Raw genomic sequence first — 57,671 nt, forward strand, 5'->3', positions numbered from 1 at the left:
TGCCGCCCACCACCGCGGGTACTACCTTTTGTCGGGGGCGGGGCGCGGGCCGGCCGTCCTTCAAAACCGCGCGGGGCCAAAAAATATGCCCCGGGCGGGGGGGGGGGCCCCCCCCCGCCCCCCCCCACCACGCAGTCCCCTAGTACGCGCCGCGCCGGGCCAGCACCACCCGGACCGTACGCCAGAGGATGCCGAGGTCGTAGACCAGCGACCAGTTGTCGACGTAGTGCAGGTCCAGCCGGACGGCGTCCTCCCAGGTCAGGTCGGATCGGCCGGAGATCTGCCAGAGACCGGTGATGCCCGGACGGACCAGGAGCCGACGCCGGACGTCGCCCCGGTAGTCGTCGTCCTCGGTGGGCAACGGGCGCGGGCCCACCAGGGACATCTGCCCCACCAGCACGTTGATCAACTGCGGCAGCTCGTCCAGCGAGAGGGCACGCAGATGCCGACCGATCGGCGTGACCCGCGGATCGTTCTTGATTTTGAAGAGCAGACCGTCGCTCTCGTTGCGGTCCCGCAGCGCCTCCAGCCGCTGTTCGGCGTCGGTGTACATGGTGCGGAACTTCCACACCTTGAACGCCTTGCCCTGATGGCCGATCCGGCTCTGCCGGAACATCACCGGACCGGGGTCGGTCATCTTGATCGCCACCGCGATCCCGATCAGCAGCGGGCTCAGCAGGATCAGCCCGGCGAGCGCCGCGAGCCGGTCCATCACGCTCTTGGCCAGCAGGGACAGGCCGGAGATCGTCGGTTCCTCGACGTTCAGCAGCGGCAGGCCCTCGATCGGGCGGACGTGGATCCGAGGCCCGGTGATGTCGGTGACCTGCGGCACCACGACCAGGTCGAGGCCGGTGCCCTCCAACTGCCAGGCCAGCTTGCGCAGCTCGTACGACTCCAGACTGGCCGGGCCACAGACCGCGATGGTGTCGGCGCCCAACTGCTGGACCAGCGGCACCAGATCCCACCCGACGTAGACCGGCACCGGTGCCTCCACCCGCTCACCGGCCTGCGGGAACCGGGGCAGGTGGATGGCGACCGGACGCAACCCGGCACCGGCGTTGCGGGTCACCACCTCGTGCACCGCCAGCGCGTCGGAGAGCCGACCCACCAGCAGCACCTTCTGCGAGGCCCGCTGACTGCTGCGGCGGATCCGGCGGAGCACCACCCGGGCCACGAACCGGACGAAGACGGTGTACACCAGCAGGCCGATGATGATCGCGGCGACGGTGGCCCGGGACAGGTCCTTCTTGAAGCCCAGGGCCAGGAACGAGACGGCGGCGGCCATCGCCACGTTGGCCCGTACCACCCGCTTGAGTTCCTCGGTGCCCCGGCCGAGCGCCCGCCGGTCGTACGCGCCGGCACCCGCGAGGATCGTCAACCACATCAGCGGCACGACCACGTTGGCCACCAGCGCGAAGGTGCTGACACCGAGCACCCGCTCGTCCCAGAAGCCGGCGTCCGCCTCCTCGAACACCCGCACGACCGTCTGGCTGGCGGCCCACGCGGCGAGGAAGTCGAGCGCGATCAGCCAGGCCATGTAACGCCGTCGCCACTTCGCCTTGGGCGCCACCGGGCGACCGAAGACCGACCGGGGCATACCGTTGGACGGAGGTGTGATCACCCCGAGGTCGGGGTCGAAGCGCGGGGCCGGTACCGGCCCCACCGTCTTGAGGAACTGGGTGTGCGCGGACACGACTTTCCTTTCACCAGCCTCGTCAGCCGTGACGATAACGAACGCCACGAGTGCCCAACCGTACGGTGCACGATGGACGAAGGTTCAGGGTGTCTCGGTGGGGGTCACGGTCGGCTCGGTCAGCCGGCCGAGCTCGTCGACGAGTGCCGCGTACGCCGGTTTGGGACGGAGATCCTCGTCGAACAGACAGGCCGCACCGTATCCCCGGCGGTAGCCGGAAAGTAGCTCATCTATTGGCCCACCGGGTCTGGCGGCTGTCACCAGGGCCCCGTATCCTGCGTTCGCTCCGGTGGCTGCGACGCCAACGGCGGTCACTCCGCGGGGGAGAGGAACTGGACATGTCGAGGCAACCTGTCGTGGGCTGTCCGACCACGAACGTGCCCGACGACGTGGGGATGTCGATCCTGGACGAGCAGCCCCCGGCAGTGGATCCGGAGCACGAGGACCGCGCTCCGCAGGTGACCGAGACCCCGACCGCGTCCGCGGCGGAGAACACCGACCCGGGACCCGGTCTCGACGTGACCACGGTGCTGCCGTACGCAGGTTCCCGCGCTTCGGTCCGCACCCGTGCTCTGCGTGCCTGGATGTTGACCGCACCGGTCGACGTCGCCGCGCTGCTGTCGCCGCTCGCCGTCACGACGCAGCACTGGCGCGGCACCCTCGCGATGACCGTCCTGACGGTGGCCGTCTTCGCCGCCGGAGGGCTCTACCGCGCCCGCCGCCACGTGAGCATCCTCGACGAGTTGCCGAGCCTCTGCGGCCGACTGCTGGCCTCCTCGGCGATCGTCGTGATCATCGCGGCGCTGCGCCACGACTCCCCGCAGTACCTCGTCGGGTTCATCCGCGGCATGGCCGTCGCAGCCCTCCTGGTGCTGGCCGGTCGCCTGCTCGCCCGGGAGATCGCCACCCTGGCCCGCCGTCGCCGATGGGTGGAGCACAACGCAATAATCATCGGCAGTGGACCCACCGCCGTGGAACTGGCCCGGTTGCTGCGTCGCTACCCCCGCTACGGTCTGCGGTTCGTCGGGCATGTCGACAGCCCGTCACCGGCGACCTCGTCCATGGTGCCCGTGATCGGGACGCTGGACCAACTCGGGCACCTGGTCCGGCTGACCCAGTGCGAAGTACTGATCATCGCTGATCCGGACTGTCCCGAACTGGTACTGATGGAGATCCTCCGGCAGCCGGCGGTCGCCACCTGCGACCTGTGGGCGGCCCCTCGCCTCTGGGGCTCCCGGTCCCACGGCGACCACATCGGCGCCATCCCGATCGTCAAGGTGGGCGACACCACCCTGTCCGGGCCGCGCTGGGCGCTCAAGCGCGCTTCCGACGTGCTCTTCGCCGGCTCGGCCCTGCTGTTGCTCAGCCCGCTGCTGCTGCTCTGCGCCTCGCTCGCCTTCGTCGACGGCGGACGCGGCGTCGTCTTCCGGCAGGAACGCGTCGGCCGGCACGGCCGGCCCTTCGACATCATCAAGTTCCGCACCATGCGGCCGTTGGACGAGCAGGAGTCGCAGACCAACTGGTCGATCGCGCACGACCGCCGGGTCTCTACGATCGGACGTTTCCTCCGGCGTACGTCGTTGGACGAACTGCCACAACTCTGGAACATCCTCAAGGGCGACATGAGTGTGGTCGGGCCGCGCCCGGAGCGCCCGTACTTCGTGGAGAAGTTCTCCGCCGAGTACCCCAGCTATGCCATGCGTCACCGGGTGCCGGTGGGCCTCACCGGCCTCGCCCAGGTCAGTGGCTTGCGAGGCGATACACCGATCTCCGATCGAGCCCGCTTCGACAACTACTACATCGAGAACTGGTCGCTGTGGCTGGACGCCAAGGTGCTCCTGCGGACCGTGGCCGAGGTGTTCCGCGGTGGTGGTCGCTGACCGATCTGTCATAGCCGTGCCGTCGCCGGACCGGACCGGCGACCTCATCACCTCGCCCCCGACCGGCGACGCCCGACCGACGTGCCCCTGAACCCACCGGCTCCGCCTCCGATGCGCGCAGCCGAACCGCTTGGAGATCTCCCGATGCCGGACGTTTCGGTAGTCATCCCGACGACGGGTCGACCCAGCCTCGCCGAGGCGGTCGCGACCGCCCGCGCGCAACAGGGTGTCTCGGTGCACGTGGTCGTCGTCTGCGATCTGGCCGAGATACCCGCCAACGTGTCCGAGCTGCGTGGCCAGATCGACGATATCGTCTGCACCGGCGGAGGACGACGCGGCTCACACGCGCGCAACCTGGGCGTACGGCACGCCGCGCCGGACAGCCACGTGGCGTTCCTCGACGACGACGACGCGTGGTTGCCCGGCAAGCTCGCCGCCCAACTGCCCGTCCTGGAGCGGCTGGCCGGCGAGGGTTGGTCGCCGGTGGTGTCGTCGCGGACGCTGCAGCGCAAGGCGGGCGGCAGCCCGCTCCCCTCCGCCGTGCCGAGCACGCTGATCGCCGACGGCCAGCTACCGGAGGACTACCTTTTCCGTCGACGCCAACTCGGGGTGGCACGCCAGTCGCTGCCCACCTCGACGCTGCTCACCACCATGGCATTGGCCCTGCAATGCCCGTGGGACGAGTCGCTGCCCCGGCATCAGGACTGGGACTGGCTCGTCCGGGCGGCCCGACTGCCGGGTGCGAAGATCGTGCAGATCGAGGAGGCGACCGCCGTCTACACGGTGGGCAGCCCCGGCTCGATCTCGGCCGGTGCCGACTGGCGCACCTCCTGGTCCTGGGTCCAACGATGGGAGGGTGTCTGGGCACCGGAGACCTTCGCCGACTTCGTCACCGCACAGACCCTGCGGTACGCGCTCCAGGCCCGCGACCGCGAGGGCGTACGAGAGATGGTGCGTGCCATCCGTCGCAACTCCGTCCCGTCGGCGAGCAACACCGTTCTCGCGGCGCTCGGTCTCGTGCCGCGCGCCGCGCTCGAACGAGTGGCGATGCGCGGGTCCCGGGCCACCGGCGACGTGCCGACGGGTGGGCAGCAGTGATGCGTCTGCACTTCGTGCTCCCCCAACTGGAACCGCTGTACGGGATGGAACTCGCCGCCGCGCTGCTGATGCGGGGCCTGCGGGACCAGGGCGTCGAGGTGTCCGCGACCGCGTTGTCGGGGTCCGTCCCGGCCGCCCTGGGCGACCTGGCGGTCGACACGCTCGGGCTCGGCACCCGGATCACCCGCCTGATGGAGGCGGTCCCGCCGTTACGTCGCCGGTTGCAACGGCTCCCCGCGGACGCGCAGATCGTGGCGAGCGGTCTCTGGGGCAGCGTCCCGGTCGGTGCCGCACTGACCGGGACCGGTCGCGGCTACGTCGCCTGGGAACACTCGCTTTTGCCGGAGCGGCTGCGCATCGACGGCCGGGTCCGGATGCTCGCCCGGCTGGCCCGGGCCCGTGCGTTGCGGCCCCGACTCGTCGTCGCCGTCTCCGACGGTGTCGCGCGGACCGTCCGGCGACTCGCTCCCGAGCAGCGGGTGGTGACGGTCCCCAACCCGCTGCCGACCAAGCCGTTCGTCGGACCACGCGAGGTCGTGGACCGGACGCGGATCGGTCTGCTCACCACCGCCGCCTTCCGGCCCTACAAGAACCACTCCTGCGCGCTCGAAGCGCTCGCCCTGCTGCCCGCGAACTACCACCTGACGCTCGCCGGGGACGGAGAGGAGCGCGACCTGCTGCACGACACGGCGCGCCGGCTCGGGTTGCAGGACCGGACGACCTTCCTCGGCCGGGTCCCGACGGTGGCCCGGCTCCTCGCCGAGGCGGATGTGCTGGTTCACCCGTCCCGCGCCGAGACGTTCGGCTTCAGTCTGGTGGAGGCCGCCGAGGCGGGGTTGCCGGTGGCCGCGCTGCCCGTGCCCGCCCTGGACGAGATGATCCCGACCTTCGTTCCGGGCACGCTGGCGGCGGACACCTCGGCCGAGGCGCTCGCCGCCGCGATCGTGCGGTCGACCGGCGACGGGCGTCCGGGCGTCACGGACTTCGAGAAGGCGTGGCACGCCCGGCGCAGCGAGTTGGACCCGGCCGCGGTCGGTGGCCGATGGGTGGAGGCGTTGACGTGACGGCGCTGCCCGAGGACGCCGCACGCCCGGGCGCCGACGAACGCCCACGATCCGAGCAGCGGACGCCGTTCCGCGTCGGGCGAGGCGACGGTTTCCTGCGCAAGTCCGGCACCTTCTTCACCGGCACACTGCTGCGCACCCTCGCCCAGGGTGCCCTCTTCGTGCTGCTGGCGCGGGAGATGCCGATCAGCACCTACGGCCTCTTCGTCGGGGTAACCGCTCTGGTCGCGGTGGTCTCGCCCTTCGCCTCGGCCGGCGCGCCGAGCCTGATCATGCAGAACTACGCGGACTCGCCGGGCGAGTGGTCCCGTCACCTCGTTCGTGGGCTGTTCCTGTCCACGGTCTTCGGCTGCGCGGCCACCGTCCTGGTCGCCGCTGCGGGGCTGGTCATCTGGGGCGCCGACGTCGGGCTGGTGGATCTGCTCTGTCTGGCCTTCGCCGATCTGGTCGCGTGGCGGCTCATCGAGGCCGTGGCGGCGTCGATCCAGGTACGCGGTCGGATCCTGCTCGCCGCGTTGATCCCGGCCCTGCTGCACGTCTGTCGGCTGGCGGGTGCCGTGGTGCTGGCCATAGCGGCGGAACCGATCACGTTGCACGACTGGGCGGTGACGTCCGTGGCGCTGTCCGTCGTCGTGTGCGTGCCGGTGATCCTGTACGGCCTGGTTGGCGGCGGCCGGCACGGGATCAGCGTCCGAGGTTCACTCGGGCAGGCCCGAACCGGGATGCTCTTCGCCGTCGGACTGTCGGCTCAGTCGGTCTACAACGACGTCGACAAGGTCATGTTGTCGCGTCTGGGCACCCCCGAGAGCGCCGCCATCTATGCCGCGGCCTACCGGGTGGTCGATCTGGCATACACCCCGGCACGGTCGATGAGCGCGATCGCCTACCCCCGGTTCTTCGAGGCGGGTCGGAACGGACCCCGGGCGGCCCTGCGGATGGCCCGGGGCCTGCTCCCGCGTTTCCTGGCGTTCAGCGTGCCGGTGAGCCTGCTGCTGGTCGCCTTCTCCTGGATGATGCCGCTGGTGTTCGGTGCCGACTTCGAGGCAGCCGTGCCGGCGCTCCAGGGACTGAGCGCACTGCTCGTGCTGAAGTCACTGCACTACCTCGCCGCAGACGCGTTGTCCGGAGCCCGGATGCAGGGGCGCCGGACGGTCTGCCAGATCGGCGTCGGCGTACTGAACGTTCTGCTCAACCTGTGGCTCATTCCGGCGTACGGCTGGCAGGGCGCCGTCTACTCCAGCCTGGCCTGTGACGCGCTGCTCGCCGTACTGCTCTGGGGATGTCTCGTCGTCGCGGTCCGCCGCGACCCGGCAGGCACGCCCGGTGCACCACGTCCCATGGAAAGGGTCTGAGGTGACCACACTCTTCGGTGTCCTGCTGAGCGCCGCTGGTCTCGCGGTGGCCGGCTGGCTGCTGTACGCGCGGAAGGCGGTCGCCGACAGCTTCGGCGACGCGTCGACCGCGGTCGCGCTCATCGGATTCGCGGTGCTCGCGAACGCCGCGCCCGTACTGGCCGGGGACCACTCGTCGGCGCTCATCGGCGTCCTGGTGTTCGCCCTGGTCGTCTGGCTGCTCGTGGTACGTCGTGGACGGCTGGCCGGTCCGCCCGAGATCTGGCGACGGATCTGTCTGGTGCTGGCCGGGGCAGTGCTCGTGTGGTGCGTCGGTGTCGACGTGCTGACCGGTGACGGCGTGTACGGGTCACGCCTGCCGGCGTACGCCGCCGCCGGTCTGCTGTTGGTGGCGGTCTGGTTGCTGGCGGCGGGCGCCCCGGTGAGCCTCGCCGCGATGGCCTACACCGGGCTGGCCGTCCTGGCTCTGCTCACCATTCCGACGGCCGTCTACGGGCAGGCGTGGCGGGCCTGCACCGAGGGGCAGTTGCAGAAGTGCTCGGTGGCAGGCGGGCTGTTCAAGAGTTTCTACGACTCCGAGAACTACATCGCCCTACTGACCTCGTTCACGCTGGTCGCCGCCGTCTGCGCGCTGCGCCGGGCCGAACGGTGGGCGGTGGTGGCGTTCTGCCTACTGGTCATCGTGGCGACCGGGTCCCGGACGAGCTACCTGGCGCTGGCCGCCGTCGGGATCTGGGTGCTCGGCGCATGGGTGCTCCAGTGGCGCCGGCCGTACCAGCACATCCACGTCGCCCTCTGCGTGTCGCTGGTCGTCGGTGCCGCCGCCGTGGCCACGTATCTGACCTGGAGCGCCTCCAAGAGCACCCTGAGCAACCGGGGGAACATCTGGATCCACGTGCGGGAGTACATCGCCGGTTCGGAGGGCACCGGGGTAGGCGTCTCCAAGTGGTACCACCTGCGGGACATCGGCGAGGCACCGCACCACTTCTTCCACTCGGGGTACGTGCTCGCCATCTTCGCTGGTGGCTTCGTCGCGCTGACGCTGTGGGGCCTGCTGCTGGCCACGCTCCTTCGCGCGCCCGTCGTCGACGGCCGCGCGTTCTCGGCCAAGGCACCGGTGGCGCTCTTCGTGATCTACTCGTTCACCGAGGTGGTCTGGAATCCACTCTCGGTCGACGGACTCACCTGGATCTTCGTCCTGATGGTGCTGACCGTGTCCGCGCTAGGATCGACCGACCCCGTCCCGGTCGACGTGACGGTCGACCATCGGCCGGGAGTGCTCGCCAGGCTCCGCCAGAGGACCGGCCGGCCCTCCCTCGGCCGCGCCCGCACCGAGGCGCGTGACTGACCGGGCACCGGACCGGTCTCCGCCCCGGTCCTCGCGGGCCGCACGTCCGCTGGTGTGAGGAAGGACCCGATGTCGTCAGGCTCCCTCACGGCGCCGGTTCGTCGCGCCGCCGCTGGGCGGCCGTCGGCGCCCGGGTCGGGTTTCCGCCCGGACATCCAGGGACTGCGCGCGTTCGCGGTCGTGGTGGTGATCCTCGAACACGTCGTCGGGTGGCCGGCCGGCGGGTTCGTCGGCGTCGACGTCTTCTTCGTCGTCTCCGGCTTCCTGATAACCGGCCTGCTGCTCGACGAGCACGATCGACGAGGGCGGATCTCCTTCGCCGACTTCTACCGGAGACGGGTCCGCCGCATCCTGCCGCTGGCGGTGCTCGTCCTGGTGAGCACGTACCTCGCGTCGTCGCTGCTGTTCCTCGGCGAGCGGGTCCGGGCGACGGCCTGGGACGCGCTCTGGGCCGGTCTCTTCGCGGCCAACTGGCGGTTCGCGTCCACCGGCACGGACTACTGGCAGACCGACGGACCGGTCTCACCGCTACGGCACTACTGGTCGCTCTCCGTCGAGGAGCAGTTCTACCTGGTCTGGCCGGTACTGCTGGTGGCGGTGCTCGGCCTGGCCGCCCGGCGGGGCCGGTACGGTAGCCGGTCCCGGTGGGCGGTCGGTGTGGTGCTGACGGCCGTGGTCGTCGCCTCCATCGCGTTCGCCCTGTGGGAGGTCGGCCAACGCCCGACCGTCGCGTACTTCTCGACCCTCTCCCGCGCCTGGGAACTCGGGGTCGGGGCACTGCTCGCGGTGGCGGTGCCGCTGCTGGCGCGGATACCGGCTCCGGCCCGCCCGGCATACCAGTGGCTCGGGCTGACCGGCCTGGTCGTCTCGGTGCTCGTCATCACCGCGCAGTCGCCCTTCCCGGTCCCGGGCGCCTTCCTGGCGGTGATCTCGACGGCCCTGGTCATCGCCGGTGGCGTCGGCGGCCAGCGGTTGATGTTCCCGCTGACCAACCGGACGGTCGGCTACGTCGGCGACATCTCCTACTCGCTGTACCTCTGGCACTTCCCGCTGCTCATCCTGATCGGCGCCGCCCTGCCGACCGGAGGACACGTCGTCGCGCTGCTCACAATCGGCGGCACGGCGGTGCTCTCGGTATTCTCCTACCACCTGGTGGAGAATCCGATCCGCCGGTCGTCCTGGTTGGAGCGCCGGCCTCAGGGTACGTCCCGGCAGCTCACCGGCGTGGCCCGGTTCCGCCGTGCCACCGGTCTGGTGGCGCTGGCCGGGGTGACGGTCACGGTGGGCACGGTCGCGGTCCGTACCTCGTCGTCGCCGCCGGTCGTACCGGAGGTGGCGGTGGTCGCCTCGCAGCGGGAACTGTCCCAGCAGATCGAGGCGGCACTCGGCGCATCCGACTGGCCGGTGCTCACCCCTCCGCCGGGCGAACTGGGCACTCTGGGCTTCACGCGGGGAGACGGCCAGGGTTGTGCGCCCTCGGTGCCGGACGGCAACGACTGCACCGTCACGCCGCGTCCCCGCAGGCTGGCAGTCGTCGTCGGGGACTCGATCGGCAGCGCCTGGCTGCCGTTGGTGCGGCGGGTACTGGAGCCGGACGGATGGCAGGTGCGGGACCTGACCTACGCCGGCTGCCCCTTCCTCGCCTCGGACACGGTGTCACCGACCGCGAGCATCACCAAAGCGTGCCCTGGTCACCGGCGGGCCGTACGCACGGTCATCGAGAACAGCCGGCCCGATCTGGTGATCGTCAGCAACGCCTACCGGCAGCGGTTCGCCGAGACCGGCGGGAACCCGTCACTGGCCGAATGGGAGCAGGCCACCCGTGACGCCAAGCAGAGGTGGCTCGCTCCGGCGAGCCGGGTGGTGGCCCTGCAACCACCGCCGCTGGGCCCTGACCCGAAGACCTGTATCACCCGGCTCTCCGCGCCCCGCGACTGCGTCTCGACGATTTCGGCGGAGTACCGGTCGTACGCCGAGGCCGACCGCCGGGTCTGGGGTGCGAAGGGATCCTGGTACGTCCCCACCACGGACTGGTTCTGTCTCTCCGGCCGCTGCCCCATCTTCATCGGCGGAGTCATCGTCCGACGCGACGGCAACCACGTCACGTCCGACTACGCTCGCCGACTGGCACCGCTGTTCGACGACGCGCTGACTCCGGTCCTCGGTCCGCCGTCGACCGACTAGCCCCTGAGCACTACCGTGCGTTCGGTCGCCGCCGCAACAGGACCAGGACCGCGATCCCACCCATCAGAGCGACTCCGGCCGCGACGAGCAGCGGTACCGCCCAGCCGGGCCGGGACCGCGTCTCGCCGCCGGCGGCGACGGACGCCTCCCGATACGCCTGCGCCAACGCGTTCGTCGGTGCCGCCTCGGCCGCCTCGGCGAACCGGGCGGCAGCCTCGGCCTCGTCGTCACCGAAGTATGCGTCCAGGGCGCTGCGGTAGAGCCGGTCCGGGGCGCCGAGAGCGTGTTCGACACCGGCGGCGTCGAGGAGTCCGGTCATCCGGGACACCGGGACCACGAGGCGGTTCGGCCGGTCGGGCTGCAACAGGTCGTTGTCGAGCATCCCGACCACCCGGCCCTGCCCGTCGACCACGATGCCGCCTCGGGACGAGGAGCCGATGTCCTCGTTGATGCGGTAGGTCGACGACTCGACGTCCAACTCGGTCACCTGCACCGGCTTGGCCAGGACCTGGTAGGCGGCGGAGCGGTAGTCGGTGTCGGTCGTACCGTAACCGAGGGCGTGCAACGCCGTCCCAGCGGTGACGGTGGCCGAGGTGTTCAGCTCGACGGCGGGCAGGTTCGCCTGGTCGAGCTTGACCAGCGCCAGGTTGCCCTCGTCGAGACCGAGCACACGGACCACCGCGCCGGGGATCGCCGCGCCGTCCTTGAGGTCACCCTTCGCCACGTTCAACTGTCCGTGCAGGGTCGCCGCCGGTGGCGTACCCGCCTCGGGTCCGGTGAAGACACTGCTCGCCAGTCGGGCCCGGACGAAGCCACGGACCTCGGCGGCCTTCAGCTCGCCGTCAGCCACGCGGGTGTCGGCCAACGAGCCGAGCGCGTGTTCGAGCAGGATGTCCGGTGTGGGCTGCACGCACTGCCCGTTGGTGAGCACGTGGCCGTCGTTGTTGACCACGACCCCGGTGCACCGACGGCTGAAGGTGAACGGCTCCGGGTGCAGCAGTGCGTCGTCCTGCCGGTTGCGGACGAAGCCGGTGAGGACGGCCTCCAGGAAGACCATCGACGGCGCCGCGGTGGCAAGGGTGCGCTCCTCCGCGCTGCGTGGCGTGGTCTCCGCCCACGGTTTGAGTCCTGGTGCGGGCGGAGTGGCGGTCGGGGCAGGGGCCGGCGTCGAAGGATCGACCCCGCCCGCCGAGATCGCCCAGACGCCTGCGCCGCCACCGGCGAAGGCGGCCAGGAGCAGCGCGGCGACCGCCACCAACAGGCCGGTCTGCCGCTTGGGCGGTGCGGAGGGCTGGATCCGGCGCGCCGGGGCGGTGAACGGATCGTGCTGCGGTGGGTCGTCGAGGGACGGACCGAGGCCCGGCGAGGTCGGCGCGCCGGAGACCGGATCGGCGTGAATCGGCTGCGCCGGCATGCCGGAGACCGGTTGCGGAGCAGCCGAGATCGGCTGTGGCGGACCGGAGACCGACTGCGGCGCACCGGAAGTCGGCTGCGGCGGCCCGGAGATCGGGTGGGGCGCACCGGACACCGGCGCGGGCGGACCCGACACCGGCGGCGGAGCGGGCGTGGTCACGGGCTGGTAGTCGACCCCCAGGGCCCGGAAGAGTTTCTCCGCGGCCGGTCCGGTCTCGGCGGGATAAGCCACCCAGGGCGCGGCGGCGGAGAAATCGGCGTAGGTGAAGGGCAGTCCGCCGGGTGACTGCGCCAGGTTGTTGACGATCCCGGCGAACGCCTCACGCCAGCCGGGAGAAGCGGCCACTGCGGCGTCGAGCACCGCCACCGTCACGAAGCGGCCCTGCCCGTCAATGGCCGCCCACGCTTTGCCGACCGGTGACCCGCCCAGCAGGTGGGTGTACCGGTAGGGGCCGTCCGGCTGCATGACAACTCCTCTAGTCGACCGCCGTGCGGATCCTATCGACCCGCCGCACCTCGCCCCGCCCGCCGGTCGTGGCCGTTCCTCGCTTGGCCCGAAGCCGCAGGTCACGACCGGGTACGGAAACGGAAGGGTTGCTTCGTGAAAGTTTTCATGCATAGAGTCAGCGAATGAATGACGGAGCCACCGTCGGGTCGACCGAGCGGATGGTCGGCCTCTTCGACGGGGTGCGGCTGACCCCGACGCAGCGGCGCATCGCGCACTGCCTGGTGCAGCACGCGCCCTCCGTCGGCTACCTCTCCGCCGCCGAGGTCGCCGAGATGGCCGGGGTCAGCCAGCCGTCGGTCACCCGGTTCGCGGTGGCGCTCGGCCACGACGGCTATCCGGCGCTGCGCCGTCGGTTACGCGAGCTGACCGCCGCCGCGCCCGGTCCGGACACCGCCGGCAACGAGCTGCAACAGGCCGTACGCGCCGAGATGGGCAACCTCGACCGGCTGGCCGGGCAGCTCGCCGACCGGGACCGGATCGCCGAGACCGGGCGGCTGCTGGCCGCCAGCCGACCGTTGCCCGTGCTCGGGCTGCGCGCCGCCGCGCCGCTGGCCGCGTACTTCGCGTACTTCGCCGCCAAGGTGCACCCGGACGTGCGGGTGCTCGACGACGGCGGCAGCCTGCTCACCGACCGGTTGGAACAGGCGGCCGAGGCCGGGGCCGGGGCGCTGCTGGCGTTCGTGCTGCCTCGTTATCCCCGGGAGACCCTGGACGCGCTGGGCGAGGCCCGGGCCGCCGGGCTGACCGTGGTGGCGATCACCGACTCGCCGGTCAGCCCGGCGACCGAGCACGCCGACGTGGTGTTGGCCGCGGCGGTCGGCGCGCAGCTCGTGTTCGACCTGCACACCGCTCCGATGACCCTGGCCATGGTGCTGCTCCAGGCGATCTGCGACGCCGCACCGGCCGAGACCCAGCGGCGGCTGGAGGCTTTCGAGGCCTCGGCCACCCGTCGTCAGTTGTTCCTCGGTTAGGAGGAGATCCGCACATGACGCAGTCCATCTCGACCGCGCCCGGACCCATTCGGGCCGCCCGCGGCACCGCGCGTACGGCGCGTGGCTGGCCGCAGGAGGCCGCGCTGCGGATGCTCATGAACAACCTCGACCCGGAGGTGGCCGAACGCCCCGACGACCTGGTCGTCTACGGCGGCACCGGGAAGGCCGCGCGGGACTGGCCGTCGTACCACGCCCTGGTGCGTACCCTGACCGACCTGCGCGACGACGAGACGATGCTGGTGCAGTCGGGTCGGCCGGTCGGGGTGCTGCGGACCCACGAGTGGGCGCCCCGGGTGCTGCTGGCCAACTCCAACCTGGTCGGTGACTGGGCGACCTGGCCGGAGTTCCGCCGCCTGGAACAGCTCGGCCTGACCATGTACGGCCAGATGACCGCCGGTTCGTGGATCTACATCGGCACCCAGGGCATCCTGCAGGGCACCTACGAGACCTTCGCGGCCGTCGCCGAGAAGCGGTTCGGCGGCACCCTCGCCGGCACGCTGACGCTCACCGGTGGATGCGGTGGGATGGGCGGCGCCCAGCCCCTGGCCGTCACCATGAACGGCGGCGTCTGCCTGGTCGTGGACGTCGACCGCACCCGGCTCGAACGGCGGGTGCACGACCGCTACCTGGACGAGATCGGCGACGACCTGGACGATGCGGTCGCACGGGTGCTGGCGGCGAAGCGGGACGGCCGGGCGCTCAGCGTCGGCGTCGTCGGCAACGCCGCCACGGTCTTTCCCGAGTTGCTGCGCCGGGGGGTGCCGATCGACGTGGTCACCGACCAGACCAGCGCCCACGATCCGCTGTCGTACCTGCCGGAGGGGGTGGAGCCGACCGACGCCCGGGACTACGCGGCGGCCGAGCCCGCCGAGTTCACCGACCGGGCGCGGGCGTCGATGGCGAAGCACGTCGAGGCGATGGTGGGCTTCCTGGACGCCGGTGCGGAGGTCTTCGACTACGGCAACTCGATCCGGGGCGAGGCGCAGCTCGGCGGGTACCCGCGCGCCTTCGACTTCCCCGGCTTCGTGCCGGCGTACATCCGGCCGTTGTTCTGCGAGGGCAAGGGGCCGTTCCGGTGGGCGGCGCTCTCCGGCGACCCGGCCGACATCGCGGCGACCGACCGGGCGATCCTGGAGCTGTTCCCGGAGAACGAGCCGCTGGCCCGCTGGATCCGGATGGCCGGTGAGCGGGTCGCCTTCCAGGGCCTGCCGGCGCGGATCTGCTGGCTCGGCTACGGCGAGCGGGACGTCGCGGGCGTGCGGTTCAACGAGATGGTCGCCGCCGGAGAGCTGAGCGCCCCGGTGGTGATCGGGCGGGACCACCTGGACTGCGGCAGCGTGGCGAGCCCCTACCGGGAGACCGAGGCGATGGCCGACGGCTCCGACGCGATCGCCGACTGGCCGCTGCTGAACGCGCTGGTCAACACCGCCAGCGGGGCGTCCTGGGTGTCGATCCACCACGGTGGCGGGGTGGGCATCGGCCGGTCCCTGCACGCCGGGCAGGTCTGCGTGGCCGACGGCACCCCGCTGGCCGGGCAGAAGATCGAGCGGGTGCTCACCAACGATCCGGCGATGGGGGTGATCCGGCACGTCGACGCCGGCTACGACGCGGCCCGTGAGGTCGCCGCCCGGACCGGCGTCCACGTGCCGATGTCCGAGTGAGGAAGGGTCCCTTGCTAACGCATACGGTAGAGGACGGGTCCCTTCCTTTCAGGTTCCGGGAACTGTGGGACGAGATCGCGCCGGTCGGGCGGGACGCGGACAGCGGCGGCTACCTGCGGTACGCGCTCACCGCGCCGGAGCTGCGGCTGCGGGCGTGGTTCCGGGAGCAGGCCGACGCCCGGGGCATGCCGGTGGCGCAGGACGGCAACGGCAACCTGTTCGCCTGGTGGGGTGACCCGGACGCCGGTGGCGCGGTGCTGACCGGCAGCCACTTCGACTCGGTGCCGCACGGCGGCGCGTACGACGGGCCACTCGGCATCGTCAGCGCCTGGCTCGCCGTGGACGAGCTGCGGGTCGCCGGGGTCACCCCGGCCCGACCCCTGGTCGTCGCCGCCTTCGTCGAGGAGGAGGGGGCCCGCTTCGGCGTACCGTGCCTGGGCTCGCGGCTGCTCACCGGGCAGATCAGCGCCGACCGGGCGGGCGCGTTGCGGGACGCGGCCGGGGTGAGTTTCACCGAGGCGCTGGGACACCTCCCGGCGGGTGCCGATCCGGCGTTGCTGGGCCGGTTCGCCGCCTTCGTGGAGCTGCACGTCGAGCAGGGCCGCGCGCTGGTCGACCGGGACGCGCCGGTCGCGGTGGCCAGCGCCATCTGGCCGCACGGCCGCTGGCGCTTCGACGTCACCGGCGAGGGCAACCACGCCGGTACGACCCGGATGGCCGACCGCCGTGACCCCATGTTGACGTACGCGTTCACGGTGCTCGCCGCGAACAAGGAGGCCCGGCTGCGCGACGCGCACGCCACCGTGGGTCGGGTGACCGTGGAGCCCAACGCCACCAACGCGATCCCGTCCCGGGTGACCGGGTGGCTGGACGCCCGCGCCGCCGAGCCGGAGACGCTCGCCGGGCTGGTCGAGGCGGTACGCGCCAAGGCCACCGAACGGGCCCGGCGCGACGGCACCGAGGTGCGGATGACCGAGGAGTCGGCGACGCCGCTGGTCGCCTTCGACGGTGGGTTGGCCGACCGGCTGGCCGGGCTGCTGGCCGCGCCGGTGCTGCCGACCGGGGCCGGACACGACGCGGGGGTGCTGGCGGCGCACGTACCGACGGCGATGCTCTTCGTCCGCAACCCGACCGGGGTGTCGCACTCCCCCGCCGAGTCGGCCACCGACGCGGACTGCGCGGCCGGCGTGCGCGCCCTGGCCCGGGTGCTGGCGGAGCTGACGCAGGCGGGCCGGCCCGACGCGGAGGGTGCCGGATGACCGCCACCCGTTGGCTCGCCGAGTACGCCTGGCTGCCCGCCCACGCCGAGCCGACCCCGGACGTGCTGATCGAGACGGTCAACGGCCGGATCACCGGCGTGACGCCGTTGACGCCCGGCGGCGACCCGGACGCGGGCGTGGACGTGCTGGCCGACGCGGTGCGGCTGCCCGGGTTGACGCTGCCCGGGTCGGCGAACGCCCACTCGCACGCGTTCCACCGGGCGCTGCGCGGCCGGACCCACGGCGGGCGCGGCGACTTCTGGAGCTGGCGCGACCGGATGTACGCGGTGACCGGTCGCCTCGACCCGGACACGTACCTGGCGCTGGCCCGCGCGGTGTACGCCGAGATGGCGCTGGCCGGGGTCACCTGCGTGGGCGAGTTCCACTACCTGCACCACGCTCCGGGCGGCACCCCGTACGCCGACCCGAACGCGATGGGCGCGGCGCTGGTCGAGGCGGCGGCGCAGGCCGGGATCCGGTTGACCCTGCTGGACACCTGCTACCTGAGCGCCGGGGTGGACGGTGCGCCGTTGGTCGGGCCGCAGCAGCGTTTCGGCGACGGGGATGCCCGGCGGTGGGCGGAACGGGCCGCTGCGCTCACCACCGACCGGGACCGCGCCCGGGTCGGCGCGGCCGTGCACTCGGTCCGGGCCGTCCCGGCCGACCAGCTCGCCACCGTGGCCGACTGGGCCCGACAGCGGGACGCGCCGCTGCACGTGCACCTGTCGGAGCAGCCCGCCGAGAACGACGCCTGCCGGGCCGTGCACGGGCTGACGCCGACCGGGTTGCTGGCCGAGCACGGTGTGCTGGGACCGGCCACCACGGCGGTGCACGCCACCCACCCGACCAGCGCCGACCTGACGCTGCTCGGGGAGAGCCGGAGCGGGGTGTGTCTCTGCCCGACCACCGAACGCGACCTCGCCGACGGGCTCGGACCGGCCCGCCGGATGGCCGACGCGGGGATCCCGCTGAGCCTGGGCAGCGACAGTCACGCCGTGATCGACCCGTTCGAGGAGGCACGCGCGATGGAACTGGACGAGCGGCTGCGGACCCGTCGGCGCGGCCACTTCGCCCCCGCCGAGCTGCTCACCGCCGCCACCGAGGCCGGGCACGCGGCGCTGGGCTGGACCGACGCCGGTCGGCTCGCGGTGGGTGACCGCGCCGACCTGGTCACGGTGCGGCTGGACAGCGTCCGCACCGCCGGGGTGGCCCCGGCGGGCGTCTGGTTCGCGGCGAGCGCCGCCGACGTGACCCAGGTCGTGGTCGACGGCCGGGTGCTGGTCCGCGACGGGCGACACGTCCGCGTCGACGTCCCCCGCGAGCTGGCCACGGCCATCGTGGAGGTGACCGGTGCCCAGTGAGCCGAACGCGCGGGCGGGCAGCCTGCTGGTGGACAACATCGGCGAGCTGGTCACCAACGAGCCCGGCGCGGGCGAGGCCGGGCCGCTCGGCATCCGTCGCCGGGCCGCCCTGCTGGTCGAGGCGGGCGAGGTGGTCTGGGTCGGTCCGGCCGCCGACGCGCCGCCCGCGGACCGGCGGATCGACGCCGACGGGGCGGCGGTGTTGCCCGGCTTCGTGGACAGCCACGCGCACCTGGTCTTCGCCGGGGACCGGGCGACGGAGTTCGCGGCCCGGATGGCCGGGCAGCCGTACACCGGTGGGGGCATCCGCACCACCGTCGGCGCCACCCGGTCGGCCACCGACGGGCAGCTCCGCGCCACCGTGCGGCGGCTGCACGACGAGGCGTTGCGGCAGGGCACCACCACGATCGAGATCAAGAGTGGGTACGGCCTCACCGTCGCCGACGAGGCCCGCTCGGTGCGGATCGCCGCCGAGGTGACCGGGGAGACCACGTTCCTCGGTGCGCACGTGGTGCCGACCGAGTACGCCGACCGGCCCGACGAGTACGTGGGACTGGTCTGCGGGCCGATGCTGGCCGCCGCCGCGCCGTACGCCCGCTGGATCGACGTGTTCTGTGAACGGGGCGCGTTCGACGCCGACCACGCGCGGGCGATCCTGACCTGCGGGCAGGCGGCCGGGCTGGGTGTCCGGGTGCACGCCAACCAGCTCGGCCCCGGTCCGGGGGTACGCCTGGGCGTGGAACTCGGCGCGGCCAGTGTGGACCACTGCACGCACCTGGACGACGCCGACGTGGACGCGCTGGCGGCCACCGAGGGCGGCACCGTCGCCACGCTGCTGCCCGGCGCCGAGTTCTCCACCCGGTCGCCGTATCCCGACGCGCGTCGGCTGCTCGACGCCGGGGTCACCGTCGCCCTGGCCACCGACTGCAACCCCGGTTCGTCGTACACGTCGTCGATGCCGTTCTGCGTCGCCCTAGCCGTACGCGAGATGCGGATGACCCCGGCGGAGGCGGTGTGGGCGGCCACCGCCGGTGGCGCGCGGGCGTTGCGCCGCACCGACGTCGGGGTGCTGCGGCCCGGCGCCCGGGCCGACCTGACCATCCTCGACGCCCCGTCCCACCTGCACCTGGCCTACCGGCCGGGGGTTCCCCTGATCCGCCAGGTCCTGCGCAACGGAGTGCCACGATGACCGTCACCATCGAACCCACCGGGGTCTCCCCCGCCGACGTGCTCGCCGTGGCGCGCGGTGCCGCCGAGGTCGTCCTCGCCCCGGCCACACTGTCCACGATGGCCACCAGTCGGTCCATCGTGGACGGCATCGAGGCCGACGGCCGCCCGGTGTACGGCGTCTCCACCGGTTTCGGGGCGCTCGCCAACACGTTCGTCGCCCCCGAGCGGCGCGCCGAACTCCAGCACGCGCTGATCCGCTCGCACGCGGCGGGGGTGGGCGCGGCGATGCCCCGCGAGGTGGTGCGGGCGATGATGCTGCTGCGGGTCCGGTCGCTGGCGCTGGGCCACTCCGGGGTACGGCCGTTGGTCGCCGAGGCCCTGGTCGACCTGCTCAACCACGACGTGACGCCGTGGGTGCCGGAGCACGGCTCGTTGGGTGCCTCGGGTGACCTGGCGCCGCTGGCGCACTGCGCGCTGGTGCTGCTCGGCGAGGGCTGGGTGCTCGGTCCGGCCGGTGAGCGGCGGCCCGCTGCCGACGCGTTGCGGCAGGCCGGTCTCGCACCGGTGGAGTTGGCCGCCAAGGAGGGCCTGGCGCTGATCAACGGCACCGACGGCATGCTCGGCATGCTGCTGCTGGCCGTCCACGACGCGGCCCACCTGTTCACCATGGCCGACGTGACCGCCGCCCTGGCGATCGAGGCGATGCTCGGCTCGGAGCGGCCGTTCCGACCGGAGCTGCACGCCATCCGCCCGCATCCCGGGCAGGGCGTCTCGGCGGCGAACATCCACCGGCTGTTGCAGGACTCGGCGGTGATGGACTCGCACCGCGACGACCTGGCCCACGCGGTGCAGGACGCCTACTCGATGCGCTGCGCGCCCCAGGTCGCCGGAGCGGCCCGGGACACTCTGGACTTCGTCCGGACGGTCGCCGGCCGGGAACTGCTGTCCGTGGTGGACAACCCGGTGGTGCTGCCGGACGGGCGGGTCGAGTCGACCGGGAACTTCCACGGCGCACCGCTGGGCTTCGCGGCGGACTACCTGGCCATCGCCGCGTCCGAGGTGGGCGCGATCTCGGAACGCCGGGTGGACCGGCTGCTCGACGTGACCCGCTCCCGGGACCTGCCGGCCTTCCTCTCCCCCGACGCGGGCGTCAACTCCGGGCTGATGATCGCCCAGTACACCGCAGCCGGGATCGTGGCGGAGAACCGGCGGCTGGCCGCACCCGCCTCGGTGGACTCGCTGCCCACCAGCGGCATGCAGGAGGACCACGTCTCGATGGGCTGGGCGGCGACCAAGAAGCTGCGGACCGTGCTGGACAACCTGACCAGCCTGCTCGCGGTGGAGCTGCTCGCCGCCGTACGCGGACTCCAGCTCCGCGCCCCGCTGACGCCGTCCCCGGCCGGACGGGCGGCGATCGCCGCCCTCGGCGCCGTCGCCGGTCCACCCGGCCCGGACGTCTTCCTCGCTCCGCTGATGGAGGCGGCCCGGGCCGTGATCTCCGGCCCCGACCTGCGCACCGCCATCGAGGCCGAACTCGGCCCCCTCCCCTGACGGCGCAGCCGATCCGCACCAAGATCCGGGGGTGGGTCAGGTGGTCGCGGGGAGCACCTTCGCCACCAGGGTGGCCAGTTCGCGCAGGGCCTTGCCCCGGTGGCTGACCGCGTCCTTCTCCTGTGGAGTCAGCTCCGCGTTGGTGCGGTCCTGACCGTCGCCCAGGAAGATCGGGTCGTAGCCGAAACCACCCTCACCGCGCGGGGCACGCAGCACCCGGCCCACCTGGCGGCCGTCCACCAGGTGCTCCTTGCCGCCGGGCAGCACCAACGCGATCGTGCAGACGAAGGACCCGCCCCGGTGCTCGTCCGGCACGTCGGCGATCTGGTCCAGCACGAGCTGGAGGTTCGCCTGGTCGTCGCCGTGCCGCCCGGCCCAGCGGGCGCTGAACACGCCCGGCATGCCGTTGAGCGCGTCCACGGCCAGCCCGGAGTCGTCGGCGACGGTGGGCAGACCGGTACGCCGGCAGCCCTCCCGCGCCTTGATCAGCGCGTTCTCACCAAAGGTCAGCCCGGTCTCCGGCAACTCCGGGTACGCCTCGACGTCGTCGAGGCCGACCAGGGCGACCCGGTGCGCGCCGAGCGCCCCGTCGAGGATCCGCTGCAACTCGACGAGCTTCTTCTGGTTCCGGGTGGCGAGCAGGACCTTGTTCATCGAGTCACCTTTCCGTTGCTCGCGACTGCGGGGCTCGCAAACTCACCGGTCGATCGCTCGCGAACCTCACAGGAGGGCCTTGCGCTGGGCTTCGGCCAGGTCCAGACAGCCGGCGACGGCCAGGTCGAGCAGCGCGTCCAGTTGCTCGCGGGCGAAGACGCCGGCCTCACCGGTGCCCTGCACCTCGACGAAGTCCCCGGTGCCGGTGCAGACCACGTTCATGTCCACCTCGGCGGCCACGTCCTCGTCATAGCACAGGTCCAGGCGCGGCTCGCCGGACACCACACCGACGCTGACCGCCGCCACCGACCGGTGCATCACCTTCTCCGGCTTGCCGGCCAGGGCCTTGCGGTCGGCGAGCCAGCTCACCGCGTCGTGCAGCGCCACGTACGCGCCGGTGATCGCGGCGGTGCGGGTGCCGCCGTCGGCCTGCAGGACGTCGCAGTCGAGCACGATCGAGTTCTCGCCGAGGGCCTTGAGGTCGATGGCGGCACGCAGGCTCCGGCCGATCAGCCGGGAGATCTCGTGGGTACGCCCACCGACCCGCCCCTTGACGCTCTCCCGGTCGGACCGGGTGTTGGTGGCCCGGGGCAGCATCGCGTACTCGGCGGTGACCCAGCCCAGCCCGGAGCCCCGGCGCCAGCGGGGCACGCCCTCGGTGACGCTCGCCGTGCAGAGCACCCGGGTCGCGCCGAACTCCACCAGCACGGAGCCCTCCGGGTGGCTGCTCCAGCCACGGGTCAGCGTCACCGGTCGGAGTCGGTCGGGCTCCCGCCCGTCAGGTCGCGCCATGCCTGCACCCTATGCGGTGCCCCGATCGGAGTGTCCCCGGGTGCCGTCGGGCGGCTCAGGCGTGCCCACCGAGGACCAGGGTCACCGCCACGTACCCGTCCACGGACCGCCTGCCGGACGCCGACCGCTCGCCCACCGAGAGGTCGACGCGGTCGAACCCGGTGGGCACGCCGGCCGTCTCGACCATCTCCTCCCGCTGTTCCTGGAGTTGGCGTGGCTTGTACCAGCGGTGGTAGGTGAGCACGCCGCAGCAGCAGAGCATGAGCAGCAACGCGCCGACACCGAGCAGGAGCCCCACCACCAGGCCGGTGCGGGGCCGCCTGCGTGGTGCCGGTGCCGGCGGGAACGGTCCCGGACGCGGCGGATGGGCGTACGGTCCGGGCGGCGGTGGCCAGACGCCCGGCGACTGTGGCGCGAACGTCGGCGGGTACGGCCCGGCGGGTGGCCGGCCCGGCGCGGGGGATGCCGGTCGGTCGGCGGGGCGCGGGTCGGGTGGGCCGGCGGAGGGGTCGCTCACCCGCGCGATCCTAGAGTCCGACCGACGCCCCCGCTGCCCGCTCCCGGGGCAGGCTCAGATGTCGTAGCTGGCACCCGGCCGGACCACGTCCAGCGGGCCGCTGTACGCCGACGCCGCCGACGTCACGGTGTGCGCCTCGCTACCCCAGGCGGCCACCAGGTGGGTCAGCAGCAGCCGCCCCACGTTGGCCTTGGCCGCCGCCTCGCCCGCCTCCCGGCCGGTGAGGTGCAGGTCGGGTGGATTGTCCACGCCGTCCAGATAGCTGGCCTCGCAGAGGAAGGCGTCGGCGTTCTGGGCCAGCCGCAGCAACGCCTCACAGGGGGCGGTGTCCGAGGAGTAGCAGAGCGTCCGGCCGCCGTGCTCCAGCCGCACGCCGTACGTCTCGACCGGATGCAGCACCCGGTCGACGGTGACGGTGAACGGGCCGATCGGGAAGGTGCCGGGTTCCAGCGCGTAGAACTGGTACACGTCCTCGACCGTGCTGTCCTCCTGCCCGTACGCGGTGGCGAGCCGGTCCGGAGCACCGGCCGGGGCGTACACCGGGAGCGGCGGGTACGGGCCGTCCGGGGCGTAGCGCCGCACCACCACGTACGACGCGGCGTCGAGGATGTGGTCACAGTGCAGGTGCGTCAGGAGGATGGCGTCCGGGGCGTGCAGCCCGGCGTAACGCTGGAGGGTGGACAACGAGCCCGGGCCGAAGTCCACCAGGAGCCGGAAGTCCTCGGCCTCGACCAGATAGGCCGAGCAGGGGGACTCGGGTCCGGGGAAGCTGCCCGCACAGCCCAGGACGGTCAGTCGCATCGAGTTGTCTCGCTGTCACGATAGGTAGCGATCGAGCCGGTCGCCGCTCCGGAGATGATCAATACCGACGCGTACGCCACGCTGCGCAGCCTACGCCCGCCCACCTGGAGGCAAGAATGATCCGTTGGAAGTTGTCACCAACGTGACACCCGTTCCGCCCATCCGATCGAGGCCGGGTTACCGGACCGGCCGATCCGGAGCGTCCGACGCGACGAGGGCCACCGGCACCACGCCGATGACCCTCGTCGATGTCGCTGGGCTCAGGCCCAGAGCTGCCCGTCCAGGGCGTCCTCCGCGTCGGCGAGCGTGCCGCCGTACGCCCCGGTGCTGAGGTACTTCCAGCCGCCGTCGCTGACCACGAACGCCACGTCGGCACGGCGGCCGTCGCGCACCGCCTCGTGTGCCATCGCCAGAGCGGCGTGCAGCACCGCCCCGGTGGAGAAGCCGACGAAGAGTCCCTCCACCTCCACCAACTGCCGGGTACGCAGCACCGCGTCGCGGGTGCCGACGGAGAACCGCCGGTTGAGCACGGTCGCGTCGTAGAGCTCCGGGACGTACCCCTCGTCGATGTTGCGCAGGCCGTAGACCAGCTCGCCGTAGCGCGGCTCGGCCGCGACGATCTGGATGCCCTCGACCTTCTCGCGCAGGTAGCGCCCGGTCCCCATCAACGTGCCGGTGGTACCCAGCCCGGCCACGAAATGGGTGATCGTGGGCAGGTCGTGCAGCAGCTCGGGACCGGTCGTCTCGTAGTGCGCCCGGGCGTTCGCCTCGTTGCCGTACTGGAACAGCATGACCCAGTCCGGATGCTCGGCGGCGATCTGCTTCGCGGTCGCCACCGCCTGGTTGGAGCCGCCCGCCGCCGGCGAGAAGATGATTTCCGCACCGTACATCCGGAGCAGTTGGATCCGCTCGGTGGAGACGTTCTCCGGCATCACGCAGACCAGCCGGTAGCCGCGCAGCTTCGCCACCATGGCCAGCGAGATGCCGGTGTTCCCGCTGGTCGGCTCAAGAATCGTGTCGCCGGGCCGGAGTCGGCCGGCCTCCTCTGCCGCCCGCACCATGAACAGCGCGGCCCGGTCCTTGACGCTGCCGGTCGGGTTGCGGTCCTCGAGCTTGGCCCACAGCCGCACCGGCGGTGCCCCGTCGGGCACCGTCGGCGACAGTCGGGGCAACCCCACCAGGGGCGTGCCGCCACAGGCGTCCAGCAGGCTGTCGTACCGCGTCATCGCGGCCGCCTCAGCTCGTGGCGACGGGCGCGCGACGCCCGGCGCGGGGCACAGTGCCCCCGGCGACGACGCTGTGCTGGCTGATCGCCGCAGCGGCGGCACTGTGCTGGCTGATCGCCGCGGCAGCGGCGAAGCCGAACGCGCCACCGGCCACGGCGGGCAGGATGGTGACGCTGTCGCCGTCGTTCAGCTTGGCGTCCAGCGCGCCCAGGAAGCGGACGTCCTCGTCGTTGACGTAGACGTTGACGAAGCGGTGCAGCGCACCGGCCTCGGTGACCAGCCGGCCCCGCAGCCCGGCGTGCCGGGAGTCCAGGTCGGTGAGCAGGTCGTCCAGCGTGTCACCGCTGCCCTCGACGACCTTCACGCCGCCGGTGTAGCTGCGCAGGATGGTGGGGATGCGAACCTCGATGGCCATGTTGTCGTACTCCTCGATCGGGTGTCTCGGTGACGGGAAAGGTGCGCGGGTGCTGACGGGGATCAGCGGCCCGAACACTCGTAGTCGACCGTCGCCGGGCTCTGCCCGAACATGTACGACTGCACGGCGTGCGGATCCACCCCGGCGTCGAGGATCCGCACCGGCTCCTCGGTGACCACCCCGTCCACGATCCGGAAGGAGCGGATCTCCTCCGTGTCGGGTTCACGGGTGGAGACGAGCAGATAGTGGGCGCCGGGCTCACCGGCGAAGGAGATGTCCGTCCGCGAGGGATACGCCTCGGTGGCGGTGTGCGAGTGGTAGATCACGATCGGTTCCTCGTCGCGGTCGTCCATCTCGCGCCACACCCGCAGGTGCTCCATCGAGTCGAACTCGTAGAACGTCATCGAGCGGGCGGCGTTCTCCATGGGGATGTGCCGGGTCGGGGTGTCGCTGCCGACCGGGCCGGCGACCACGCCGCAGGCCTCGTCGGGGTGGTCCCGACGGGCGTGGGCGACGATCGCGTCGACGATCGACCGGTCGATGCTCAGCACGACGCCAAGACTAGCGCCCAGCGCCCCAAGACCGCGAGGTCGCGCCGGTCACAGTCACTCGATCAAGGCGTTGAGCAGGGACTCCTGGAGATAGCCGAGATACGCGTAGACCGAAAGCTGGAACACCCGGCTGGAGGACGGATCCTCGGCGACCGCATCGTCCAGTTCTGCCCCCAGATCGGTGCCGTCCTTGATCTCCAGCCGCACGCCCATCGCCAACCGGGCGTCGTTCAGTGCCCGCAGCCACGCCTCGGCCGCCTCGGCGTCCAGGCGTACCTCCTCGCCGCCGTCACCGTCGTCGGGCAGCGCGGCCAGGATCGCGCCGGCCTGGTCGATCTTGGCCGTCTTCAGGTCACCCTCGGTGTAGCGGCGGAACTCCGCCGTCCCCGCCCCGTCGTCGGGATAGACCTCGGGGAAGAGTCGGCACACCACCGGGTCGGAGTGGTCGAACCCGTCGGTCAACAGCCCGACCACCTCGGAGGCGACCTTGCGCAGGACGCGCACCTCGTCGACGGCGAACGTGGCGACGTACCGGTCGCCCCGGCGGCGGAACATGCTCACGAGCGCTCCACCGTCGCCCACAGCCCGTACGCGTGCAGTTGTGAGGCGTGGTGCTCCATGCGCTCGCGGGCGCCGCTGGAGACCACCGCCTTGCCCTTGTGGTGCACGTCCAGCATCAACTGCTCGGCCTTCTCCCGGCTGTACCCGAAGAGCTTCTGGAAGACCCAGGTCACGTACGTCATGAGGTTGACCGGGTCGTCCCACACGATCGTCACCCACGGCCGATCGGAGGCCGGCACCTCATCGGTGTCCGGGGTCTGCGCCGGTGCAACCTGCGGAGCCGCCATGCCCCCCATCGTGCCACCGGATCGGCGGAACCGAGGAACCGGAACGCCGGACCGGTCGGGATCGCCACCGACCGCCGCACGATGACCACGGCCGGTCGTCCTGAGCGCGCACCCGGGCACCCCGGTGGCGGGGCCGCCGGGGTGCGCCGCGTGCCGGTCAGGCGAGCAGGATGCCGTGTTCGGCTGCATCGGACAGCACCATGCCGAGCGAGAGGCCGACCGCCTCGAACCGCCGGGCGATCTCCCGGGACAACTCCAGCTCGATCTCCCGCAGCGCCCGCTGCGACCAGGCCCGCGCGGCGCTCTGGTCGGCGTTGGCGGGCGTACGCCAGTGTTGCCAGCAGCCACCGGCCAGGGACACCGCGACCGGCGGCAGGATCTCGGTCCGCGGCACGGTGGGGTACGCCGCCAGCCCGTCGATCGCGGCGGAGCCGGTCAACGACGCCACCCCGGCGGTGCTGGTGACCAACAGCACCCGCTCCAACTCCGGGCCGGTGACGTGGTCGGACATCCCCCAGCGGACCGCCTTGGTGATCCGGCGACGCACACCTTCCGGCAGCGGCGCGCCGAAGAGCCGGCCTGCGACGTCCTCGACCAGTTCCCGCACCGCGTGGTCGCACTGCACGGTGGCCAGCAGGGACAACGCCTCCAGCTCCCGGTCGAGCAACCGCGGCAGACCGGCGCAGCCGGTGCCGAAGACGATCTCCTGGACCACCCGCAGGTGCAGCTTGGCCAGTTCCAGCGCCAGATGCTGACGAATGCGCCGGCCTTCGGACCGCACCTGCCGGTCGAGTCGTTCGGACCACTCGCCCGCCTCCGGCAGTACCGGCACCCGGCCGTGCAGGCCGGGCACGTCCGGCGGGTCGAGGCTGGAACGTTCCAGTTCCTCGTCGGAGGCCCACCCGACGAGTGCCCGCCGCAGATCCAGCGCGTCGCCCTCGACGATCGGGAACCAACGGGCCGTCGCCAGGCCGGGTACGGCGGCGAGCAGCGTGGCCCGCTGCGCCTCGACGATGACCGTGATCGGATCGACCGCCGCACCGGCGGGCGCCTCGGCCGGTTCCGCCGACGCCCAACCGCTCGCGCCCGGCGTGACCGCGAAGAAGACCTGTACCGGGCTGTCCACCACCTCGGCGAGCAGGTGCAGCTCGGCGGCGCTGAACGACTGGTCCGCCGCGATCACGAACAGCAGCGCGCCGGCCCGACCGGCGGCGTCGAGCACCACCCCGGCACCGGCCCGCCCGAGCGACGCGATGTCCGGCGTGTTCACGAGGCGGTACCGCTTGAGCAGCGGATCGGTCAGGCTCAGCTCGACCCGGCGGGGCGGCCGGGCCAGCGCCGGCCCGACCTCCGGCAGGTCCGTCCGGTACGAGAACGGCGCCCGGTAGCCGGGCACGTAGGCGGACCGGCTCGCCTCGGTCGCGTGCCGCACCACCAACCAGCTCCCGGCCGGCACGGTGAACATCGCGGCATCGAGGTCCAGCAGGGCGGCCAGCACGTCCGCCCGGCCGGCACCGGCCGGTCCCACGGCGACCACTCCGAGGGGTTCACGCGGATCGACGGTCACGCCGAGCCGATCGGGGAACGGGCGACGACCCGGCGGTCCGGTGGCATCGTCGGGGGTACCGAGGTCGTGGAGAGGGCCCGGCTTCATCAGGCGGCGGCCTCCGAGGCTGGGCGGCCGGCGGAGCCGGTCGCGGTGAGCATCCGGGGACGCACCCGGATTTCGGAAGAGTACGGGCGCGGACGTCGGGAATGGGACAAACGAAAGTACTCTTGGGTAACTCCGCGACTACTCAACTTCATCCGCTCGGGCTACCGGCCGGGGCACAGTTCCATCGATATGCTGCGCGAATGAGTCGGTGGAAGTTCGTGGGCCGCACGGCGGAACTCGACCGTCTGCACGCGGCGGTGACCGGCGCCCAGGGCCGGCGAGGCATATTCTTCGCTGGAACCCCGGGTATCGGCAAGAGCCGTCTGCTCCGGGAAGGTGTCGACGCGCTTCCCGTCGAGGAGTACGCGGTCTGGTGGATCGCGGCCAGCGCCACCACCCAAGCGGTGCAGTTCGGCGGCCTGGTGCAGGTCCTACCCGTCGAACAACCACAGGGGCTCTCCCCGGCCGGCATCCTGCGCTGGGCCGTGGACGTGTTGCAGCAGCAGGCCGCGGGCCGGCGGATCGTGCTCGCCGTCGACGACGCCCACCTGCTCGACCCGCCGTCGGCCGCGCTCGTGCACCTGGTCGCCCGGTCCGAGAACGCCTCCGTGGTGGGCACCCTGCGCGACGGCGAGCAGATCCCGCTGCCGATTCGGGCACTGTGGACGGACGGGCTGGTGGACCACGCCGAGGTGAGCCCGCTGCCACCGGCCGAGACCGCCCGACTGCTCCGGGAGATCCTGGGCTGCCAGGTCGACCACGCCTCGTCGGAGCGGCTCGGCCGACTCAGCTCCGGCAACCCCCTGCTGCTGCGCGAACTGGTGCACGCCGTCACCAACAGCGGCGAGTCCACCACGAAGTACGGCGTCTGGACCTGGACCGGCCGGCTGGAGCTGGCCCCCAACCTGACCGAGCTGATCGACATCCGGATCACCCAGCTCACGCCCGGCGTGCGCACGGTCGTCGAGCTGGTCGCGTTCGGCGAACCGCTGGGCCTGCGACTGCTCTACCGAGCGGCGGAACAGGCCGATGTGGAGACCGCCGAGGAGCGGGGCCTGATCACGGTGGCCCCCTCCGACCGGCGGGTCGACGTACGCCTGGCCCACCCGCTCTACGGCGAGGTGGTACGCCGGCAGTGCCCGGTCAGCCGGACCCGCCGGTTGCAGGCGCACCTCGCCGAACTGTTGGAGGGGGTCGGCAAGCGACGCCGTGAGGACCTGCTGCGGGTCGCCGTGTGGCGACTGGACTCCGGCACCGCGCAGGATCCGGCGATGCTCGTCGACGCGGCCGGTCAGGCGTTCGCGCGCTACGACGTACCGCTGGCGACCCGGCTGGCGCGGGCCGCGCTCGACGCCGACGGCGGCTTCGACGCGGCCGAGTTGCTGGCCACCATCCTGATGTTCGCCGACCGCCCGGCCGAGGCGCTCGGCGTGCTCGACGCCGTCGCCACCGACACCGGTGACGAGGAACGGCTCAGTCGGTGGCTCACGGTCCGCGGCATGGTCAGCTACTGGGGACTCAGTCAGCATTCGACGGTGGAGGAGATCGCCAAGCGCGGCGGCGACCTCAAGGACCACGCCGCCCAGGCCCGGGTACGCGCCTTCGAGTCGATCATGCGGCTGCACCGGCTGGACGCGCCGACCGCGCTGCGGCTCGCCCAGAACGTGCTGGACCGCCCGGCGGCCAGCATCGCCGCGCGGGAACTGGCCCGGTGCGCCATCGCCCACCTCCAGGCGGTACAGGGGCAACTGTGCCGCAGCGCCACCGCGGTCGACCTGGTGCAGGCGAAGGTGGCCAGTTGGCGGTCGGACATGCCGTACCTGCAACTCGCCGTCGAGCTGGCCCGGGGCACCCGGCTGGCGCTCTCCGGCGACCTGTCCGGCATCGACGCGCTGGTCGCCGACGAGTTCGCCGACCTGGCCGACGCGGGCGACTTCCGGCTGGGCAGCGGCTACCTGTCGATCCTGCGCGCGTACGCGGCCCGGCTGCGCGGACGCAGCGACGCGGCGTTGCAGGCCGCGCTCGGCGCCTGCGCGGTGCTGGCGACCAGCCGGGTCTATGCCGGCCTCGCCCAGGCCGAACGCGCGCAGGCCGCCGCGTTGCGCGGCGACGCCCGACAGGCGGCCGAGGCGATGGCCGAGGCGGACCGCATCCACGCACCGAGCATGGCGGTGCTGTACCCGTGGCTGGAGCAGGCCCGGGCGGCGACGCTCGCGGCCGGTGGTGACCTGGCCGGCGCGACGGCCCACCTGCACGGGCTGGTCGACCGGCTGCGGGTGGACGGCTTCGCCGGACACGAGACCCTGGTGTTGCACGACCTGGTCCGCCTCGGCGAGGCCGCCGCGCCGACCGGCCCGATCTGCTCCGACGGCAGCCGCCGCACGGTCGCCCAGCGGCTGACGGAGCTGTCCGAGCAGGTCGACGGCGACCTGCCTCCGCTGCTGGCCCGACACGCCCGCGCCGCGGCGGAGAGCTCACCCGACCAACTGCTCGCCGCCGCCGACGGCTTCCTGGACCTGGGGCTGGCGCTGCCGGCCGCGGAGGCCGCCGCCGAGGCGGTGCACCTGCTGCGCCGACGTCGTTCGCCGCAGCTCGCCAGCGCCGGCGAACGGCTCGCGGTGATGCTCGGCTGCTGTGACATGGTGCACACCCCGGCACTGCGCGCGGCCACCCCGACGCTCAGCGACCGGGAGTGGCAGGTGGCCCGACTGGCGGCACACGGCGAGACCAGCCGCGCCATCGCTGAGCAGCTCTTTCTCTCCGCGCGGACGGTGGAGAACCACCTCCAGCGGATATACACCAAGCTCGGGGTGACCGGGCGGGCCGAACTCCGCTCGGCGCTGCGGACCATCCCGGGGCACGACGGCACGACGACCGCCTGAACCCTAGGCTGGGGTGGTGCACAGCCTCAGTCCCGCTCTGCTGACGGACCACTACGAGCTGACCATGGTCAGCGCCGCCCTGCGCGACGGTACGGCGGACCGCCGCTGCGTCTTCGAGGCGTTCAGTCGGCGGCTGCCGATCGGCCGACGGTACGGCGTGGTCGCCGGCACCGCCCGGCTGGTGGAGATGATCCGCGAGTTCCGCTTCGACCCGGCCGACCTGGACTTCCTGCGCCGCACCGGCGTGGTCGACGAGCAGGGCGCCGCCTGGCTCGCCGACTACCGGTTCACCGGCGACATCGACGGATACCCCGAGGGCGACCTGTTCTTCCCCGGCTCGCCGATCCTCACCGTCTCCGGCGGCTTCGCCGAGTGCGTGGTGCTGGAGACGCTGGTGCTGTCGGTGCTCAACCACGACTGCGCGGTGGCCGCCGCCGCGGCCCGGATGGTGACCGCCGCCCGGGGCCGGGCCCTGATCGAGATGGGCTCCCGGCGGGCGCACGAGGAGGCCGCCGTCGCCGCGGCCCGCGCCGCGTACCTGGCCGGGTTCCGGTTCACCTCCAACCTCGCCGCAGGTCAGCGGTACGGCATCCCCACCGCGGGTACCGCCGCGCACGCGTTCACCCTGCTGCACGACGACGAGCGGGCCGCCTTCGCCTCGCAGGTCGCCACGCTGGGCAAGGAGACCACGCTGCTGGTCGACACCTACGACATCAGCCAGGGCATCCGTAACGCGATCGAGGTGGCCGGGCCGGAGCTGCGGGCGGTCCGGATCGACTCCGGCGACCTGGCCGTGATCGCGCAGCAGTCCCGGGAACTGCTCGACTCGCTCGGCGCCACCGAGACGAAGATCATCGTCTCCGGCGACCTCGACGAGTACGCGATCGCCTCGCTGGCCGCCGAACCGGTGGACATGTACGGCGCCGGCACCGCCGTGGTCACCGGCTCCGGCGCACCCACCGCCGGGCTGGTCTACAAGCTGGTCGAGGTCGAGGGGCGGCCGGTCGTCAAGCGCTCCGAGCACAAGGCCACCATCGGCGGGCGCAAGGTCGCGGTCCGCCGGCACAAGCCCACCGGCACCGCCACCGAGGAGATCGTCGTCCCGCAGGGCGTGCCGGACCGCCGCCCCAACGACCGGCTGCTGCAACGGTCGTACGTGGCCGACGGCGAGCCGGTGACGCTGCCGACGCTCGACGAGTCACGCGAACACCTGCGCCAGTGCCTGATCTCCATCCCGTGGGAGGGTCTCAAGCTCTCCGCGGGCGACCCTGCCGTCCCGGTCACGGTCGTACCGGCCGGATGACCCTCGTACCCGCCGAGTGAAAGGAGCGCGTCGATGCGCAACGCGCTGATCATCGTCGACGTGCAGAAGGACTTCTGCGAGGGCGGTTCGCTGGCCGTCGCGGGCGGAGCCGGTGTCGCCGCCGGGATCTCCCGGCTGCTGGCCACCGAGCCGGACCGCTGGGACCACATGGTGGCGACGAAGGACTACCACGTCGACCCCGGCAACCACTTCGCCGACGCACCGGACTACGTCAGCACCTGGCCCCGGCACTGCGTCGTCGGCACGCCAGGGTCCGAGTTCCACCCCGAGTTGGCCACCGACCGGATCGAGGCCGTCTTCCACAAGGGCGAGTACGCCGCCGCGTACTCCGGTTTCGAGGGGCAGGCCCCCGACGGCGCGGGACTGGCCGACTGGCTGCGCCGACGCGGGGTGGACCGGGTCGACGTGGTCGGTATCGCCACCGACCACTGCGTCCGCGCGACCGCCCTGGACGCCGCCCGCGAGGGCTTCGCCACCACCGTGCTGCTGGACCTGACCGCCGCCGTCGCACCGGACACCACCGACGTCGCGCTGCGCGCCTTCGACGGAGCCGGCATCACCGTGCACGGTGCCCCTGTGATCCCCGACGCCTGACCCCCTACCCCCCTCTCCCCCCCCACCGCCCCGCCCCCCCTAGCCCCTGCCCCGGCTCCGGTTGATCATGGAGTTGTGGCAGGGGCATAAGGTGCATCCGGGGCCAACCGGCGACCACATCTCCATGATCGACGTGGCCGGCGTGGCCTGAGGGACGGCCAGGGGCGGCGGCCAGAGGGCGGGCGGGAAGGGCGACGGGCGCCGACCCCGGGTGTGGGGTGGCGCCCGTCGTGGTGTGTGCGGTGGTGTCAGCGGCGATCGAGGTCGCTGGAGGTGTCCTCCTGGTAGCTGGCACCGCCGTCGGACTCGCTGGTGAGCGGCTTGGAGCCGCCCTCGGGCGGGCCGGCCAGGCTCTGCCCGGCGGCCAGCTCGGGGAACTTGGCGTCGAAGGCGGGACGCTCGGAGCGGATTCGCGGCATCCGGTCGAAGTTGCGCAGCGGCGGCGGGGAGGTGGTCGCCCACTCCAGCGAGTTGCCGTGGCCCCACGGGTCGTCGACCTCGACCACCGGACCGGCCTTGTACGCCTTCCAGCAGTTGTAGATGAACGGCAGCGTGGAGATACCGGTGATGAACGCGCCGATCGTGGAGATCATGTTCAGCGTGGTGAAGCCGTCGATGGCCTGGTAGTCGGCGTAACGCCGGGGCATGCCCTCGTTGCCCAGCCAGTGCTGCACCAGGAACGTGGTGTGGAAACCGATCATGGTCAACCAGAAGTGAATCTTGCCGAGCCGCTCGTCCAGCATCCGGCCGAACATCTTCGGGAACCAGAAGTAGATGCCGGCGAACACCGCGAACACGATCGTGCCGAAGAGCACGTAGTGGAAGTGCGCCACCACGAAGTACGAGTCGTGCATGTGGAAGTCGAGCGGCGGAGCGGCCAGCAGCACCCCGGTCAGACCACCGAACAGGAAGGTGACCAGGAATCCGACCGACCAGAGCATCGGCGTCTCGAAGCTGATCTGGCCGCGCCACATGGTGCCGATCCAGTTGAAGAACTTCATACCGGTCGGCACGGCGATCAGGTAGCTCAGGAAGCTGAAGAACGGCAGCAGCACCTGGCCGGTGGCGAACATGTGGTGCGCCCACACGCTCATCGACAGGCCGGCGATGGCGATGGTGGCGGCGACCAGACCCTTGTAGCCGAAGATCGGCTTGCGGGAGAAGACCGGGATGATCTCGCTGATGATGCCGAAGAACGGCAGCGCGATGATGTAGACCTCGGGGTGCCCGAAGAACCAGAACAGGTGCTGCCACAGCATCGGGCCGCCGGTGTCCGGGCTGTAGACGTGTGCACCGAGGATGCGGTCGGCGGCGAGCGCGAAGAGCGCGGCGGCCAACAACGGGAAGACCAGGATCACCAGGAGGCTGGTGACCAGCATGTTCCAGGTGAAGATCGGCATCCGGAACATGGTCATGCCGGGCGCGCGCAGGGTCAGGATCGTGGTGATCAGGTTGACCGCGCCGAGGATGGTGCCCAGACCGGAGATGGCCAGACCGACCACCCACATGTTGGCGCCGACACCGGGGGCGTGCTCGGTGGTGCTCAGCGGGGTGTAGGCCGTCCAGCCGAAGTCGGCCGCGCCACCCGGGGTGAGGAAACCGGCGGTGGCCATGGTGCCACCGAACAGGTACAGCCAGTACGCGAAGCTGTTCAGCCGCGGGAACGAGACGTCCGGCGCGCCGATCTGGATCGGCACGATGTAGTTGCCGAAGGCGAACACGATCGGCGTCGCGAAGAACAGCAACATGATCGTGCCGTGCATGGTGAACAGTTGGTTGTACTGCTCGGGCGAGAGGAACTGGAGCCCGGGCCGGGCCAGCTCGGCCCGCATGATCAGGGCCATCAGACCACCGATCATGAAGAACACGAACGCGGTGACCATGTACATGATCCCGATTTGCTTCGCGTCCGTGGACCGCAACAGCCGCGCGATGGCCGACCCCTTGACCGGCTCCCGGACCGGCCAGGGCCGGGTCACGACCGGCTTCGGTGCGACGGTGGTCACGAGGGGCCTCCGGTTCCTGGGTTGTCCCGCTCGGCACGCGTGTCTCTGCGGGCCGTCATCCGCAAGGAGGATAGTCCCCGGCAGGTGAGAGCGCCGCGTGGGGTCACCGGGCGTGGATCACAGCGGGCCGAGGAGCAACCGGTAATGCTCGCCGAAGATGCGGTCGCCGCGTCCGCGCAGCAGCGGGTCGCGGAGCGCCGGCGGCACGTCGCGGGTCCGGTTGCGGTCCCGGGTCCGGTCCCGCACCCACCGGGTACGCGGCCGGCGGCGGCTCTCGTACGCGGTCAGCGCCGCCTCGACGCTCCCGGCGGCGCGCAGCGACTCGGCGAGCACCACCGCGTCCTCAAGGGCCATCGCGGCACCCTGGGACAGCGTCGGCGCGGTGGCGTGCGCGGCGTCACCGACCAGCAGTACCCGGCCCCGGTGCCAACGCCCGAGTTCGACCTCGTCGGTGACGCTGGCATGCACCGTGCCGAGCGCGTCGAGCACCTCGGGCACCGGTCCGCCGTAGTCGCCGAACAGCTCGCGCAGCCGGGCCCTCGGGTCGGCCGGCGGGGCGGTGCCGGCCTCGTCGGCGTAGCAGTGCAGCCGACCGGCCCCGATCGGCACCACCAGGATCCCGCTGCGTTGACCGAGCAGCGCGGTCCAGTCCCGCACCGTCGGCCCGTCCCGCACCACGCTCCGGTAGACCACCTGACCGGCGGGACGGGGCGGGCCGCCGAGCGCGGCCAGCGCCCGGATCGAGGAACGCGGGCCGTCGGCACCGATGACCAGGTCGTACTCGGTCTGGGTGCCGTCGACGAAGGTGACGCCGACGGTGTTGGTCAGCAGGTCGATGGTGCGGACCTCGGCGCCGTGCCGGACCGCGCCACCGGCGCCGCTGAGCAGGACCCGGTGCAGGTCGGCGCGGGGCATGGCCCGGCACTCGCCGACGCCGGCCCAGAGCGTGTCGAGGTCGACCTCGCACAGCGGCACACCGCCCGCGTCCAGGAAGCGCTGGCGGTGGATGAGCTGCCCGTAGGGGCGTACCGGGTCGTCGAGGTCGAGTCGGCGCAGCGCGCGGGCGGCGTTGCCCGGCAGATAGAGACCGGCGTCGGCGAGTTCGCCCGGCGGCGCCTTGTCGGTCACGTCGGGCCGGAAGCCCGCCAGGCGCAGCGCCCGGGCCACGGCCAGACCGGCGATGCCCGCGCCGACGACGAGAATGCGCAGGGGGGAGCTACGCATGGGGTTGTACGCCTCCGGAGGGGTCGGCACGCGTTGGAGGCAAGACACTACTCGGCGCAATCGGTGCACGCCAGAGGCAATTAGCCCACGACGGACATCCCTCGGCGCAGGCGCATCTCCCGACGGCGCTGCCCACCGCCCGGCTGGAGGGTCCACGGGTGTCCGATCGGCGCGTACGTGACACACGTCATAATTCACCTCAATCACCCCGGCCAGTTGCGCCCGTTGTTTCATGTATGTAAATGTGACGATGAGCACATGGGAGCGCTCCCGGAGTCCACCCACCCCCGGCGGCGAGCACCCCCACCGCTCCACTCGCAACCGTCCCGGCGTCCCTGACGCCGCAGCGCAAGGAGCATCATGAGACGTATCCTGCGGGCCATCACGGCCGTCGGCCTGCTCGCCGCCGGCTCCACCGTCGCCGTGGCCCTCGGCGGCACCGCCTCCGCCGACACCCTGATCTGCGAGCAGTACGGCAGCACGGTGATCCAGAACCGGTACGTGGTGCAGAACAACCGCTGGGGCACCACCGCCCAGCAGTGCATCAACGTGACCAGCAGCGGATTCGAGATCACCACCCAGAACGGCAGCAGCCCGACCAACGGTGCCCCCACCGCGTACCCGTCGGTCTTCGTCGGCTGCCACTACACCAACTGCTCCCCCGGCACCAACCTGCCCATCCAGGTCAGCCAGATCAGCAGCGCGACCAGCAGCATCAACTACCGGTACGTCAGCGGGGCCACCTACAACGCCTCGTACGACATCTGGCTCGACCCGTCGCCCAAGCGCGACGGCGTGAACCAGATGGAGATCATGATCTGGCTCAACCGGCAGGGCTCCATCCAGCCCATCGGCTCCCCCGTCGGCAACGCGAACATCGACGGCCGGAACTGGGAGGTCTGGCGCGGCAGCAACGGCTCCAACAACGTCATCTCGTACCTGTCGCCGTCGGCCATCAGCAGCGCGAACCTCAACCTGCTGGCCTTCATCAACGACACCCGCAACCGGGGCGCGATCACCAACTCCTGGTACCTGACCAGCATCCAGGCCGGCTTCGAGCCCTGGCAGGGCGGCACCGGCCTGGCCGTCACCAACTTCTCGGCCGCGGTCAACGGCGGTGGCACCAACCCGCCGCCCACCACCACCCCGCCGCCCTCGGGCAGCGGCGCGTGCGCGGTCAAGTACACCGCCAACTCGTGGAACAACGGCTTCACCGCCGACGTGCAGATCACCAACACCGGGTCGAGCACCCTCAACGGCTGGACGCTGGCGTACGCACTGCCCGCCGGACAGCAGATCACCAGTTCCTGGAACGCCACGGTGAGCCAGAGCGGATCCTCGGTGACCGCCCGGAACATCAACTGGAACGGCACGCTCGCGCCCGGGGCCACGGCCAGCTTCGGCTACCAGGGCTCACTGAGCGGGTCGTACTCCTCCCCCACCAACTTCACCCTCAACGGCGCCACCTGCTCCCGCTCCTAACCTGATGCAAGGAAGGGTCCCCTCCTAACGCCTCGTGCATAGGAGGGGACCCTTCCTAACATCCAGCCCACCTGAGTCACTCTGCCACCTCGGTCGGGCCTGCAGAACTGGCTGCCCCGACACGCAAGCAGAACCATCGGTGACTATCGAGGTCTAAGGTTCGGTGACGGCAACCGCGACGGCAACCCCAGCGAACGACGACGACCCGGCCCGGTCGCTGACTACGCACGGTTACCGACCCGAACGCGCGCCTTTCCTGGCCGCCCCGGCCATTTATGGCCGCCGCCTGTTCGATTACCGGCAATGATGTGATATTGAGCTTCGCCGTCAATCCGATGCCGGCCCACAGCACCGCAATTGTGAACCAGAACCGGGGTGCTGTCGGCGATCACATCGTACGTGTGGAGCGGCTACGACCATCGCGGCAGCAGCACGGTATGGATCGCGGCCCCGAGCTGGGAGATGATCAACTCTACTGACCGCCATGCATCGATGAACATCGATTTTGACAGCAGCCATGACAGCAACCGGAGCATACGTGCGCGCGCAGCAGCGCTTCCGATCCAGCCCGGCCCGAGGACCCGAGGGGTCAGCGGCTGCCGGTGGTGGTCAAGCGGACGACGGTGTCGATGCGGCGTCGGCGGCGCTGGTGTCGATCTGGTCGAGGGCGTGGCGGGCGGCGTCGTGGTCGAGGTGCGGGCGCAGCCTTCGGCGAGCCACTCCCCGTGAGGCCCGCCGCGATGACATCGATGCATCTACATTTGTACTATATATCTGACATCAGCCTTGACATCAACCGGGACGCACAACTACAACCTTCAGCGCACGACGGAGTGACGCCATCACCCAACGCGATAGCACCACTCCGTCGCGAGACACCTATCCAGTTATGGGCGCCGCACGTCGAGCTGGGCTTCCATTACTTCATCGACCCACCCACCGGAAACGCACACGACGGTGGCCGAGTCATCCGATTCACCTTTCGATGAAGGCGGCGCCGAAGAGGTCGCATCAGCCCCATTCTGACCTAATCCCCGAGGAACCATAGATAGAAATTGGAGCCGTTTTCGACCTGCCGACAAAGCGCCTCTATGTCTGACGCAGTTTCCTCACCCAGGACGTCGCGCACAGATTGACTTGCCACCTCCGTCCTAAGCATTTCTGCCTGTCGCTCATTGAATATGGTGTCCGCATATGGGAGCAGTCCACCGAGACAGGGGAACTTCTCTCGATCGATCTGCGCTAGAGCCTCTGACCAGCGGATACCCCGGAGTAGAACCCCGCGCCACGATCTCACCCCCTTCAGAGCGCACCTGCATGTTTATCATCAGAGCACCTCAGTATGGGTGGACACTTTCCACCTCACCATTCTTAACCCACACTGCCACTGAATGTAGGTCATTCCCGTCCGCGTCATAACCAATCGGGTGCCGACTCTTAATGTTCAGGACGTGCCGGTGTGCGGCACCGGTACCGAGGTTCATGTCATCCATCGGCTTCCTCATCGCCAGCTTCGCCCAGTTGCGAATGTGATCCGGCGTAACTCAGTCCTCGAACTTAGATTTCTCGGCCCACTTCCAGGCATCGAAGCAGTAAGCCAGCCGAACCAAGGCCCTCGACCAAGATCCGACTGGCTCAAAACTGCTCTACAGGATCAAGCACCCGGCTACGCCGGACCGCGCGCACGCGCTACGGCCTACGGCCCCGCGCGCACGACCATCAACACCGGGCCGCTACCCAGGAGTACGGCAAACCCGCCAACCGAGGCCGCGACGATCCCTTCACCGATCACCCTCGGCAAGTGGCCCCGGGGATCGACGCCGCGCCGCTACGCGGCACGCCACCGAAGATCCACCCATCCACCCTGAACCGGCAAGAACTCATCGAAATATGTCGATGCAGCCGCTCGCATGACGGCACCCGTGACGGCAACCCGAGTGGACACCGGCAGACTTTGACATCCCTCCGCTACGGGGCGTGATCACCAGGCCCGCGTTCCATGACACTTCACGAATCAGGAAACGACTGTCGATATGCCGCCAGGTACCCAGGGTCGCCTTGTCGCAGAATCGCTACCCGACTGCCTCATCGCCAATTGCCCGCAAGACGTCTGCCAGCCATACGAGCCCGTAGCCTAGCGCCTCAGATCGCCCTTCAAGCATCTCCCGAAGGTTATCCCAGGACTCGGAAACCTGCCCAATCGAGAACTCATTCGGCTCTTTATAGACGTCGTACCGGTCGGCGGCCGGTATCGACCAAAAGTAGTCCCGAGAGGTTGCCAACCGCCCGTCACCGCTCTTGGCGATATGAGCCATGAGCAGCTCGAACACTCGCCGCAGCTCATCCACCTTCACCTGAACAACTGGTTCCGACATCAGCACATACCGCCAAGTGACTTTAGGTTGTCCACCTGCTTCTGGAAGCCCCCGATTTCTTTCTCAAGGTGGTTGATTCGGCCATTGATGATACGCTGTCTGACCTCGTCGTTCGGCGCATTCTTCAACAACCCTTGGTTGTCATAGGCCCACGGGTCAGCCCTGTAGGCGTCGAGCTTTGCCTGGTGCTCAGCGATCCTCGCCTCAAGTGACCTGATGGACTTCAACTGCTCCGGCGTGAGCTCTCCACCGTCGTTGTGGACGAGCACCGGTGTGGTGCCGGCCAGCACATAGTACGTGTGGATGCCTGCGACGGTCAGATTGTAGGCCTGGCCCGGTGCAGTGGTGCTCAGATCGAGGCCAACGACAGCGATCGTCTCGCCGGAGGCGGTGCGCAGGTGGTCGCCCCGGTCTAGGTCTTGGCTGTCCTGCCACTCCCGGTCGGTCTCGTTCCAGAACGGATGGTCGTGGGTGGTCGCGAGGGAGCCGCCTTCGACCTTGAGGTCGACCAACTGGTCTTCATGCACCCAGACATGGGTGACCTCACGCGGCCCGTCCTCCCCGGTCTCGGGGTCGGTTGCCAGCACCATGTCGCCGACCTTGATGTTCCTGATCGGCTTGGTACTGCCGTCAGCCATCAACACTTCGGTGTCACCACTGAAACTCTTCAGCCCGCAAGCGATGAGTTGGTTCAACGGATTGTGGTGGCTGGCCTGGGCGAGGTCGACGAGTTCGTCGCCGAGTTTGAGAGCTCCCTTCCCCTTGCCTACTGGGATTAATCCCACGGCCGTCCACGCGCACCCGCTCACCTCGCCACCCAGGCATGCCCGAGCGTCGTTGTAGCCGGAGAGTTCAAGCCCCAGGTTGAGAAGGAAACCGTGCGCAGCGGAACTCTCCTCCGCTCGGATCTTGTCGCACAGGGCTTTGTCGTTGATGCAGATGGTCCGCCGCAACACGTCGATCTGCTGAGATTCTTGCAATTGGTTGAAGGTTAGGCCCCTGCGCCAACCATTCCAGCACGTGTCGAATTCGTCGCACCCGTACTTGTTGATGACCTGTTCGATGGTGACCTGGTTACCGCCGCCTCGCCCTGAGTTGCCGCCGCCACCCTGGTTGCCGCCGCCTGGTCTGCCACCGCCTCCAGGGTTGCCGCCTCCTGGCCTGCCACCACCGGGGCTGCCTCCGCCCGGCGGGCTTCCCCAGTTCGGATTCGGGTTACACGACGGGCTGTCCACACACTGGCCGCCCCCGGGGTCGAGGCCAGACGGGTCGGACAGGCTGATCGGGCTGTTGTTGGCGTAGGAGTACCCGTGATGCTGCTGTGGGCTGGCCAGGTCCATCACCGGGTCGACCGAGACGAACCGGCCGAGTGACGGGTCGTAGTGGCGCGCGCCGATACTGATCAAACCGGTGGGATCGATGTCGCCGCCGACGAAGCCCTTCTGATTCGGCCATACCGGGCTCGTCCTGAGCGCACCGTACGGAAGCTGCCGCCGGATCGTCGCCTGCTGGGTGCTGGCTGCCACCACCGCGTGCTGGGTTCCCTGGTGGTCGACATAGAGCCAGGTCAGGCCTCCTGCGGTACGCATGGCACAGACCTGTCCGCTGAAGCTGTAGTAGCGCGTTCCGGTCAGTCCACCGCCGGAGTCACGCCGTAGTTCCTGGCCCGGCAGATAGAGAGTGGTGCCAGTGGCGTCCCGACGGATCCATCGTGCGCCGTCGGCGTCATGGATGTTGGTCGCCACCGTGTTGCCCGCCACGCTGACGGAACTGAGTCGTCCTTCGGCGTCCCAGGCCAGGGTTTGCGAACCGCCGCCCGCCGGGCAAGTGTTCGCCCCGGTCGACGTGGGCCGGCAGACGGTATTGCCGGCGTTGTCGTAGGCGTAGCGGGTGACGACGTCCGCAGCACCGGTGATCTTGGTGGTCACCGCGGTCACGGCGTGTGGCCGCGTCGCATTCGTGCCTCCGGTGGGCAGCGTGTAGTCCCGGGTGATCTCGCTCGTGAGGTTCCGAGCGACCTCCTTCGTACGGTTACCGACCGCGTCGATCGTCCAGTCGAACCAGTACGGCGCAGGTCCTCCGAGGTTGGCGAGCGACGGTACGGCCTTACAGTTCACACCGTCCTTCGGTGTCCAAGCGTTGATCAGCCGGCCCAACGGGTCTTCGTTGAAGCATTGGGTGTCGGCTGACCCGGCCCCCGGAGCATCCGCGATCGAAGTGACGTTGCCGGCGGGCAAATAGTCGTAGCGACGGTCGGACACCGTGCCCGTGGCGGACTCCGGTTTGACGGAGACTCGTTTGATGCGACGGGTCGCCTCGTCGTAGTAGCGGGCGTCCTCGACGTAAAGGCTGTTCGTGGTCTTCCGAGTGGTGACGTTCGGCTCGCCGTAGACCGTGTAGGTCTGCGACGCGACATAGTGGCCGACACCGATCCCAGTTGTATTCAACTGCGTGGGAAGTCCGGTGACCTGGTCGTAGACGGTCGTTACGGTTTCGTTGGTCAGACCGCCGCCTTCGGGGTACGTCATCGTCGTCGGACTGCCCTCGTAGGGCGAGTATCCGTAGCCGAAGCTCCATGTCTTCGCCAGTCCGTCGCCCTCGACGGCGGGGACCACGTAGTTCACATTGGTGGGCTGGTACCGGCTGTTGAAGCCGCCGACCATCCACTTGTAGATGTTGGCCGACCCTGCCGGTTCGTAGCGGTACGCCTCGGTGAGCTTGCCCTTCGCGCCGACGGTCGAGCCGGTGTACAGCCGGTCGTACTTCCACTGCGCCCGTAGCGCTCCGGTGGCCGAGTCGTCACGCAGGGCCGTCTTCCGGCCGAGCACATCGTAGACGTACCAGAGTTCCTCGCCCCTCGGATCGCGAACCTTCTCCAACTCGTTGAAGTCGTTGTACGAGTTGACGGTCGCACCCCGGTCGGGATCGACGGTCTCGACCTGCCGTCCTCTGACGTCGTATCGGTAGGTCCACTGGTTGCCGACGTCATCGGCGACCTTGGTCAGTTGGTCCTTCCCGTTGTACGTGTACCAGGTCGATTGGAAGGGACCGCTCACACCGGCTGCGGTGGTGTGCTGACGCAGCTCGACCGTACGACCCTGGACGTCAACGACACTGGTGGTGGCGGTGCCCCCTTCCGGTGGTGTGATCCGGGTCAGGTTGCCCTCGTAGGACCGTGTGGTCCGCCACTTCTCGACCAGGCTGTCGACGTCGTTACCAGCCAACAGGATCTCGGCGGTCGGCCGGCCTGCGTTGTCATAAACGGTCGTGTTGACGGCTGGCACCGACCACTCTGGCTCAAACCAAAGCGCCCCAGAGGGGCTGCCCGGCTCGACGTGCGGCCGATAGCTGCTGCTCGGCCGTCCGACGCGGTCATAGATGGTGTCCGTCACCACCCGTCCGCCGCCGACGCCCGCCATCTGGGTCTGGCGCGGCCGCAGCAGTGAATCCAGGATCTGGTACGAGGTCAGGTAACCGCCACCGGCGTTCAGAACCTTCGACTGCACGTATGGGTAGGAGCCACGATTCGACGCGAAGTGGTAGGTGTACTCGGCTGACGGCGAGTTCTCGTGACCTGTGTAGCTCCAGCCGAGTCGCCACACCTTCGACACCCGGCCCAGAGCGTCGTACACGATCTTCGTTTGACCGTTGTTCTGGTCCGTGCTGACGTCGGTGGAGCCCCAGTAGGGGTTCGGCTGCGTGCTCTCGGTCCAGTTGAACGGTGCTGGCCGTGTGGCCGCGACCTTGGTGACCGGACCACCCGAAGCGGGCGTGTACGCGGTGGTGACGACGTTACCCTTGAGATCGGTCGTGCTGGCGACCCGACCGAAGGCGTCGAACGTGCTCTGCGCAGTGGTCTGCCAGACCGTCCCGGCGGCAGCGCTCCAGTCCTTCAGCGCCTCCGAGCGCGTCACGTTGCCGTAGATCGGTTTGTCGTCGGGGTTGTCGGCCCCGTCGTAGTAGTTGCGGGTGTCGGACAGGATGTGGTCCTGGCTGGTGGGCGCCCGACCACAGGTGAGGGTCGTTGTCGTCGTCTGCTTGACGGTCCCGGTCAGGTTACGGTCGAGGTCACGGTTGTAGCGGTAGGTGGTGCACTTCTCGTCGCCCGTCCGGCCGACGTCACCGTCGGACTGAGTCCAGTCCACGGTGCCGTACGTGTCGTCGTAGCTCCATTCGGTCCGAGTCGTACGCCACCCGGCCGCACCGTCGACGCCCAGAGCCGTCGCGCTGTAGGAGACCCGGGTGTTGGTGTAGTGGGCCATGACGGTGTCCCCGTTGATGGTCCGTGATGCGGTGGGCGTGGACCGCCAGGGAACGTTGACGATCTTGCTGACCGGCTTCGACTCGCTGCCGTTGTAGACGGTTTCCTCACGCACCATCCCGGCGAACTGGTCATGGTCATGGACGGTTTCACTTCCCAGTGAAGCGGGCACCGTCACCGTGCGAGTACCCCCGGAGGGTGCAGCCCGGTCGGCGTGCATCCCTCGCAGGTAGGTGGCGACGTTCAGGGTCTGGGCACCGGTGACGTCACCAACCCGGGTCTTGACCGTCGCATAGCCACGAAACTGGTCCCAGGTCTTACGCTTCGGCTTGGTCAACCCGTCGTCGTCGGCATAGTGCCAGGCAGGGCCACCGACGTACTCGTAGTAGGTGAACACCGGCGGTGCCTGGCGTCCGGTCACATCCGTCGGGAGATCCGACTCGGACACGGACTTCACACGGTGTTTGTGCCACCACTCAGTCACCATTCTCTCGCCCGCTGGATCATCGGGGTCGATCACCCGCACGGGATAACAGCGCATGGTGTTGGAGTGTTCGTCGGTCGGCACCCCGGGGCTGCCCCCGACGTACCTGGAGATCGAGGCGGACAACGCGGGCAGCATGGCCACCGCCCGAGCGGTCGGTTACCGGCCGACCGGGGGCGAGCCGGTCGTGGTCGACGAGGGCCGGCGCCGGCTCGTGCTGCACCGCTGGGAACGCGGCGCGGACCGCTCGCCCGCCGCGTGTTAGGAGGGGTCCCCTGCTATGCACGAGGCGTTAAGAAGGTGCCCTTCCTTTCACCCCGACCAGCGCGACCAGCGCGACCGGCGCGAGCGAGCAGCGCGGGTCAGGTGGTGCCGAGCGCGTCGATGTCGCGCATCTCCTCGGCGTTGAGGGAGAAGCCGAACACGTCGGCGTTGACCCGGATCCGGTCCGGGGTCACCGACTTGGGGATCGCCACGATCTCGTGGTCGAGGTGCCAGCGCAGCACCACCTGGGCGGGCGAGACGTTGTGCGCGCCGGCGATCCGGGTCAGCACCGGGTCCGACAGGTCACTGCTCTTGAACGGGCTGTAGCCCTCCAGCACCACGCCCCGGTCGCGGTGTTCGGCGTGCCGCTGCCGGTCGTACAGCCGGGGGCTCCACTTGATCTGGTTCACCGCCGGGTTCTCCTCCGTGGCCTGGATCAGCTCGTCGATCTGCGGGGTGCTGAAGTTGCTCACGCCGACCGCGCGGGCCAGGTCCGCGTCCCGGGCGGCGAGCATCTCCCGCCAGGTCGGGATCAGGTCACCGGGGTCGCTCGGCGGCCAGTGCAGCAGCCACAGGTCGACGTAGTCGACGCCGAGCGCGCGCAGGCTCTCCTCGATCGTCTCGCGTTCCCGGCCGACCTGGTCGGGCGGCAGCTTGGTGGTGATGAAGACGTCCTCGCGACGCAGCCCGCTCTCCCGGACCGCCCGGCCGACCTCCGCCTCGTTGCCGTACATGGTGGCGGTGTCGATGTGCCGGTAGCCCGCGTCCAGCGCGGCGAGCACCGCCTTGTAGCCGGTCTCGCCGGTGGCCTGCCAGGTGCCGAAGCCGAGCAGGGGGATTCGGACGTCACCGGGAAGGACGGCGGTGGGCTGGTCGACGTGGTCCATACCGACCGTTCTACCCCTGATCGTTGCCGCCATTCCCGGACCTGGGCACGTCGGCCCGGTTTGCCGGAGAATGTCATCGTGGCTGACCGGCTGGAGGAGTACCGGCGCAGGCGGGACGCGGCGCGTACCCCGGAACCGGTGCCGGCGACCGGGACCGGCCGGACCGGCGCGGACGGGGCCCGCTTCGTCATCCAGCAGCACCACGCCCGCAGCCTGCACTGGGACCTGCGGCTGGAGCACGACGGGGTGCTGGCCTCCTGGGCGGTGCCGCGCGGGCTGCCCCGCGAGCCGGGCCGCAACCATCTCGCCGTGCACACCGAGGACCACCCGATGGAGTACCTGGACTTCGCCGGTGAGATCCCGGCCGGCGAGTACGGCGGCGGCCGGATGATCATCCACGACCGGGGCACCTACCGCTGCGAGAAGTGGCAGGAGCGCGAGGTGGTGGTGGAGTTGCGCGGGCAGCGCACCACGGGGCGGTACGTACTGTTCGCCGCCGGTGGCCGCGACGGGCGGGACTGGATGGTGCGGCGCACCGATCCGCCGCCGCCCGGCTGGACGAGCATGCCCGAGCAGGTCGCGCCGATGCGCCCCACACCGGCCCGCCGACTCCCCGCCGACCAGGCCGCCTGGGGGTACGAGCTGCGCTGGGACGGGGTACGCGCGACGGCGTACGTCTCGGGCGGGCGGTTGCGGCTGCTCGCCGAGGACGGTTCGGAGATCACCGGCGCGTATCCCTGGCTGCGCCCGATGGCCGAGGCGATGGCACCGACCGAGGCGGTGCTCGACGGCGTCCTGGTCCGCATCGACCGGGCCGGTCGGGTCCGACCCGCCCGGGGTGGCCGGAGCACCACCGACGCCCAGTACCTGCTGGTCGACCTGCTCTGGCTGGAGGGTGTGAGCAGCGTCGACCTGCCCTATCCGCAGCGCCGGGAGTTGCTCGACGGTCTGGCGCTGGCCGGGCCGCACTGGCAGACTCCGCCGTGGTTCCCCGGCACCGGCGCCGAGGCCCTGCGTACCGCCCGTGAGCAGGGGTTGCCCGGGGTCGTGGCGAAGCGGCTGGACGCCGGCTACGAGCCCGGACGACGCAGCCCGGCGTGGCGCAGCGTCGACGCGAGCTGAGGGGACCATCGTGCACCTGACCCACCTGGAGTGCCCGCGCTGCGGCACCGAGCACGACGCGCACGTACCACAGAACCTCTGCGTGTGCGGCTCGCCGCTGCTGGCCCGCTACGACCTGGCGGCGGTGCGGCGGACGGTCGAGCCGGAACGGTTCGGGCTGCGCCCGGCCGACCTGTGGCGTTACCGGGAGCTGCTGCCGGTGGCGGATCCGACGTATGTGACCACGCTCGGTGAGGGCTGGACGCCGATGCTGCGCGCCCCGGCGTACGGCGCGGAGATCGGTGTGGACGACCTGCTGGTCAAGGACGAGGGGTTGACCCCGACCGGCTCGTTCAAGGCGCGCGGGGCCGCGGTGGGGGTGAGCCGGGCGCGGGAGTTGGGGGTGCGACGGATCGCCATGCCGACCAACGGCAACGCGGGCGCCGCCTGGGCCACCTATGCGGCCCGTGCCGGGATGGGCGCGACGATCGCCATGCCGCTGTCCGCGCCGACCATCTGCCGCCGCGAGTGCGTGGCCGCCGGGGCGGACCTGCGCCTGGTCGACGGCTTGATCGGCGACGCCGGGCGGCAGGTCGCCGGGCTCGTCGCGGCCTCGGCCGGTTCGATCTTCGACGCCGGTACGCTGCGCGAGCCCTACCGGCTCGAAGGCAAGAAGACGATGGGGTACGAGATCGTCGAACAGTTGGGCTGGCAGGTGCCCGACGTGATCATCTATCCGACCGGCGGCGGAGTGGGGCTGATCGGCATCCACAAGGCGCTCGGTGAGCTGCGCGAGCTGGGCTGGGTGGAGGACCGACTGCCCCGCCTGGTGGCGGTGCAGTCCACCGGTTGTGCGCCGATCGTGCGCGCGTTCGCGGCTGGCGAGGACCGGGCGCAGCCGTGGGCGGACGCGCACACGGTGGCGTTCGGCATCACCGTGCCCGCGCCGCTCGGCGACGAGCTGATCCTGACCGCGTTGCGCGCCACCGCCGGGACCGCGATCGCGGTCGACGACGCCGAGATCCTCGCCGACCTGCGGGACTTCGCGGCTCGCGAGGGGCTGCTGCTCTGCCCGGAGGGGGCGGCCTGTCTGACCGCCGCCCGCAGGTTGCGCGCCGGTGGCTGGATCCGCGCGGGCGAGCGGGTGGTGGTGCTCAACACCGGGGCCGGCTTGAAGTACCCGGAGACGGTGGACGTGAGCGGCGTACCGCTGCTGCCCGCCTGACGTCTCCGGACGGTCACTGCGCGGCCGGGTCGGTCAGCCGCCAGGCGGCGTTGACCAGGCCGATGTGCGACAACGCCTGCGGGGTGTTGCCGAGCTGCGCCCCGGTGGTCAGGTCGATCTGTTCGCTGAGCAGGCCGACGTCGTTGGCGTGCCCGGCCACCTGCTCGAACAGCCGGGCGGCCCGGTCCTGCTCACCGGCCAACACCAGGCACTCCACCAGCCAGAACGAGCAGAGCAGGAAGCCCGCCGGGTCGGTGTCCCAGCGGCGGACCAGGCCGCCCTCGCCGCCGAGTTCCCGTTCCACGGCGGCGATGGTCGCGCGCATCCGGGGGTCGGTCGCCGGCAGGAAGCCCACCACCGGCAGGTACAGCACCGCGGCGTCCAGTTCGGGCGAGCCGAACGCGCCGGTGAAGACGCCCCGCTCCCGGCTGAAGCCGTCGCGGAGCACGGTGGCCCGGATCTCGTCCCGGACGCCCGCCCAGCGCCGGGGGTCGGCCCGCTCACCGAGGTGGGGTGCCAGCCGTACCGCCTTGTCCAGCGCCACCCAGCAGAGCGCCTTCGACGCCACGTAGTGCCGGTCGGTGTCCCGGGTCTCCCACATGCCCCGGTCCGGCAGGTGCCAGGTGGCGGCCACCTGTTCGGTCAGGCCGAGCACCATCTCCCGCACCTCGGTGCCGAACGACTCGCCGAGGTGGTCGCGCAGACGCCACACCGCCGACACCATCTCGCCGGGCACGTCGAGTTGGCGCTGCCGCCAGGCGTCGTTGCCGATCCGCACGGGGGAGCTGTCCGCGTAGCCGGCCAGGCCGGGGCCGTGGTGCTCGGTGACGTCCCGCTCGCCCTCCAGGCCGAACAGCACCGGCACCGGTTCGGCGCCGATCCGACCGATCGAGCGGGCCGCCCAGTCGAACAGCCGGGACGTCTCGGTGGGGCAGGCCGCCACCCAGAGCGCACGCATCGTCATCGCGAAGTCGCGGAGCCAGGAGAAGCGGTAGTCGTAGTTGCGGTCACCGCCGATCCGCTCCGGCAACGACGTGGTCGGTGCCGCGACGACCGCGCCACTGCGGGCGTACGTGAGGCCGGTGAGCACCGTCGAACTGTGCCGGACCACGTCCGGGTATCGGCCGTCGTAGTGGTGCGTGTCGCGGAAGGAGCGCCAGGTGCGTACGGTGTCCGCCAGCCGCCGGACCGGGTCCAGCGCGGGCGGCCTCGCGCCGTAGGTCGGGGCGTACGCGACCTCGAAGCCGAGCACCTGCCCCTCATCGATCTCGAAGACGTGCCGCACCCGGTCGTGGTCGGCGGTCAGCCGCATCCCGGCGCCGCGCAGCGTCAACTCGACCGGCCCGGCGACGGCCCGCACCCCGCCGTCGTCCAGTTCGTGCAGGTAGGGCGTGAGCAGGCTGTACTCCGGTCGGGGCCGGAAGTCGAGCGCCATCCGTACCCGGCCGGAGAGCCCTTCCACGACGCGCAGCAGCACGGCCGGCGACCGCAGGCCGAGTTCGTGGCCCCGGGCACCGGCCTCGGCGGCGAGCGCGTCGGTGACGGCGACGCGGCCCTCCGGGGTCTCGTGCACGGTCCGTAGCACCAGGGTGTCCGGTCGGTAGGCCCGCTGCACCCGGTGCCCGGCGCTTCCGGCGGCGACCGGCGCGAGCCGCCAGTGACCGCCGTCGGCGTCGAGCAGCCGCGCGAAGACGGCGGGCGAGTCGAACCGGTTCGGGCACCACCAGTCGACCGAGCCGTCCCGCCCGACCAGCGCGCCCGATCGGCAGTCGGAGAGGAACGCGTAGTCGGCGATCGGCGGCTGCACCATCCGGTACGCGTACCCGGATCCTCGACCACATCACGCCGGCCCGCAGGCCCCGGGCCGGCGGGACGGGTCAGGAGGTCGGCGGCTCGTCCTCGCCGGCGGCCTCGGCCGCGTCGGCCTCCTCCTTGGTCTTGTGCACCGCCTGGTCGGCGTGCTCCGGCGGCCCGTAGACGGTGTAGAGCACCAGCGGGTTCGGTCCGGTGTTGACGAAGTTGTGCTTCGTCCCGGCCGGCACCACCACGAGGTCACCCTGGACGACCTCGCGCTTCTCGCCGGCCACCCGGGCCTCGCCGGTGCCGCTGACGAAGGTGAGGATCTGGTCGATGTCCTCGTGGACCTCCTCGCCGATCTCACCGCCCGCCGGAATCGTCATGATCACCAGTTGGGTCTGCTTCCCGGTCCACAGCACGCGCCGGAAGTCCGGGCTCTTCTCGGCGACCGTGGCGATAGTGAAGTGCTCCATGCCCGGCACATACCCCGTTGCGACCCGCTCCACGCCGGGACTTGCAGATAGTGGAATTGCGCACGATCCGAGGGTTTGCCGGCACGCGGAACGGGGATCGACACGACCAGCCGGCACTGGTCGGCCATGCCAGGTCCCCGCCGACGTACCGCCGTACGGGCTGCGGTGGCGGGAGACGGCTGAGCGCGGCGACGTTCGGGTCCTCGGGGATCGAACGGCGCCGTGCGCTCGTGTCCGGGTCCCGTTCGGTGCCCGTCCGTGCGGCCGGGCCGGGACGGCTCGCACTAGGCCAGGACGGCCAGGTGGAACGGCCGGTCGGCGAAGGCCCCGGCGCTGTCGAAGGTGGTCACGAAGACCGCGTTCGGGATGCCGGTACGCCCGGCGACGGCGATCTGACCGGACGGCGCCAGCCCCGCGCTGCCCGACAGCCCGACCGTGCCGACACATCCGGCGGCGGTCACGTCCTGGTCGAAGACCACCTGGTACATCCCGGTGCTCAACCGGTCGGCGGTCGCGGCGCCCACCCCCCGGACCAGGTCACCGTTCGCGCTGACCACGGCGAACAGCACTCTCGCGGTGGACGGCATGCCGGCGCCGCCGCAGGTGGTGTGCGCGGCTTCGGCGCGGGCCGTGGACTCCTCCTCCGGCGCTGGCTGGGCCGCCCGCCTGCTCCTGACTCTCGCGCTGGACATCGTTCTCCTCTCCAGCCGGCCGGGCGGCCGAGGCGTGTTGAGTTGATTAGGGCGGCTAAGAAGGATCAGCACCGATCAGCACCCTTTGTGCATCGAACGTATGTCGCGTTCCCCGTCGACAGCCACACGACAGGCTGTCCGATCATGGACAGTCGACATCTCGATCATGCCTCTGACCTGCGGCGGAACTTCCGCCAGTAGGGTGTGTCGTCAGTCGTCCGGGTCCAGCACCGGTACGCCACCGGCGCACCGCACCGACAGTTCGTGCTCGCCGCTCGGACCGACGAACTTCACCTCGGCGTCGTCGTCCGGGCCCCGGTCCACGTCCTCGACCGAGTAGCCCTGCTTCGGCGACCAGGACGCCAGCCACACCCCGCCCGGCACGCACTCGGCCACCACGCTGCCGCCCTGGTTGGAGAAGCTGCGCCGGTGCGGCGCATCAGGCGTGGGACTCGTCGACGCGGTCGGGCTCGCCGGAGACGTGGCGGTCGGGCCCGGCGTACCGGTCGTCGGTGTGGTCGTGCGGGGCGGCGCGGCCAGCTCGCGGGCGACCTCCTCCTGGCTGCGGACGCCGCCCGGCGTGCCGGTGAGGCTCTCCCCCACCAGCCGGATGGCGGCGACTCCGATCAGCGTGGCGACCACCGCGGTGGCCAGCCACCCGGCGACGGCGAGGAGCGTACGACGTCCCATCACCCGACTATCCCTGATCGCAGGTTGGGGCGACCTTCGGGGAAGGCTAAGGGAGGGTTAACGGACGCCGCCGTCGCGCCGGGGCGCATATACCCTGCCTGCTGTGGCCCGCCTGCTGCTCATCGAGGACGACCTGACCATCCGCAACCCGCTGGTGCGGGCGCTGCGCGAACGGGGACACGCGGTGGCGGCGGCGTCCACCGCGATGGCCGGGCTCCGCGACGCGCTCGACGACCGCCCCGATCTGGTCGTGCTCGACCTCGGGCTGCCCGACCTGGACGGCCGCGAGCTGCTCCGGATGCTGCGCGCGGTCAGCGCGGTGCCGGTCATCGTCGCCACCGCCCGCGACGACGAGACGGAGATCGTCCGGGTCCTCGACGCCGGGGCCGACGACTACGTGATCAAGCCGTTCACCGCCGCCCAGCTCGACGCGCGGGTCCGCGCGGTGCTGCGACGCGGGCCGGGCGGACCGGCCGAGGAGGATCCGACCGTGGTCGTCGGCGGGCTGCGGATCGACCCCCGGGCGCGTCAGGTCAGCCTGGACGGCGTGTCGGTCGATCTGACGCCGCGCGAGTTCGACCTGCTGCGGCACCTGGCCGGCCGGGTCGGCGAGGTGGTGACCAAGCGCGAGCTGCTCACCGAGGTGTGGCAGATCCCGTACGGCGGAGCGGACAAGACCGTGGACGTGCACCTGTCCTGGCTGCGCCGCAAACTCGGCGAGAGCGCCCAGCAGCCTCGCTACCTGCACACCGTACGCGGGGTGGGGGTCCGGCTGGTGGCACCCGAGGCACAGCGGTGAGGGCGCGACTGGCGCTGCTGGTCGCCGCCGTCAGCGTGCTCATCGTGATCGCCTTCCTGGTGCCCCTGGCGCTGTTGCTGCGGACCTCCGCCGAGGACCGGGCGACCGCACGGGCCACCGCCGACGCGCAGGGTCTCGCCCCGGTGGTCGGCACCGCCGACTCCGAGACCGTCCGGCTGACCGTCGACCAACTCGTCCAGAACGGTCGACCGGTCAGCGTCTTCCTGCCCGACGGTGACCAACTCGGCGCACCGGCCCCGCGTACGCCCGCCGTCGAGCTGGCCGCCCGGGGGCAGAGCCTGACCGCCGAGACACCGCAGGGCCGCGAGGTGGTGATCGCGGTGCAGGGCCGTACGGACGGCACCGCGGTGATCCGTACCTTCGTGCCCAACGCCGAGCTGACCCGTGGCGTGGACCGGGCCTGGCTGGTGCTGTCCCTGCTCGGCCTGCTGCTGGTGCTGATCGGTCTGGCCGTGGCCGACCGGCTGGCCCGCACCCTGGTCCGCCCGATCAGCGAGCTGTCGGCGGTGTCGCACCGGCTGGCCAACGCCGAACTGGATGCTCGGGTCGAGCCGTCCGGGCCGGCGGAGCTACGCGAGGTGGGCGGCGCGCTCAACCACCTGGCCGGGCGGATCCAGGAACTGCTGCTCCAGGAACGCGAGCAGGTGGCCGACCTGTCCCACCGGTTGCGGACCCCGCTGACCGCGCTGCGGCTGGAGGCCGAGTCGCTGGCCGACCCGCAGGACGCCGCCCGGATCGCCGGTGCGGTGGACGGGCTGGAACGGGCGGTGACCGGGCTGATCCGGCAGGCCCGCTGGCGTACGCCCGCCGAGGGCGCAGCGGTCACCGACGCGGTGGCGACGGTGACCGAGCGGGTGGCCTTCTGGTCCGTGCTGGCCGAGGACACCGGACGGGCGGTCGACCTCGACCTGACACCGGGCCCGCTGCCGGTCGGCGTCCCCGCCGACGAGTTGGCGGCGGCGGTGGACGCCCTGCTCGGCAACGTCTTCGCGCACACCCCCGACGGCACCGCCTTCGCCGTACGGCTCACGCCCGACGGCGGCCAGGTGGTGTTGACGGTGGCTGACGAGGGCCCCGGCATCGCCGCCGAGTCGGTCCGGCGCGGAGCCAGCCAGGCCGGGTCGACCGGACTGGGGCTGGACATCGCCCGCCGGGCCGCCCAGGCCAGCGGTGGCCGACTGGAGTTGGGCGAACGTCCCGGCGGCGGGGCCGAGGTGGTGCTCCGCCTCGGCACGCCGAAGGTCTGAACGGCCTTAACCCGGCCTTAGCATTCGGACAGCGCGCCGCTATCCCACCACGACCGATGCTGTGTGCATCAACCGAGGAGAGGTGGCACCAATGAAGCGCAACCCCCTGATCCTGGCGTCGGTCGGCGGCGCCGCGGCGGTCCTCGCGGCGGCCGGGATCTTCCTGGGCGTCACGGCGGCCGACAACGACCGCACGCGGCAGACCACGCTGACCGCGGCGACCGCCGCGCCGGAGGAGACGGCCCCGGCCGCTCCCGACGCGGTCACGCCGCCGGCCGACCCCGGTACGGTCGCGCCGCCGAGCGACCCCGGCAGCGTGGCCCCGCCGACCGACCCGAGCACGGCCGCCCCGCCGGCCGGCACCTCGCCGGACGCCGCCGACAAGATCAGCCGTGAGCGGGCCGGTGAGATCGCCCTGGCACACGTGGGCGGGGGTCGGATCACCGAGGTCGATCGGGACCGGGAGAACAAGCGTCCGGTCTGGGAGGTCGAGATCGTCAACGGCGACGTCGAGCACGAGGTCGACGTCGACCGGGAGACCGGCCAGGTGCTCAAGGCCGAGCAGGAGCGGTACGACGGCGACGACGACGACCGCGACGACGATGACGATGACGATGACGACCGGGACGACGACTGACCGGTCGACAGCGGGCCGGTGACGGCCGATGGACACCCCGGAGCGGCACCCGCCGCCCGGGGTGTCGCGCTGTCGGTGCCCCGGGCACCCCGCGATGACAGTCGCGGAGCTGACAGCGATCCGCCGAATTTCCGGCTGCATGGCCTGTGAGCTGGGTAATCACCTGGCTACATTTAATTATGGTGCCCGCCCACCGGGGCTGGGCGACGGAACCGGTCTACCGTCCCGTCCTCGCCGCACGGCGGGGGGAACTGGACGCGCTCGGCCACCTCGACGACGCCCTCGCCCCACTGATCGCCCCGATCCTGCACGTGTCCGAACTCGACAGATCCATCGTGGAAGCCGTCAGCCGGTTCCCGCCGGGGCTGGTCCCGGCCGTCGACGTCGGCGCCCTGCCCGACCCGGCCGGTGCCGAGCCGCTGCGCTGGGGCGTACCGCTGGTGCCGGTGATCGGGCTGACCGACGGTGAGCAGCGGCTCGCGGCACACGGCGTGACCGCGCGGGCGTACTGCGGCCGGGCCGTGGTGCGACTGCGGATCCGACTGGACCGGGCCGGACCGGACGCCGCCACCACCGCGCTGGAGCGGATCTGGCGGTACGCGCGACTGGCCCCCGAACAGTGCGACCTGATTCTCGACTGCGCTGACGTGTGCTGCCCGGCGGACGTCCGCACCACCGAACCCCGGGTACGCCGGGCCTGGGACTGGGCCCGCCGACACGCCTGGCGCTCGGTCGGCGTGGTGGCCGGTGGGATGCCGCCGGCACTGGCACGGCTGCCCACCGACGAGCCGGTCCGGCTGGACCGCTGGGACTGGCTGCTCTGGCGGCGGCTGGCGGACCTCGGAGTGGGATTCGGTGACTACGGGGTCGGCTCCGCCGCGCCCGGCGGGGAGCCGGTGGACCGGCTGCCGACCGTCCGCTACACCGACGCGGACGTCTGGTGGCTCTACCGGTGGTCGCGTCGGGGCCGGCGCGGCGACGAGCGGGTCGCCGACCTGTGCCGCGAACTGGTGTCCGCGCCGCACTGGCCGGCGACGGGCGCCGGCTTCTCCTGGGGCGACCACGAGATCGTGCGTCGGGCGCGGCGGGTCGCCGGAGCCGGGTCGGCGACCAACTGGGTGGCCTGGAGCACGTCACACCACCTGGCCCACGTGCTGGCCGCGCTGGGACACACCAGCGGTGGTGGGGTCCGGCACCCGGGGATCGTTCCACCCCCGAGGGCCCGTGGTGGGGAGAGCCGGCGCGCGGGTTGAGCCGACGGCTACTGCTTGTCGGTGAACCCGAACTGGATCACGCCCTCGTCGTCGACGGTCGCATCGACCGCCGCGTCTCCGAGCAGGTCGGCGGCGTCGGAGTCGAGGAAGATCCGGGCGCCCTGGTTGTCGACCACCTGGTCCCCCTCGACCGGGGCGGCGACCAGCTCGACGGTGAGCGATCCGGCGGTGGTGTCCGCGGCGATGCGTACCCCACCGCCCTCGGCCACGTCCTGCTGGTTGGCGAGGTCACGGATCACCAGGACGGCGTTGTCGGTCATCGTGAGCATGGCGGGACTCCTCGTGGGTTCTCGACTCCCGGTGCCGGACGCACACTGCCGGCCAGTCCGTGGGCGGGACCGGCAGTCGGCCCGCGCACCGGGTACGGATTCGGCGGCCTTCCCAGGCCGACCACACCCGGCGCGGCTCGCCGGGCGACGGTCGCCCACCGCCGCATCGGGGCAGCTCAAGGCCCCTCCACTGCCCACGGTGCCCGCTGACGGGAGATCCGTCAAGTAGGCGTTCGTCGATGCACTCTCCCGGCGTGAAAGCCTCGGAAACGGGTACCCCACGAGGTTTACTGATGTAAGGAGGGGACCCCTCCTATACACCAGGCGTTAGGAAGGTGCCCTTCCTTGCATCCGGGGCGCGGGGATGGGCGCGGTGGGATCGCCGCGTTCGATGAGGGCGGCGATCTCGGAGTCGCGCAGGCCGCGCAGCGCCAGGACGCGGGTGCCCCAGCGGTGCAGACGACACGGGTGCGGGCTGGCGTCGTTGCGGCAGACCGTGCCCCCGGACCATCGGCGGGGCGCATGCACCACGACGGCGCGGACGGCGAACTGGGCATCCTCGGCGGTCACGTACGGCGGCAGCGGGATCTCCCGCAACGCCGTTCCGGCCGGCTCGCCGGTGGGCGGGGACGGACGGAGGGTACTGCTGCTGCTCATCGGCCTGGCCTCCACACAGGACAGTCGAACTCGGACAGCAGGACGGTACGGTCCGGTGGAGGCGGCCCGACGGACAAACTGCCCGACGGCGGGTACGGCTGCCGTCAGACGCGTTCCAGCAGCACCACCGGGATGTCCCGGTCGGTCTTGGTCTGGTAGTCGTCGTACGCCGGCCAGATGGCGGCCATCCCCGGCCACAGCCGTTCCTTCTCCTCGGGCGTGGCGGTGCGGGCCCGCGCGGTGAACCGCTCGGCCGCGACCTGCACCTGGGCCTCCGGGTCCGCGAGGAGGTTCAGATACCAGGCCGGGTGCCTCGGCGCGCCGCCCTGGGAGGCGACCACCACGTACGCGTCGCCGTCCCGCCCGTAGATCAACGCGGTCCGCCGCAGGGCGCCGCTGCGCCGGCCCCTGGTGGTCAGCAGCAACGTGAACACGCCCGGCTGCCACTCGTGCCCCTCGGCACCGTCGGTCTCGACGTACCGGTCGATGTGGTCGGCCACCCAGTCGGTGGGGCTGTCCACTACCTGCTCGCCCGTGGTCATCGGTCCTCCTCGATCATGATCGGTCACCGACCACGCTACCGAAGAACCGGGCCGCCGGCAGGTCAGCGCAGGGTGGCGGCCTGGAGACCGACGTTGCCGCAGTGCGGCGTGAACGCCTCCTCCACCGTCCAGGTGAGCAGGACGCGGGTGCCCTGCGGCGCCTGGAACCGGACCGCCACGCCCGAGGAGAGGCTGGTGTGTCGCTCCTCCAGGTGCAGCGTCCGGCGTTGTCCGCCGTCACCCACCCGCACGTCGAGGCGACCCCGGGCCATCCAGACGCCGAGATAGACGGTGGCGGTACGCGGCCGGCCGTCGGACACCACGGCGAGCCGGAAGCCGTTGCCGGCACCGCAGGTGTAGACCCCGTCCGCGACGTCGCCGGCCGAGTCCACCGGCGCGCCGTCGCGCCACCGGAACAGTTCCTGGTTGCCGTCCCAGGTCCGCCGGTCGCCCCGGCCGCCCAGGTCCCGCA

The 57,671-nt window shown here is 71.2% G+C and carries 49 protein-coding genes (1 of these 49 running past the window's edge); 23 read left to right on the forward strand and 26 right to left on the reverse strand.

The features are described 5' to 3' along the window. Positions 1–139 precede the first annotated feature (139 nt). Positions 140–1,597: a sugar transferase gene (locus ACIBMZ_RS25135; protein WP_396698035.1), complete on the reverse strand. Its 1,458-nt coding sequence runs from the start codon at positions 1,595–1,597 to the stop codon at positions 140–142. 180 nt (positions 1,598–1,777) lie between these two features. Beyond that, a complete protein-coding gene (locus tag ACIBMZ_RS25140; RefSeq protein ID WP_396697795.1) occupies positions 1,778–1,954 on the reverse strand; it encodes a hypothetical protein in 177 nt (58 codons plus the stop codon). Between the two features lie 77 nt (positions 1,955–2,031). Between ACIBMZ_RS25140 and ACIBMZ_RS25145 the strand changes: the two genes are divergently transcribed. The 6 genes from ACIBMZ_RS25145 (at position 2,032) to ACIBMZ_RS25170 (ending at position 10,619) form a co-directional block, all read left to right on the forward strand. Then, a complete protein-coding gene (locus ACIBMZ_RS25145) occupies positions 2,032–3,573 on the forward strand; it encodes a sugar transferase (protein WP_396697797.1) in 1,542 nt (513 codons plus the stop codon). Positions 3,574–3,717: 144 nt separating this feature from the next. Further along, positions 3,718–4,671, forward strand: a complete 954-nt coding sequence (locus ACIBMZ_RS25150) for a glycosyltransferase (protein ID WP_396697799.1) — start codon at positions 3,718–3,720, stop codon at positions 4,669–4,671. Further along, positions 4,671–5,735 (forward strand): glycosyltransferase, encoded by a 1,065-nt coding sequence (locus tag ACIBMZ_RS25155; protein ID WP_396697802.1) that lies wholly within the window; start codon positions 4,671–4,673, stop codon positions 5,733–5,735. Before ACIBMZ_RS25150 ends, ACIBMZ_RS25155 begins: the two co-directional genes overlap by 1 nt. Further along, positions 5,732–7,087: a lipopolysaccharide biosynthesis protein gene (locus ACIBMZ_RS25160; protein ID WP_396697804.1), complete on the forward strand. Its 1,356-nt coding sequence runs from the start codon at positions 5,732–5,734 to the stop codon at positions 7,085–7,087. Before ACIBMZ_RS25155 ends, ACIBMZ_RS25160 begins: the two co-directional genes overlap by 4 nt. 1 nt (position 7,088) lies before the next feature. Continuing rightward, positions 7,089–8,435: an O-antigen ligase family protein gene (locus ACIBMZ_RS25165; RefSeq protein WP_396697806.1), complete on the forward strand. Its 1,347-nt coding sequence runs from the start codon at positions 7,089–7,091 to the stop codon at positions 8,433–8,435. A gap of 69 nt (positions 8,436–8,504) precedes the next feature. Continuing rightward, a complete protein-coding gene (locus ACIBMZ_RS25170) occupies positions 8,505–10,619 on the forward strand; it encodes an acyltransferase family protein (RefSeq protein WP_396697808.1) in 2,115 nt (704 codons plus the stop codon). Positions 10,620–10,629: 10 nt separating this feature from the next. Here ACIBMZ_RS25170 and ACIBMZ_RS25175 read toward each other — a convergent pair whose 3' ends face one another. Then, positions 10,630–12,498, reverse strand: coding sequence for a trypsin-like peptidase domain-containing protein (locus tag ACIBMZ_RS25175; protein ID WP_396697809.1), 1,869 nt, complete (start codon positions 12,496–12,498; stop codon positions 10,630–10,632). Positions 12,499–12,662: 164 nt separating this feature from the next. Between ACIBMZ_RS25175 and ACIBMZ_RS25180 the strand changes: the two genes are divergently transcribed. The 6 genes from ACIBMZ_RS25180 to hutH are packed head-to-tail and all read left to right on the forward strand — an operon-like array spanning position 12,663 to position 20,534. Further along, entirely contained in the window at positions 12,663–13,511 is an 849-nt protein-coding gene (locus ACIBMZ_RS25180; RefSeq protein ID WP_396697811.1) for a MurR/RpiR family transcriptional regulator, read from the forward strand. A 14-nt stretch (positions 13,512–13,525) separates the two neighbouring features. After that, positions 13,526–15,193, forward strand: a complete 1,668-nt coding sequence (hutU, locus tag ACIBMZ_RS25185) for a urocanate hydratase (RefSeq protein ID WP_396697813.1) — start codon at positions 13,526–13,528, stop codon at positions 15,191–15,193. A gap of 11 nt (positions 15,194–15,204) precedes the next feature. After that, on the forward strand, positions 15,205–16,452 hold the full coding sequence (locus ACIBMZ_RS25190; RefSeq protein ID WP_396697815.1) for an allantoate amidohydrolase: 1,248 nt from the start codon (positions 15,205–15,207) through the stop codon (positions 16,450–16,452). Next, positions 16,449–17,813 (forward strand): formimidoylglutamate deiminase, encoded by a 1,365-nt coding sequence (locus ACIBMZ_RS25195; RefSeq protein WP_396697817.1) that lies wholly within the window; start codon positions 16,449–16,451, stop codon positions 17,811–17,813. Before ACIBMZ_RS25190 ends, ACIBMZ_RS25195 begins: the two co-directional genes overlap by 4 nt. Beyond that, the gene (gene hutI, locus ACIBMZ_RS25200; RefSeq protein WP_396697819.1) at positions 17,803–19,002 is read left to right on the forward strand and encodes an imidazolonepropionase; all 1,200 of its coding nucleotides are present in this window, start codon (positions 17,803–17,805) and stop codon (positions 19,000–19,002) included. The genes ACIBMZ_RS25195 and hutI overlap by 11 nt, the downstream gene beginning before the upstream one ends. After that, complete coding sequence (gene hutH, locus ACIBMZ_RS25205; RefSeq protein WP_396697821.1) at positions 18,999–20,534, forward strand: histidine ammonia-lyase; 1,536 nt, start codon at positions 18,999–19,001, stop codon at positions 20,532–20,534. The genes hutI and hutH overlap by 4 nt, the downstream gene beginning before the upstream one ends. A 36-nt stretch (positions 20,535–20,570) precedes the next feature. Here hutH and rdgB read toward each other — a convergent pair whose 3' ends face one another. From rdgB to ACIBMZ_RS25255, 10 genes are all read right to left on the reverse strand, one after another. Next, the gene (gene rdgB / locus ACIBMZ_RS25210; protein ID WP_396697823.1) at positions 20,571–21,188 is read right to left on the reverse strand and encodes an RdgB/HAM1 family non-canonical purine NTP pyrophosphatase; all 618 of its coding nucleotides are present in this window, start codon (positions 21,186–21,188) and stop codon (positions 20,571–20,573) included. Positions 21,189–21,254: 66 nt separating this feature from the next. Further along, positions 21,255–21,980 carry a ribonuclease PH gene (rph, locus tag ACIBMZ_RS25215; protein ID WP_396697825.1) on the reverse strand — a complete coding sequence of 242 codons (726 nt, stop codon included), beginning with the start codon at positions 21,978–21,980 and terminating at the stop codon, positions 21,255–21,257. A gap of 55 nt (positions 21,981–22,035) precedes the next feature. After that, positions 22,036–22,497, reverse strand: coding sequence for a hypothetical protein (locus ACIBMZ_RS25220; protein WP_396697827.1), 462 nt, complete (start codon positions 22,495–22,497; stop codon positions 22,036–22,038). Positions 22,498–22,551: 54 nt separating this feature from the next. Further along, on the reverse strand, positions 22,552–23,298 hold the full coding sequence (locus ACIBMZ_RS25225; RefSeq protein WP_396697829.1) for an MBL fold metallo-hydrolase: 747 nt from the start codon (positions 23,296–23,298) through the stop codon (positions 22,552–22,554). A 260-nt stretch (positions 23,299–23,558) separates the two neighbouring features. Further along, positions 23,559–24,524 (reverse strand): PLP-dependent cysteine synthase family protein, encoded by a 966-nt coding sequence (locus tag ACIBMZ_RS25230; protein ID WP_396697831.1) that lies wholly within the window; start codon positions 24,522–24,524, stop codon positions 23,559–23,561. 10 nt (positions 24,525–24,534) lie between these two features. Further along, positions 24,535–24,939 carry a MoaD/ThiS family protein gene (locus ACIBMZ_RS25235; protein WP_396697833.1) on the reverse strand — a complete coding sequence of 135 codons (405 nt, stop codon included), beginning with the start codon at positions 24,937–24,939 and terminating at the stop codon, positions 24,535–24,537. A 62-nt stretch (positions 24,940–25,001) separates the two neighbouring features. Beyond that, the gene (locus tag ACIBMZ_RS25240) at positions 25,002–25,490 is read right to left on the reverse strand and encodes a M67 family metallopeptidase (RefSeq protein WP_309223777.1); all 489 of its coding nucleotides are present in this window, start codon (positions 25,488–25,490) and stop codon (positions 25,002–25,004) included. Between the two features lie 54 nt (positions 25,491–25,544). Continuing rightward, complete coding sequence (locus ACIBMZ_RS25245) at positions 25,545–26,045, reverse strand: DUF2017 domain-containing protein (RefSeq protein ID WP_396698037.1); 501 nt, start codon at positions 26,043–26,045, stop codon at positions 25,545–25,547. Between the two features lie 2 nt (positions 26,046–26,047). Next, positions 26,048–26,338 (reverse strand): ATP-dependent Clp protease adapter ClpS, encoded by a 291-nt coding sequence (gene clpS / locus ACIBMZ_RS25250; RefSeq protein ID WP_396697835.1) that lies wholly within the window; start codon positions 26,336–26,338, stop codon positions 26,048–26,050. Between the two features lie 157 nt (positions 26,339–26,495). Next, complete coding sequence (locus ACIBMZ_RS25255) at positions 26,496–27,992, reverse strand: hypothetical protein (protein ID WP_396697837.1); 1,497 nt, start codon at positions 27,990–27,992, stop codon at positions 26,496–26,498. Positions 27,993–28,192: 200 nt separating this feature from the next. On the opposite strand from ACIBMZ_RS25255, the gene ACIBMZ_RS25260 reads away from it, so the two are divergent. Genes ACIBMZ_RS25260 through ACIBMZ_RS25270 form a run of 3 tightly spaced genes read left to right on the forward strand, consistent with a single transcriptional unit; the run spans position 28,193 to position 32,792 of the window. Continuing rightward, complete coding sequence (locus tag ACIBMZ_RS25260; protein WP_396697839.1) at positions 28,193–30,874, forward strand: LuxR C-terminal-related transcriptional regulator; 2,682 nt, start codon at positions 28,193–28,195, stop codon at positions 30,872–30,874. Positions 30,875–30,890: 16 nt separating this feature from the next. After that, entirely contained in the window at positions 30,891–32,177 is a 1,287-nt protein-coding gene (locus ACIBMZ_RS25265) for a nicotinate phosphoribosyltransferase (protein ID WP_396697841.1), read from the forward strand. A 33-nt stretch (positions 32,178–32,210) separates the two neighbouring features. Continuing rightward, positions 32,211–32,792, forward strand: coding sequence for an isochorismatase family protein (locus ACIBMZ_RS25270; RefSeq protein ID WP_396697843.1), 582 nt, complete (start codon positions 32,211–32,213; stop codon positions 32,790–32,792). A gap of 248 nt (positions 32,793–33,040) precedes the next feature. Here ACIBMZ_RS25270 and ctaD read toward each other — a convergent pair whose 3' ends face one another. Then, positions 33,041–34,798, reverse strand: coding sequence for a cytochrome c oxidase subunit I (gene ctaD, locus ACIBMZ_RS25275; RefSeq protein ID WP_396697845.1), 1,758 nt, complete (start codon positions 34,796–34,798; stop codon positions 33,041–33,043). 117 nt (positions 34,799–34,915) lie between these two features. Then, positions 34,916–36,022 carry an FAD-dependent monooxygenase gene (locus ACIBMZ_RS25280; RefSeq protein ID WP_396697847.1) on the reverse strand — a complete coding sequence of 369 codons (1,107 nt, stop codon included), beginning with the start codon at positions 36,020–36,022 and terminating at the stop codon, positions 34,916–34,918. A gap of 360 nt (positions 36,023–36,382) precedes the next feature. Here ACIBMZ_RS25280 and ACIBMZ_RS25285 point away from each other — a divergent pair, with 360 nt between their 5' ends. Then, on the forward strand, positions 36,383–37,504 hold the full coding sequence (locus tag ACIBMZ_RS25285; protein ID WP_396697849.1) for a cellulose binding domain-containing protein: 1,122 nt from the start codon (positions 36,383–36,385) through the stop codon (positions 37,502–37,504). Between the two features lie 2,072 nt (positions 37,505–39,576). On the opposite strand, the gene ACIBMZ_RS25290 is transcribed toward ACIBMZ_RS25285, so the two are convergent. Both ACIBMZ_RS25290 and ACIBMZ_RS25295 read right to left on the reverse strand, forming a co-directional pair. Next, positions 39,577–39,879, reverse strand: coding sequence for a hypothetical protein (locus ACIBMZ_RS25290; protein ID WP_396697851.1), 303 nt, complete (start codon positions 39,877–39,879; stop codon positions 39,577–39,579). Then, complete coding sequence (locus tag ACIBMZ_RS25295) at positions 39,879–44,666, reverse strand: polymorphic toxin-type HINT domain-containing protein (protein ID WP_396697853.1); 4,788 nt, start codon at positions 44,664–44,666, stop codon at positions 39,879–39,881. The genes ACIBMZ_RS25290 and ACIBMZ_RS25295 overlap by 1 nt, the downstream gene beginning before the upstream one ends. Before the next feature lie 13 nt (positions 44,667–44,679). On the opposite strand from ACIBMZ_RS25295, the gene ACIBMZ_RS25300 reads away from it, so the two are divergent. Beyond that, complete coding sequence (locus ACIBMZ_RS25300; RefSeq protein ID WP_396697855.1) at positions 44,680–44,889, forward strand: hypothetical protein; 210 nt, start codon at positions 44,680–44,682, stop codon at positions 44,887–44,889. Positions 44,890–44,986: 97 nt separating this feature from the next. Here the strand turns inward: ACIBMZ_RS25300 and ACIBMZ_RS25305 are convergent, their stop codons facing one another. Then, positions 44,987–45,775, reverse strand: coding sequence for an aldo/keto reductase (locus tag ACIBMZ_RS25305; RefSeq protein WP_396697857.1), 789 nt, complete (start codon positions 45,773–45,775; stop codon positions 44,987–44,989). Between the two features lie 78 nt (positions 45,776–45,853). Between ACIBMZ_RS25305 and ACIBMZ_RS25310 the strand changes: the two genes are divergently transcribed. Next, entirely contained in the window at positions 45,854–46,897 is a 1,044-nt protein-coding gene (locus ACIBMZ_RS25310; protein ID WP_396697859.1) for a DNA polymerase ligase N-terminal domain-containing protein, read from the forward strand. A gap of 10 nt (positions 46,898–46,907) precedes the next feature. Then, positions 46,908–48,101 (forward strand): threonine synthase, encoded by a 1,194-nt coding sequence (locus tag ACIBMZ_RS25315; protein WP_396697861.1) that lies wholly within the window; start codon positions 46,908–46,910, stop codon positions 48,099–48,101. Positions 48,102–48,114: 13 nt separating this feature from the next. Here ACIBMZ_RS25315 and ACIBMZ_RS25320 read toward each other — a convergent pair whose 3' ends face one another. From ACIBMZ_RS25320 to ACIBMZ_RS25335, 4 genes are all read right to left on the reverse strand, one after another. Continuing rightward, the gene (locus ACIBMZ_RS25320; RefSeq protein ID WP_396697864.1) at positions 48,115–49,911 is read right to left on the reverse strand and encodes a glycoside hydrolase family 15 protein; all 1,797 of its coding nucleotides are present in this window, start codon (positions 49,909–49,911) and stop codon (positions 48,115–48,117) included. Positions 49,912–49,978: 67 nt separating this feature from the next. Beyond that, a complete protein-coding gene (locus ACIBMZ_RS25325; RefSeq protein WP_396697867.1) occupies positions 49,979–50,371 on the reverse strand; it encodes a cupin domain-containing protein in 393 nt (130 codons plus the stop codon). A 284-nt stretch (positions 50,372–50,655) separates the two neighbouring features. Then, on the reverse strand, positions 50,656–51,063 hold the full coding sequence (locus ACIBMZ_RS25330) for a hypothetical protein (protein WP_396697868.1): 408 nt from the start codon (positions 51,061–51,063) through the stop codon (positions 50,656–50,658). 210 nt (positions 51,064–51,273) lie between these two features. Beyond that, positions 51,274–51,753 carry a septum formation initiator gene (locus ACIBMZ_RS25335; RefSeq protein WP_396697870.1) on the reverse strand — a complete coding sequence of 160 codons (480 nt, stop codon included), beginning with the start codon at positions 51,751–51,753 and terminating at the stop codon, positions 51,274–51,276. Between the two features lie 103 nt (positions 51,754–51,856). Between ACIBMZ_RS25335 and ACIBMZ_RS25340 the strand changes: the two genes are divergently transcribed. The 4 genes from ACIBMZ_RS25340 to ACIBMZ_RS25355 all read left to right on the forward strand — a co-directional run bounded on the left by ACIBMZ_RS25340 (position 51,857) and on the right by ACIBMZ_RS25355 (position 55,710). Beyond that, positions 51,857–52,552, forward strand: a complete 696-nt coding sequence (locus ACIBMZ_RS25340; protein WP_396697872.1) for a response regulator transcription factor — start codon at positions 51,857–51,859, stop codon at positions 52,550–52,552. Next, a complete protein-coding gene (locus tag ACIBMZ_RS25345; RefSeq protein WP_396697875.1) occupies positions 52,549–53,820 on the forward strand; it encodes a sensor histidine kinase in 1,272 nt (423 codons plus the stop codon). The genes ACIBMZ_RS25340 and ACIBMZ_RS25345 overlap by 4 nt, the downstream gene beginning before the upstream one ends. A gap of 91 nt (positions 53,821–53,911) precedes the next feature. Then, positions 53,912–54,457: a PepSY domain-containing protein gene (locus tag ACIBMZ_RS25350; RefSeq protein WP_396697877.1), complete on the forward strand. Its 546-nt coding sequence runs from the start codon at positions 53,912–53,914 to the stop codon at positions 54,455–54,457. Between the two features lie 179 nt (positions 54,458–54,636). Beyond that, on the forward strand, positions 54,637–55,710 hold the full coding sequence (locus ACIBMZ_RS25355) for a hypothetical protein (protein ID WP_396698039.1): 1,074 nt from the start codon (positions 54,637–54,639) through the stop codon (positions 55,708–55,710). Positions 55,711–55,718: 8 nt separating this feature from the next. On the opposite strand, the gene ACIBMZ_RS25360 is transcribed toward ACIBMZ_RS25355, so the two are convergent. The 4 genes from ACIBMZ_RS25360 to ACIBMZ_RS25375 form a co-directional block, all read right to left on the reverse strand. Continuing rightward, on the reverse strand, positions 55,719–56,000 hold the full coding sequence (locus tag ACIBMZ_RS25360; protein WP_396697879.1) for an adhesin: 282 nt from the start codon (positions 55,998–56,000) through the stop codon (positions 55,719–55,721). A gap of 327 nt (positions 56,001–56,327) precedes the next feature. Next, entirely contained in the window at positions 56,328–56,657 is a 330-nt protein-coding gene (locus ACIBMZ_RS25365; protein ID WP_396697881.1) for a hypothetical protein, read from the reverse strand. A gap of 104 nt (positions 56,658–56,761) precedes the next feature. Further along, on the reverse strand, positions 56,762–57,199 hold the full coding sequence (locus ACIBMZ_RS25370) for a nitroreductase family deazaflavin-dependent oxidoreductase (RefSeq protein ID WP_396697883.1): 438 nt from the start codon (positions 57,197–57,199) through the stop codon (positions 56,762–56,764). 62 nt (positions 57,200–57,261) lie between these two features. Continuing rightward, positions 57,262–57,671 carry the end of a hypothetical protein gene (locus ACIBMZ_RS25375; protein WP_396697885.1) on the reverse strand. Its footprint extends 541 nt past the window's final position, so 410 of the gene's 951 nt are visible here — the last part of the coding sequence; its start codon lies beyond the right edge, outside the window; it ends in the stop codon at positions 57,262–57,264.

The organism is Micromonospora sp. NPDC049900, from assembly GCF_044461025.1.
Classification (GTDB): domain Bacteria; phylum Actinomycetota; class Actinomycetes; order Mycobacteriales; family Micromonosporaceae; genus Micromonospora.

Excerpts from the sequence above, each read along its gene's own strand:
- ACIBMZ_RS25270 (WP_396697843.1), top strand. The coding sequence starts at position 32,211 with ATGCGCAACGCGCTGATCATCGTCGACGTGCAGAAGGACTTCTGCGAG.
- ACIBMZ_RS25355 (WP_396698039.1), top strand. The coding sequence starts at position 54,637 with ATGGTGCCCGCCCACCGGGGCTGGGCGACGGAACCGGTCTACCGTCCC.
- ACIBMZ_RS25330 (WP_396697868.1), bottom strand. The coding sequence starts at position 51,063 with ATGTCCAGCGCGAGAGTCAGGAGCAGGCGGGCGGCCCAGCCAGCGCCG.
- ACIBMZ_RS25370 (WP_396697883.1), bottom strand. The coding sequence starts at position 57,199 with ATGACCACGGGCGAGCAGGTAGTGGACAGCCCCACCGACTGGGTGGCC.
- ACIBMZ_RS25350 (WP_396697877.1), top strand. The coding sequence starts at position 53,912 with ATGAAGCGCAACCCCCTGATCCTGGCGTCGGTCGGCGGCGCCGCGGCG.
- hutH (WP_396697821.1), top strand. The coding sequence starts at position 18,999 with ATGACCGTCACCATCGAACCCACCGGGGTCTCCCCCGCCGACGTGCTC.
- rph (WP_396697825.1), bottom strand. The coding sequence starts at position 21,980 with ATGGCGCGACCTGACGGGCGGGAGCCCGACCGACTCCGACCGGTGACG.
- ACIBMZ_RS25300 (WP_396697855.1), top strand. The coding sequence starts at position 44,680 with ATGGTGTTGGAGTGTTCGTCGGTCGGCACCCCGGGGCTGCCCCCGACG.
- ACIBMZ_RS25175 (WP_396697809.1), bottom strand. The coding sequence starts at position 12,498 with ATGCAGCCGGACGGCCCCTACCGGTACACCCACCTGCTGGGCGGGTCA.
- ACIBMZ_RS25150 (WP_396697799.1), top strand. The coding sequence starts at position 3,718 with ATGCCGGACGTTTCGGTAGTCATCCCGACGACGGGTCGACCCAGCCTC.
- ACIBMZ_RS25155 (WP_396697802.1), top strand. The coding sequence starts at position 4,671 with ATGCGTCTGCACTTCGTGCTCCCCCAACTGGAACCGCTGTACGGGATG.
- ACIBMZ_RS25195 (WP_396697817.1), top strand. The coding sequence starts at position 16,449 with ATGACCGCCACCCGTTGGCTCGCCGAGTACGCCTGGCTGCCCGCCCAC.
- ACIBMZ_RS25360 (WP_396697879.1), bottom strand. The coding sequence starts at position 56,000 with ATGCTCACGATGACCGACAACGCCGTCCTGGTGATCCGTGACCTCGCC.
- rdgB (WP_396697823.1), bottom strand. The coding sequence starts at position 21,188 with ATGAACAAGGTCCTGCTCGCCACCCGGAACCAGAAGAAGCTCGTCGAG.
- ACIBMZ_RS25180 (WP_396697811.1), top strand. The coding sequence starts at position 12,663 with ATGAATGACGGAGCCACCGTCGGGTCGACCGAGCGGATGGTCGGCCTC.
- ACIBMZ_RS25145 (WP_396697797.1), top strand. The coding sequence starts at position 2,032 with ATGTCGAGGCAACCTGTCGTGGGCTGTCCGACCACGAACGTGCCCGAC.
- ACIBMZ_RS25230 (WP_396697831.1), bottom strand. The coding sequence starts at position 24,524 with ATGACGCGGTACGACAGCCTGCTGGACGCCTGTGGCGGCACGCCCCTG.
- ACIBMZ_RS25135 (WP_396698035.1), bottom strand. The coding sequence starts at position 1,597 with ATGCCCCGGTCGGTCTTCGGTCGCCCGGTGGCGCCCAAGGCGAAGTGG.
- ACIBMZ_RS25170 (WP_396697808.1), top strand. The coding sequence starts at position 8,505 with ATGTCGTCAGGCTCCCTCACGGCGCCGGTTCGTCGCGCCGCCGCTGGG.
- ACIBMZ_RS25225 (WP_396697829.1), bottom strand. The coding sequence starts at position 23,298 with ATGCGACTGACCGTCCTGGGCTGTGCGGGCAGCTTCCCCGGACCCGAG.
- ACIBMZ_RS25280 (WP_396697847.1), bottom strand. The coding sequence starts at position 36,022 with ATGCGTAGCTCCCCCCTGCGCATTCTCGTCGTCGGCGCGGGCATCGCC.
- hutU (WP_396697813.1), top strand. The coding sequence starts at position 13,526 with ATGACGCAGTCCATCTCGACCGCGCCCGGACCCATTCGGGCCGCCCGC.
- ACIBMZ_RS25320 (WP_396697864.1), bottom strand. The coding sequence starts at position 49,911 with ATGGTGCAGCCGCCGATCGCCGACTACGCGTTCCTCTCCGACTGCCGA.
- ACIBMZ_RS25305 (WP_396697857.1), bottom strand. The coding sequence starts at position 45,775 with ATGGACCACGTCGACCAGCCCACCGCCGTCCTTCCCGGTGACGTCCGA.
- ACIBMZ_RS25255 (WP_396697837.1), bottom strand. The coding sequence starts at position 27,992 with ATGAAGCCGGGCCCTCTCCACGACCTCGGTACCCCCGACGATGCCACC.
- ACIBMZ_RS25260 (WP_396697839.1), top strand. The coding sequence starts at position 28,193 with ATGAGTCGGTGGAAGTTCGTGGGCCGCACGGCGGAACTCGACCGTCTG.
- ACIBMZ_RS25290 (WP_396697851.1), bottom strand. The coding sequence starts at position 39,879 with ATGTCGGAACCAGTTGTTCAGGTGAAGGTGGATGAGCTGCGGCGAGTG.
- ACIBMZ_RS25245 (WP_396698037.1), bottom strand. The coding sequence starts at position 26,045 with ATGTTCCGCCGCCGGGGCGACCGGTACGTCGCCACGTTCGCCGTCGAC.
- ACIBMZ_RS25285 (WP_396697849.1), top strand. The coding sequence starts at position 36,383 with ATGAGACGTATCCTGCGGGCCATCACGGCCGTCGGCCTGCTCGCCGCC.
- ACIBMZ_RS25325 (WP_396697867.1), bottom strand. The coding sequence starts at position 50,371 with ATGGAGCACTTCACTATCGCCACGGTCGCCGAGAAGAGCCCGGACTTC.
- ACIBMZ_RS25365 (WP_396697881.1), bottom strand. The coding sequence starts at position 56,657 with ATGAGCAGCAGCAGTACCCTCCGTCCGTCCCCGCCCACCGGCGAGCCG.
- ACIBMZ_RS25235 (WP_396697833.1), bottom strand. The coding sequence starts at position 24,939 with ATGGCCATCGAGGTTCGCATCCCCACCATCCTGCGCAGCTACACCGGC.
- ACIBMZ_RS25335 (WP_396697870.1), bottom strand. The coding sequence starts at position 51,753 with ATGGGACGTCGTACGCTCCTCGCCGTCGCCGGGTGGCTGGCCACCGCG.
- clpS (WP_396697835.1), bottom strand. The coding sequence starts at position 26,338 with ATGGCGGCTCCGCAGGTTGCACCGGCGCAGACCCCGGACACCGATGAG.